This is a genomic window from Alistipes onderdonkii, from assembly GCF_025145285.1.
In the GTDB taxonomy this organism is placed as follows: Bacteria; Bacteroidota; Bacteroidia; order Bacteroidales; family Rikenellaceae; genus Alistipes; species Alistipes onderdonkii.
Genome location: NZ_CP102251.1, coordinates 634,387 through 691,194, shown reverse-complemented (window position 1 = coordinate 691,194; position 56,808 = coordinate 634,387). Strand labels below are relative to the sequence as shown.

At 57.5% G+C, this 56,808-nt stretch carries 54 protein-coding genes, 1 tRNA gene and 1 riboswitch (2 of these 56 cut by a window edge); of the genes, 21 read left to right on the top strand and 34 right to left on the bottom strand.

Annotation, left to right across the window (positions count from 1 at the left end):
- The 8 genes from NQ559_RS02890 to NQ559_RS02855 all read right to left on the bottom strand — a co-directional run.
- Positions 1-219 carry the beginning of an NUDIX hydrolase gene (locus NQ559_RS02890; protein ID WP_018696614.1) on the bottom strand. The gene continues 1,068 nt to the left of window position 1, outside the view, so only the first 219 of its 1,287 coding nucleotides appear in the window; its start codon is at positions 217-219; the stop codon falls past the left edge of the window.
- Positions 220-347: 128 nt separating this feature from the next.
- Entirely contained in the window at positions 348-1,349 is a 1,002-nt protein-coding gene (locus NQ559_RS02885; RefSeq protein ID WP_018696613.1) for an adenosine kinase, read from the bottom strand.
- 30 nt (positions 1,350-1,379) lie between these two features.
- On the bottom strand, positions 1,380-2,360 hold the full coding sequence (gene pfkA / locus NQ559_RS02880) for a 6-phosphofructokinase (RefSeq protein WP_018696612.1): 981 nt from the start codon (positions 2,358-2,360) through the stop codon (positions 1,380-1,382).
- Between the two features lie 131 nt (positions 2,361-2,491).
- Positions 2,492-3,826 (bottom strand): PspC domain-containing protein, encoded by a 1,335-nt coding sequence (locus NQ559_RS02875; RefSeq protein WP_018696611.1) that lies wholly within the window; start codon positions 3,824-3,826, stop codon positions 2,492-2,494.
- 18 nt (positions 3,827-3,844) lie between these two features.
- Positions 3,845-4,648 carry a head GIN domain-containing protein gene (locus NQ559_RS02870; RefSeq protein ID WP_018696610.1) on the bottom strand — a complete coding sequence of 268 codons (804 nt, stop codon included), beginning with the start codon at positions 4,646-4,648 and terminating at the stop codon, positions 3,845-3,847.
- A 27-nt stretch (positions 4,649-4,675) separates the two neighbouring features.
- Positions 4,676-5,005: a PadR family transcriptional regulator gene (locus NQ559_RS02865; RefSeq protein ID WP_018696609.1), complete on the bottom strand. Its 330-nt coding sequence runs from the start codon at positions 5,003-5,005 to the stop codon at positions 4,676-4,678.
- Positions 5,006-5,011: 6 nt separating this feature from the next.
- On the bottom strand, positions 5,012-5,221 hold the full coding sequence (locus tag NQ559_RS02860; protein ID WP_018696608.1) for a PspC domain-containing protein: 210 nt from the start codon (positions 5,219-5,221) through the stop codon (positions 5,012-5,014).
- Positions 5,222-5,225: 4 nt separating this feature from the next.
- Positions 5,226-5,744, bottom strand: a complete 519-nt coding sequence (locus NQ559_RS02855) for a PspC domain-containing protein (protein ID WP_018696607.1) — start codon at positions 5,742-5,744, stop codon at positions 5,226-5,228.
- Positions 5,745-5,990: 246 nt separating this feature from the next.
- Here NQ559_RS02855 and NQ559_RS02850 point away from each other — a divergent pair, with 246 nt between their 5' ends.
- The 3 genes from NQ559_RS02850 (at position 5,991) to NQ559_RS02840 (ending at position 7,730) form a co-directional block, all read left to right on the top strand.
- Positions 5,991-6,206 carry a hypothetical protein gene (locus NQ559_RS02850; RefSeq protein ID WP_018696605.1) on the top strand — a complete coding sequence of 72 codons (216 nt, stop codon included), beginning with the start codon at positions 5,991-5,993 and terminating at the stop codon, positions 6,204-6,206.
- Positions 6,207-6,327: 121 nt separating this feature from the next.
- A complete protein-coding gene (locus NQ559_RS02845) occupies positions 6,328-7,218 on the top strand; it encodes an outer membrane beta-barrel protein (RefSeq protein ID WP_026318511.1) in 891 nt (296 codons plus the stop codon).
- 26 nt (positions 7,219-7,244) lie between these two features.
- The gene (locus NQ559_RS02840; RefSeq protein WP_026318510.1) at positions 7,245-7,730 is read left to right on the top strand and encodes a DUF4252 domain-containing protein; all 486 of its coding nucleotides are present in this window, start codon (positions 7,245-7,247) and stop codon (positions 7,728-7,730) included.
- Positions 7,731-7,755: 25 nt separating this feature from the next.
- Here the strand turns inward: NQ559_RS02840 and NQ559_RS02835 are convergent, their stop codons facing one another.
- From NQ559_RS02835 to NQ559_RS02820, 4 genes are all read right to left on the bottom strand, one after another.
- Positions 7,756-7,977: a lysophospholipid acyltransferase family protein gene (locus tag NQ559_RS02835; RefSeq protein WP_018696602.1), complete on the bottom strand. Its 222-nt coding sequence runs from the start codon at positions 7,975-7,977 to the stop codon at positions 7,756-7,758.
- Positions 7,978-8,204: 227 nt separating this feature from the next.
- Entirely contained in the window at positions 8,205-8,948 is a 744-nt protein-coding gene (locus NQ559_RS02830; RefSeq protein ID WP_018696601.1) for a succinate dehydrogenase/fumarate reductase iron-sulfur subunit, read from the bottom strand.
- A 39-nt stretch (positions 8,949-8,987) separates the two neighbouring features.
- A complete protein-coding gene (locus tag NQ559_RS02825; RefSeq protein ID WP_018696600.1) occupies positions 8,988-10,934 on the bottom strand; it encodes a fumarate reductase/succinate dehydrogenase flavoprotein subunit in 1,947 nt (648 codons plus the stop codon).
- A 33-nt stretch (positions 10,935-10,967) separates the two neighbouring features.
- Positions 10,968-11,672, bottom strand: coding sequence for a succinate dehydrogenase/fumarate reductase cytochrome b subunit (locus NQ559_RS02820; RefSeq protein ID WP_018696599.1), 705 nt, complete (start codon positions 11,670-11,672; stop codon positions 10,968-10,970).
- A gap of 117 nt (positions 11,673-11,789) precedes the next feature.
- On the opposite strand from NQ559_RS02820, the gene NQ559_RS02815 reads away from it, so the two are divergent.
- Genes NQ559_RS02815 through NQ559_RS02805 form a run of 3 tightly spaced genes read left to right on the top strand, consistent with a single transcriptional unit; the run spans position 11,790 to position 13,845 of the window.
- Positions 11,790-12,326 carry a 5-formyltetrahydrofolate cyclo-ligase gene (locus tag NQ559_RS02815; protein WP_026318509.1) on the top strand — a complete coding sequence of 179 codons (537 nt, stop codon included), beginning with the start codon at positions 11,790-11,792 and terminating at the stop codon, positions 12,324-12,326.
- Between the two features lie 5 nt (positions 12,327-12,331).
- Positions 12,332-13,051: a DUF169 domain-containing protein gene (locus NQ559_RS02810; RefSeq protein ID WP_026318508.1), complete on the top strand. Its 720-nt coding sequence runs from the start codon at positions 12,332-12,334 to the stop codon at positions 13,049-13,051.
- Positions 13,048-13,845: a patatin-like phospholipase family protein gene (locus NQ559_RS02805; protein ID WP_018696596.1), complete on the top strand. Its 798-nt coding sequence runs from the start codon at positions 13,048-13,050 to the stop codon at positions 13,843-13,845. Before NQ559_RS02810 ends, NQ559_RS02805 begins: the two co-directional genes overlap by 4 nt.
- 420 nt (positions 13,846-14,265) lie before the next feature.
- On the opposite strand, the gene NQ559_RS02800 is transcribed toward NQ559_RS02805, so the two are convergent.
- Both NQ559_RS02800 and NQ559_RS02795 read right to left on the bottom strand, forming a co-directional pair.
- Positions 14,266-15,645, bottom strand: coding sequence for a DUF5723 family protein (locus NQ559_RS02800; RefSeq protein WP_018696595.1), 1,380 nt, complete (start codon positions 15,643-15,645; stop codon positions 14,266-14,268).
- A 13-nt stretch (positions 15,646-15,658) separates the two neighbouring features.
- On the bottom strand, positions 15,659-16,585 hold the full coding sequence (locus NQ559_RS02795) for a hypothetical protein (RefSeq protein ID WP_018696594.1): 927 nt from the start codon (positions 16,583-16,585) through the stop codon (positions 15,659-15,661).
- Between the two features lie 182 nt (positions 16,586-16,767).
- Between NQ559_RS02795 and uvrC the strand changes: the two genes are divergently transcribed.
- The 7 genes from uvrC (at position 16,768) to NQ559_RS02760 (ending at position 27,817) form a co-directional block, all read left to right on the top strand.
- Positions 16,768-18,588, top strand: coding sequence for an excinuclease ABC subunit UvrC (gene uvrC / locus NQ559_RS02790; protein WP_018696593.1), 1,821 nt, complete (start codon positions 16,768-16,770; stop codon positions 18,586-18,588).
- A 65-nt stretch (positions 18,589-18,653) separates the two neighbouring features.
- A tRNA-Leu gene (locus NQ559_RS02785) sits at positions 18,654-18,737 on the top strand.
- A gap of 148 nt (positions 18,738-18,885) precedes the next feature.
- Positions 18,886-19,102, top strand: a riboswitch (cobalamin riboswitch).
- Positions 19,103-19,278: 176 nt separating this feature from the next.
- A complete protein-coding gene (locus NQ559_RS02780) occupies positions 19,279-21,153 on the top strand; it encodes a DUF5074 domain-containing protein (protein WP_083923873.1) in 1,875 nt (624 codons plus the stop codon).
- A gap of 73 nt (positions 21,154-21,226) precedes the next feature.
- A complete protein-coding gene (locus NQ559_RS02775) occupies positions 21,227-22,837 on the top strand; it encodes a PL29 family lyase N-terminal domain-containing protein (protein ID WP_018696591.1) in 1,611 nt (536 codons plus the stop codon).
- Between the two features lie 54 nt (positions 22,838-22,891).
- Entirely contained in the window at positions 22,892-24,604 is a 1,713-nt protein-coding gene (locus NQ559_RS02770; protein ID WP_018696590.1) for a PKD-like domain-containing protein, read from the top strand.
- Positions 24,605-24,638: 34 nt separating this feature from the next.
- Positions 24,639-26,654 (top strand): TonB-dependent receptor, encoded by a 2,016-nt coding sequence (locus NQ559_RS02765; RefSeq protein WP_262894089.1) that lies wholly within the window; start codon positions 24,639-24,641, stop codon positions 26,652-26,654.
- A complete protein-coding gene (locus NQ559_RS02760) occupies positions 26,651-27,817 on the top strand; it encodes a DUF5074 domain-containing protein (RefSeq protein ID WP_033395269.1) in 1,167 nt (388 codons plus the stop codon). The genes NQ559_RS02765 and NQ559_RS02760 overlap by 4 nt, the downstream gene beginning before the upstream one ends.
- A gap of 318 nt (positions 27,818-28,135) precedes the next feature.
- On the opposite strand, the gene NQ559_RS02755 is transcribed toward NQ559_RS02760, so the two are convergent.
- Together NQ559_RS02755 and NQ559_RS02750 are read right to left on the bottom strand one after the other, a co-directional pair.
- A complete protein-coding gene (locus NQ559_RS02755) occupies positions 28,136-28,693 on the bottom strand; it encodes an NAD(P)H-dependent oxidoreductase (RefSeq protein ID WP_018696587.1) in 558 nt (185 codons plus the stop codon).
- Between the two features lie 142 nt (positions 28,694-28,835).
- A complete protein-coding gene (locus NQ559_RS02750) occupies positions 28,836-29,189 on the bottom strand; it encodes a winged helix-turn-helix transcriptional regulator (protein WP_018696586.1) in 354 nt (117 codons plus the stop codon).
- A 257-nt stretch (positions 29,190-29,446) separates the two neighbouring features.
- Between NQ559_RS02750 and NQ559_RS02745 the strand changes: the two genes are divergently transcribed.
- Positions 29,447-30,325: an arginase family protein gene (locus NQ559_RS02745; RefSeq protein ID WP_018696585.1), complete on the top strand. Its 879-nt coding sequence runs from the start codon at positions 29,447-29,449 to the stop codon at positions 30,323-30,325.
- 94 nt (positions 30,326-30,419) lie between these two features.
- On the opposite strand, the gene NQ559_RS02740 is transcribed toward NQ559_RS02745, so the two are convergent.
- From NQ559_RS02740 to NQ559_RS02705, 8 genes are all read right to left on the bottom strand, one after another.
- Entirely contained in the window at positions 30,420-30,896 is a 477-nt protein-coding gene (locus NQ559_RS02740; protein WP_018696584.1) for a TspO/MBR family protein, read from the bottom strand.
- Positions 30,897-31,000: 104 nt separating this feature from the next.
- Positions 31,001-32,434, bottom strand: a complete 1,434-nt coding sequence (locus tag NQ559_RS02735) for an MATE family efflux transporter (RefSeq protein ID WP_026318505.1) — start codon at positions 32,432-32,434, stop codon at positions 31,001-31,003.
- A gap of 40 nt (positions 32,435-32,474) precedes the next feature.
- Entirely contained in the window at positions 32,475-33,635 is a 1,161-nt protein-coding gene (locus NQ559_RS02730) for a MalY/PatB family protein (protein ID WP_018696582.1), read from the bottom strand.
- Positions 33,636-34,496 carry a DUF3737 family protein gene (locus NQ559_RS02725; RefSeq protein ID WP_018696581.1) on the bottom strand — a complete coding sequence of 287 codons (861 nt, stop codon included), beginning with the start codon at positions 34,494-34,496 and terminating at the stop codon, positions 33,636-33,638.
- Between the two features lie 23 nt (positions 34,497-34,519).
- Entirely contained in the window at positions 34,520-35,278 is a 759-nt protein-coding gene (locus tag NQ559_RS02720; protein ID WP_018696580.1) for an SDR family oxidoreductase, read from the bottom strand.
- Positions 35,275-35,823, bottom strand: coding sequence for a cyclophilin-like fold protein (locus NQ559_RS02715; protein ID WP_051087696.1), 549 nt, complete (start codon positions 35,821-35,823; stop codon positions 35,275-35,277). Before NQ559_RS02715 ends, NQ559_RS02720 begins: the two co-directional genes overlap by 4 nt.
- A 105-nt stretch (positions 35,824-35,928) precedes the next feature.
- Complete coding sequence (locus NQ559_RS02710) at positions 35,929-36,957, bottom strand: alpha/beta hydrolase (RefSeq protein WP_026318504.1); 1,029 nt, start codon at positions 36,955-36,957, stop codon at positions 35,929-35,931.
- Positions 36,958-36,977: 20 nt separating this feature from the next.
- Positions 36,978-38,153: an iron-containing alcohol dehydrogenase gene (locus NQ559_RS02705; RefSeq protein ID WP_018696577.1), complete on the bottom strand. Its 1,176-nt coding sequence runs from the start codon at positions 38,151-38,153 to the stop codon at positions 36,978-36,980.
- A gap of 240 nt (positions 38,154-38,393) precedes the next feature.
- On the opposite strand from NQ559_RS02705, the gene NQ559_RS02700 reads away from it, so the two are divergent.
- The gene (locus NQ559_RS02700; RefSeq protein WP_018696576.1) at positions 38,394-39,287 is read left to right on the top strand and encodes a helix-turn-helix domain-containing protein; all 894 of its coding nucleotides are present in this window, start codon (positions 38,394-38,396) and stop codon (positions 39,285-39,287) included.
- Positions 39,288-39,385: 98 nt separating this feature from the next.
- Complete coding sequence (locus NQ559_RS02695; RefSeq protein ID WP_018696575.1) at positions 39,386-40,279, top strand: AraC family transcriptional regulator; 894 nt, start codon at positions 39,386-39,388, stop codon at positions 40,277-40,279.
- Positions 40,280-40,377: 98 nt separating this feature from the next.
- Here NQ559_RS02695 and tatC read toward each other — a convergent pair whose 3' ends face one another.
- The 7 genes from tatC to susR form a co-directional block, all read right to left on the bottom strand.
- Positions 40,378-41,157 (bottom strand): twin-arginine translocase subunit TatC, encoded by a 780-nt coding sequence (gene tatC / locus NQ559_RS02690; protein WP_018696574.1) that lies wholly within the window; start codon positions 41,155-41,157, stop codon positions 40,378-40,380.
- A 105-nt stretch (positions 41,158-41,262) separates the two neighbouring features.
- Positions 41,263-42,168 carry a sugar phosphate isomerase/epimerase family protein gene (locus NQ559_RS02685; RefSeq protein ID WP_018696573.1) on the bottom strand — a complete coding sequence of 302 codons (906 nt, stop codon included), beginning with the start codon at positions 42,166-42,168 and terminating at the stop codon, positions 41,263-41,265.
- A 21-nt stretch (positions 42,169-42,189) separates the two neighbouring features.
- Entirely contained in the window at positions 42,190-43,062 is an 873-nt protein-coding gene (locus NQ559_RS02680) for a 3-keto-disaccharide hydrolase (protein ID WP_018696572.1), read from the bottom strand.
- 45 nt (positions 43,063-43,107) lie between these two features.
- Positions 43,108-44,580, bottom strand: a complete 1,473-nt coding sequence (locus NQ559_RS02675; RefSeq protein WP_026318502.1) for a glycoside 3-dehydrogenase — start codon at positions 44,578-44,580, stop codon at positions 43,108-43,110.
- 34 nt (positions 44,581-44,614) lie between these two features.
- Positions 44,615-44,824, bottom strand: a complete 210-nt coding sequence (locus NQ559_RS02670) for a Sec-independent protein translocase subunit TatA/TatB (RefSeq protein ID WP_018696570.1) — start codon at positions 44,822-44,824, stop codon at positions 44,615-44,617.
- A 50-nt stretch (positions 44,825-44,874) separates the two neighbouring features.
- Entirely contained in the window at positions 44,875-45,948 is a 1,074-nt protein-coding gene (locus NQ559_RS02665; protein ID WP_026318501.1) for a disaccharide 3-dehydrogenase, read from the bottom strand.
- 221 nt (positions 45,949-46,169) lie between these two features.
- A complete protein-coding gene (susR, locus tag NQ559_RS02660; RefSeq protein ID WP_130065821.1) occupies positions 46,170-47,819 on the bottom strand; it encodes a SusR family glycan utilization regulator in 1,650 nt (549 codons plus the stop codon).
- Positions 47,820-48,603: 784 nt separating this feature from the next.
- On the opposite strand from susR, the gene NQ559_RS02655 reads away from it, so the two are divergent.
- Both NQ559_RS02655 and NQ559_RS02650 read left to right on the top strand, forming a co-directional pair.
- Positions 48,604-50,313, top strand: coding sequence for an ArnT family glycosyltransferase (locus NQ559_RS02655; RefSeq protein ID WP_018696567.1), 1,710 nt, complete (start codon positions 48,604-48,606; stop codon positions 50,311-50,313).
- A complete protein-coding gene (locus tag NQ559_RS02650) occupies positions 50,310-50,678 on the top strand; it encodes a GtrA family protein (protein WP_018696566.1) in 369 nt (122 codons plus the stop codon). The genes NQ559_RS02655 and NQ559_RS02650 overlap by 4 nt, the downstream gene beginning before the upstream one ends.
- Before the next feature lie 92 nt (positions 50,679-50,770).
- Here NQ559_RS02650 and NQ559_RS02645 read toward each other — a convergent pair whose 3' ends face one another.
- From NQ559_RS02645 to NQ559_RS02635, 3 genes are all read right to left on the bottom strand, one after another.
- Entirely contained in the window at positions 50,771-51,496 is a 726-nt protein-coding gene (locus tag NQ559_RS02645) for a polyprenol monophosphomannose synthase (protein WP_018696565.1), read from the bottom strand.
- Positions 51,497-51,639: 143 nt separating this feature from the next.
- Positions 51,640-52,314 (bottom strand): DNA alkylation repair protein, encoded by a 675-nt coding sequence (locus tag NQ559_RS02640; protein WP_018696564.1) that lies wholly within the window; start codon positions 52,312-52,314, stop codon positions 51,640-51,642.
- Positions 52,315-52,369: 55 nt separating this feature from the next.
- Positions 52,370-53,248, bottom strand: coding sequence for a hypothetical protein (locus NQ559_RS02635; protein WP_026318499.1), 879 nt, complete (start codon positions 53,246-53,248; stop codon positions 52,370-52,372).
- Positions 53,249-53,559: 311 nt separating this feature from the next.
- On the opposite strand from NQ559_RS02635, the gene NQ559_RS02630 reads away from it, so the two are divergent.
- The 3 genes in view from NQ559_RS02630 to NQ559_RS02620 are tightly spaced (at most 3 nt apart) and all read left to right on the top strand, a layout consistent with a single transcriptional unit that may run on beyond the window.
- Complete coding sequence (locus NQ559_RS02630; protein WP_018696562.1) at positions 53,560-54,000, top strand: GNAT family N-acetyltransferase; 441 nt, start codon at positions 53,560-53,562, stop codon at positions 53,998-54,000.
- On the top strand, positions 53,997-56,687 hold the full coding sequence (locus tag NQ559_RS02625) for an AsmA family protein (protein ID WP_018696561.1): 2,691 nt from the start codon (positions 53,997-53,999) through the stop codon (positions 56,685-56,687). Before NQ559_RS02630 ends, NQ559_RS02625 begins: the two co-directional genes overlap by 4 nt.
- Before the next feature lie 3 nt (positions 56,688-56,690).
- Positions 56,691-56,808, top strand: the beginning of a protein-coding gene (locus NQ559_RS02620; protein ID WP_018696560.1) for a LysO family transporter. 878 nt of this gene lie beyond the right edge of the window; only the first 118 of its 996 coding nucleotides appear in the window; the start codon lies at positions 56,691-56,693; its stop codon lies beyond the right edge, outside the window.

Below are 56,808 nucleotides of genomic sequence, written 5' to 3'. Positions count from 1 at the left end.
ACAGACCGTCTGCCAGATAAGGGTCGTAAAGACCAGGAACAGGAAAAGGAACAGGTTGCCGGTTTGCATCAGCGTTTGGTAGTCGATGGCCGAATAGAGCAGAATGGCGAGGTCTATGACGATCGCGACGATATTGATGTAGCCGATTCGCTGGCCGTAACGGATAAAGTCCAGCCGGTTCCTGATTTTGACTTTGGCCGAAGTCCATATTTTGTCCATGCCGCCGGTGTTTTGTGTCGTAAAAATAACAATAAATTCCGATTTTATGGGTGTTGCAGGTTCGGTTCCTGCCTTTGGAATGAAGAAAGCGGCCCGTAAGGCCGCTTTCTTCATTCCGGTTTTACGGATCAGAACAGGTATTTCTCGTTCCTGACCTTGTTCACCAGGCGCGAGATGTCCTCCCATGCCTCTTCGCCGAAGGTAGTCCCGACGACTTCGATGACTTTGCCCGCCGTGATGGCGCCGATCGTGCCGCACTGGCGCAGCGAGAGGTTCTCGCAAAGCCCTGCGAGGAACCCCGCGGCGTAGAAATCCCCGGCGCCCGTCGTGTCGACGCGTTTTGCCGCAGCCAGGATGCCGACATGCACCACCTCGTCGCCGTGCTTGATCATGGCGCCCTTGATGCCGATTTTCACCACGGCCAGTTCGCACATTTCCGAGATGCATTGCAGGGCGTTCAGCGGCTCCGCCTCGCAGGCGAAAGTCTTGGCTTCGTCCTCGTTGGCGAAAACGATGTCGACATAGTCCCTGACAAGGTTACGCAGGAATTCGAGGTTTTCGGCCACGATGTTGAAGCTGGCCAGGTCGATGGCGACCTTCAGCCCGCACTCCTTGGCCGTGCGGGCAGCCATGCGGATCAGGTCGTGGTCTTGGACGATGTAACCTTCGATATAGAGGCAGTCGTACCCGTCGAAGATCGCCGGGTCGATCTCCGCGGCGGTCAGTTCGAGCGCCGCGCCGAGGTAGGTGACCATCGTCCGCTCGCCGTCGGGCGAGATGAGCGATACGCACTTGCCCGAACGTTTCGAACCACGGAAGATTACGGGCTCCACGCCCAGGTTTTCGAGTGCCTGTACGAAGAAGTCGCCCGTCGTATCCTGTCCGACCTTGCCGATGAACCCGACCTGGCAGCCCAGTTTGGCCATGGCGCGGATGGTGTTGCCGGCCGAACCGCCGAGCGAGAGCGAGTAGGGCAGTCCTGCCACGGATTTCGAGATTTCGGTCTGCAGTTTGGTATCCACGAGGCTCATCGAGCCTTTGGCGAGTTTGAAGCGACCCAGCACGGAGTCTGATTCCAGGTTGACCAGCATGTCCGTCAGGGCATTGCCGATGCCGATAACACGTTTCATTCGGTAAGTTCGGGGTTGTCTGTTGTGAAATTATATGGAGAGTATCTTTACCAGGTCGAGCGAATTGCGGTCGATGCCCTTGTTGTGCATGGTCGCCTTGGCGAAGGGGACGTAGACGATCTTGCCGTTCTGAATGCCGATCATCACGTTGCGCTGTTCGTCGAGGAACGCCTCGATGGCGGCTTCGCCCATCCGCGAGGCGAGGATACGGTCTACGGCCGTCGGCGACCCGCCGCGCTGGATATGCCCCAGGATCGTGACGCGGGCGTCGTACTGCGGGAACTCCTTCTTGACACGTTCGGCCAATGCCGTGGCGCCGCCCGTCTTGGGGTTTTCGGCCACGATGACGATCGCCGAGTTCTTGCTCTTGCGGAAGCCGTGGTTGATGAGTTCGGCCAGCTGGTCGACCTCGGTGTCCATTTCGGGGATGATAGCCGCTTCGGAACCCGTGGCGATGGCGCTGTTCAGTGCCAGGTAACCCGCCGTATGTCCCATCACCTCGACGAAGAAGAGGCGCTCGTGGCTCGATGCCGTATCGCGCAGTTTGTCGACCGCCTCCACGATCGTGTTCAGCGCCGTGTCGTAGCCGATCGTCGAGTCCGTACCCCCGAGGTCGTTGTCGATCGTCCCGGGAAGCCCTACGATGGGCACGTTGTACTCCTGCGCGAAAATCCCTGCGCCTGTCAGCGAGCCGTCGCCGCCGATGACCACCAGCGCGTTGATGCCGGCTGCGACCATGTTGTCGTAAGCCGCCTTACGTCCTTCGGCCGTGGTGAATTCCTGGCTGCGCGCCGTTTTGAGAATCGTGCCGCCCAGTTGGATGATATTGCTTACGCTCTGGGATTTGAACTCTACGATCTCGTTGTATACGAGACCTTTGTATCCGCGCATGATTCCCTTTACCGTAAAGCCGTTATAGATTGCGCTGCGGGTTACCGCACGTATTGCCGCATTCATGCCGGGGGCGTCGCCTCCCGATGTGAGAATGCCGATGCATTTGCTGCCAGCCATAGTTTTTCGTTTAAACACAAAATCCCTCAAAGGTAGTAATTATTTTAAATTTTTCAAAAAAACGAGGGCGCTACCCGTGGGTGCGCCCTGCGTTCCGAAAAAACTTTTTATTTTACCTAACGCCTGTGGCCTTATTCGGTCTGCTGTCCCTGCGCAGCAGTGTCTGCGTCCGCCTCTGCGGCTGCCTGCGTGCTCTGGCCGGCCTTTTCTGAGGAAGCCTTGCGGCTTTTCCCCACCTTCACCCGATTGCCGTCAGCCTTCACTTCCAGCCCGGCCTTGTCTTTGTCGATCGTAATGTCGATCGATTTGTTCGGGATACTGATGTGCAGTGTCTTCTGGCCGTCTTCGATGACGTTCTGGCTTTCGTACTCCTTGAGCAGCTTTTGTACCGTCGTCGTGTCGTTGTCGATCACCACTTCGGTGTTGAGCACCTGTTCGATCACGTTTCGCTTGGCGCGGAACCGGTCGCCCACATCCTCGCGGATGGCGATGCAGGCGCATGCGATGAAGCTCGCGAGCCACAGCAGGAAGATGATCAGCACGGTCGTGCCTCCGGGCTTGCGCGAAGCGATGAGGCACATCAGTACATAAATGAGCAGTATGACGGGAATCAGTACAATAAATATGCCGAGAATAGGTACCCACAGCGTCATGCCCAGCGGGAAGAAAGGCGAGAGGATGCCTCCGCCGCCCACGACCAGGGCGAACAGCCCGATAATCAGGGCGCAGGCTCCCATGATAAGCCCGAATACGAGCAGCCCGGCGAAAAGCTTGAGCAGGATCAGCACCACCTTGCCGAAGACCGAGACGGCCTCCGCCACGATCGGCTTGGCCCTGACGTCGGGATCGCAGCCTGCGGTGGCTTCGGTGGTCTCGCGGATCGACTGGGCGGTGATTTTTTCGCCGTTCATTTCGAGTTTCTGGCGTGCCGTGCGTGCCGCCGGTACGGCGAACCACATGATGACGTAGCAGATGACGAAGATACCGAACAGGTTGCCCATCATCGACCCCGTCCAGTCCATGAACGGAATCCAGTGCAAGAAGCTCAGCAGGATCGGCAGGAACATGCCCAGCCGGATCCATACGGGATCGACGTCGAAGTACTTGCCGATGCCGGCGCATACGCCGCCCAGCTTGGCATTCTCCGTGTCGCGGTACAGGCGGCGCGGGATGCGCGGCTCTTCGGGGGCTTTTTTGTCCGAACTCTCCTCGGAGATGTCCTCGACCGAGCCCATCTGGTGGATGATATTCAGGATCAGGGGTTTCTCGACCACGCGGGTGTTGTCCTGCGTGGTGAGGATCAGTTCGGCGATGCGGGCTTCGATGTCAGCGACGATCTCGGCCCCGTCGGGCGTATCCTTGTAGGTCTTTTTCAGGCTGTCGAGATATTTCTCCAGCTCCTGGTAGGCATCGGCGTCCATGGTGAACGCTACGCCCGATATGCTGCATTTTTTAACCTCTTTCATAGTTGTGCCGTTGGGGAATTATTTCCTGCTTACGCTGCCTCCGCTCGATTTGCTGATGCTGGTCTTGCAGTCGCCCGTGTAACGGATCGAACTGCCGCTCGAAGCGGCGGCGCGGAGTGTGCCCGTGCAGTTGACCGTAGCCTTGGCGGCGCTCGACGTGTCGACGCTGCAATCGGTGACCGTGAATTCGGCGGCCGAGAGTTTCGAGGCCGAGCTCATGTCGATGCTGCATTCGGCGGCGGAGCCCTTCAGGGTGATCTTCGATGCGCTCGATGCCTCTACCGTGCAGGTGCCGGTTTCGATGGCGGCGTCGATGTCCGAGGCACTCGATGCGGCCACTGCGCAGGTGGTCGATTTCACGGCCGCGTCGATCCTGGCGGCACTCGATGCGTCGATCGAGAATTTGTCGGCCGTCAGCGTGACGTCGCTCGTGATCCGTGCGGCGCTCGATGCGTCGAGTGCGCGGATGCGCCCGTTGGCCGGGACGGTCACGGTCACGTCGGCGTTCGATACGTTGTTGACCGACTTGTCGATGGTCGCCGTCAGGCGTCCGCCCTTGGCCTCCACCACTACGTATTCCATAATATTGTCGTCGGCTTGGATCGTGATTTTATCGGTCGCCTTGCCGGTGATGACGACCTTCACGGCGCGTGCCGCATCCACACGGTCGAAATCCGGGGCGTCGATGGTGCGCGTGACGATGTTGCCGCTGCCTTTGATGCCCTTGCCGAAGAGTACCGACGGGGCTGCGATGCAGACGAAATATGTGGTTGCGGTGATCATGGTGCCCAGCAGGACTGCGATCAAAAGTATTCTTTTCATGGTTGTAATTATTTAAGGGTTGATTTTTTATTTTCCGTGGCGAATGACCTGTATCTGCCCTACGAGTTCGTCCCATGCCTCGTCGAGCGTTTTGAGATAATCACGCCCCTTGTCGGTCAGCGTGTAGTATTTGCGGGGCGGCCCCTGCGGGGATTCTTCCCACCGGTAGGTCAGGAGCCCCGAATTTTTCTGCCGCGTGAGGATCGGGTACAGCGTACCCTCGACCACGATCATCTCGGCCTCTTTGAGTTCGGCGATGATCTTCGGAGCATACGAATCTTCGCGGGAAAGGATGGCGAGGATGCAATACTCCAGGATTCCCTTGCGCATCTGCGCTTTTACGTTGTCTTCAGCCATAATGCTTTATTCGGTTAATCGCTTCGGAGCCTTCGGTACGATCAGCCAGAGGATGATATATACCCAGAGCGAAAGCCCGCCGAAGAGTATGAGGATTAGAGTTGCGATACGTATGAGCGACGGGTCGAGCCCGAAGAAATCAGCCAGTCCGCCGCAGACGCCTGCGATGATGCCGTCGCGTACCCGGTACAGTTTTTTTGTTTTGTCCGTTGCCATGGTTTTATCGGTTTTTACGGTTAATATTGAATTTTCGGGCGGGTTCTTCGGGGATGATGATCCAGAGGATGATGTAGGCCCAGATCGAAAGCCCGCCGAAGATTATCAGGAACAGCATGATGAGCCGCATGACCGTCGCGTCGATGTGAAAAAAGTCTGCCAGCCCTCCGCAGATACCGGCGATCGAGCGGTCGGTGCGCGAGCGGTAGAGCTTGCGGGTTTCCGGCTCGGCCTCCTCTTCCTCCTGCGGGGCGGCGTTGCCGCGGCGCTCGCCGAAGTCCGAGGGTGCCCCCATTTGGTGCATCGCCGCGCGCACCGTGTCGAGGGTGATGACGCGCATGGGAGAGGAGACGATCTCGCGGAATATCTCGGCGATGCGTACCTCGATGTCGCCCATGGTTTCGGTGTCGTATTCGGGCAGGCGGCTGCGTATGTCGTCAAGATAACTCCTGAGTACACGGTAAGCATCTTCGTCGAGGGTGAAAGCCTGCGAGCCGATATTTACGTTTACTGTCTCTTTCATAGTCGTAGAGGTATTTTAGGGTTAATATTTCCGGTTTACTACTACTTTGGTATTGCAAATATAATACGTATTTTAGTATTATGCAATACAAAGTACTAAATTTTTTTCAAAAAATATGCATTTTTTTCCATACCTATATAATAAGAACTCCGGAACGGTGCCGGAAAGGCCGCCTTTGCGGGAAAAATTACGATCATTGCCGATCCGGTGTTGCGTTTTGCCCGCCTGCTTCGTCTTACAAATACAATGAAGGAATTCGAATTCATCGGTTACGTTGTGCCGCTCCGCAACCGTATGTTCCGCTATGCACAAAGCCTGCTGCTTTGCGCCGACGAGGCCGAGGAGGTGACGCACGACCTGCTGGAGCGGTTGTGGACGAGGGGGGGGGGATGTGGCCGGATTGGCATGGTTTTCCCGGGCGGCCGTGCAGTCTGCGGGGGGCGTATAGACAAATTTATATAATGAATTGACAATCTTATATATTTTTTTGTGAGGGCGATTGCGATGAAAAGGATGAAAAAGAGTAGCTTTGTCCCATTTCAGAAGCGTATTTTGCAGTAACTTTAACCCTTTTTATCTAATTATGAACAAACTCTATGCTATTTTAGGAGTCCTGCTCCTGACTGTTTCCTCCGTGTCGGCGCAAAAATCCGGGACTGATAGCCGTCGCGCTTCGTCCGGGGAGAGCGTGGCTATCGAAACAATTACGCGCGACTCGCTGGGCATCGACACGCTGCGGCGTATCGACGCGGTCGACAACGGCCTGCTGACCCTGCGCAGCGGCGGTCGTGACGGTAGTATGATGCTTGAAGTGGCCGGATTCGGGCTCAGGCTGGGGCAGACCCCGATGCAGAAAATGGAAACGAAATTAGCTCCGTTCCAATTCAAGGCGATCACCGACATGGAATTGGGTTTCACGCAGTTGACCGGAGTCGATTATGCCGGTTATACCCCTCAGGAAGAGGGGTTCCTCGACCAGAAACTCGGATCGTCGTTCCATTTCAGCTTCTCGGTCGTGCAGATGCGTTTGCTGCTGAACCGTAGCCGTACGCTCAGCCTCGGCCTCGGACTGCAATATACGCTCGACAACATCCGCTTTGCCGATTCGGGCATCACGCTCGACAATGTTGGCAGGCGCCTTATGCCGGTGGTGCTGGATGAACCTGCCGACAAGTCGAAGGTCGTCACTTCGTCGCTCGGTATTCCCGTGCGGCTGATATACGAGCCTGTAAGGCACTTCCGTATTTCGGCTGTCGCCTATTCCGATTTCATGTTGGGGGCGGATGCCATCTATAAGAAGCCTAAGGAGAAGCACAGCCTGTCCGGATTCCGTACGTACCAGTTCGGCGTCGGCGTTTCGGTTTCTTACTATGGATTGGGTTTTTATACGCGTTACGGCATCACGCCGCTGTTTAAGAGCGGTGCTGGCCCCGATTGCCATGCTGTTTCGTTTGGAATCGTATGTTTATTATAAGAGTGTAACCAGAAAACCGAATAGTCATGAAACGAATATTGCTGATAATGACCCTCAGTCTGTTCCTGCCGAACCTCGTGTCGGCACAAAGCAGCTTTATGAACGATTTTTTCAAACGCTATGAGACTGCCGAAGGGTTTAGCAGCGTGTCGCTGGGGGCGAAGATGATGCAGACGATGAGCCGCCAGGCCGCAGAGCACGGGGATAAGGGGCTTGCCGTATTGCTGGAGGACATCCAGTATATCCGTATCGTCGCCCTCGCGGGCGGGGACGGCGAACAGCTGGTGCGCGATGCCGAAGCCGCAGTCGCTTCCGAGCGGAAATTCCGGGAAGCAGCCTCCACTACGGAGGACGGGCAGACCACGAAGTTCTATATCCGGGAAACTGCCTTGGCGGTCAAGTCCGAGCTGGTGATGATTACCTATGGTGCGAAGGAAACCGTCGTGGTGAACATCTATGGCGTGTTCGACCTCAAGCAGATAGCGCGGCTTTCGTCGATCCGCCCGCAATAAGGGCTGCCGGTTCTCAGGCTCCGCTTTATTCCCCGCCCGGATCGTTCCGGTACCCTTCTTCGTCATAGATCGGTCTGTCGCCCTCTTCGGTCTCCCGGACGGCACCCGGGATCCTGTCCGCCAGCGGGATCTCGGTTTCCACGAGGTTTTCGTCGATCAGGGTTTCGTCGCGTTCGTCGCCTGCGAACCCGTTGTTTTCGGTGGAGATGACGGTGCGGTCGGTCGGAAATTCTACAATTCTTTCCATGGCATTGCGGTTTTGTTTTTCATCCGTCGCCGCAAAAATGATACCGCCTGTTTCCCCGCGCCCTGCATTGGAGCGAGACGACGGCCGGGGATGGCCGGGGCGCATATTGAGAACCGGAAGCGGAGTTTGCATAACGATACAATAAAAAGGGGAGGGACAATGCAGTCCCTCCCCTTTGTCTGCCCGGCATTTCCGCATAGCGGGGAAAGCCGGGTGCATATGATCGCTTAGTCCTCGAATTTTGCCGAGAGGAATTCGCGGTTCAGACGTGCGATGTGCGCGATGGAGATCGACTTGGGGCACTCGGCCTGGCAGGCACCCGTGTTGGTACAGTTGCCGAAGCCCAGTTCGTCCATCTTGGCGACCATCGCCTTGGCGCGGCGTGCACCCTCCACGCGGCCCTGCGGCAGCTTGGCGAGCGACGATACGCGGGCAGCGACGAAGAGCATGGCCGAACCGTTCTTGCAGGTCGCGGCACAGGCTCCGCAGCCTACGCATGCTGCGGCATCCATCGACTCGTCGGCATCGGGCTTCGGAATCGGAATGGCGTTGCCGTCGGGCACCGAGTTGGTGCGTACCGAAATGAAACCTCCCGCCTGCAGAATCTGGTCGTACGACGAACGGTTCACCACGAGGTCTTTGATGACGGGGAACGCCGCCGAGCGCCAGGGCTCGATGGTGATGGTCGCACCGTCCTTGAACTTGCGCATGTAGATCTGGCAGGTCGTGACCGCCTGGCTCGGGCCGTGGGCATGGCCGTCGATGTGCAGCGAGCACATGCCGCAGATACCTTCGCGGCAGTCGTGGTCGAATGCCACGGGCTCCTTGCCCTCGTGGATCAGGTTGTTATTCAGGATGTCGAGCATCTCGAGGAACGAGGTGTCGGCCGAGATGTTTTCGACTTTGTAAGTTTCGAAACCACCCTTTGCTTTAGCGTCCTTTTGACGCCATATCTTTAATGTAAAATTCATAATTTCAATTTGTTATTAAAGTGTTACAACGTCAAACGGTTAGTCTTTGTAGTTGCGCTGTGCGGGGTGTACGAACTCGAAGTTCAGCGGTTCTTTCGTCAGCTCGGGGGCTGCGTCCTCGCCCTTGTACTCCCATACGGCGGCATATACGAAGTGCTCGTCGTCGCGCTTGGCCTCGCCTTCCTCGGTCTGGTGCTCCGTGCGGAAGTGACCGCCGCACGACTCCTCGCGGTTGAGTGCGTCGCGGGCCATCAGCTCGCCCAGTTCCAGGAAATCGGCCAGGCGGAGCGCCTTTTCCAACTCGACGTTGAAGTCGTTTTCCTTGCCTACGACCTTCACGTCCTTCCAGAACTCCTTGCGCAGTGCCTGGATCTCGGTGATCGCCTTTTCGAGCGACTCCTTGGTGCGGGCCATGCCGACGTTCTCCCACATGATGTGGCCGAGTTTCTTGTGAATATCGTCCACCGATTGCTTGCCGCCTATCGAGAGCAGTTTGGCGATCTTCTCCTTGACTTCCTTCTCAGCCTGGTCGAAGGCCTTGGTGTCGGTCTTCACCTTCGGAGCCTGGATCTTGTGCGAGAGGTAGTCGCCGATGGTGTAGGGCAGTACGAAATAACCGTCGGCCAGACCCTGCATCAGCGCCGAGGCGCCGAGGCGGTTGGCACCGTGGTCGGAGAAGTTGGCCTCGCCGATGGCATACAGGCCGGGGATGGTGGTCATCAGGTTGTAGTCGACCCAGATGCCGCCCATGGTATAGTGCACGGCCGGGAAGATCTGCATCGGCTGCTCGTAGGGGCTCACGTCGGTGATCTCCTCGTACATGTCGAACAGGTTGCCGTAGCGTTGCTTGATGATGTCCTTGCCCAGACGCTCGATGGCGGTCTTGAAGTCGAGGAATACGGCCAGCCCCGTTTCGTTCACGCCGAAGCCTGCGTCGCAGCGCTCCTTGGCGGCACGCGAAGCCACGTCGCGCGGCACGAGGTTACCGAAGGCCGGGTAACGGCGCTCCAGGTAGTAGTCGCGGTCTTCTTCGGCGATGTCCGACGGTTTCTTGGCACCCGAGCGGATGGCCTTCACGTCTTCGAGTTTCTTGGGAACCCAGATACGGCCGTCGTTACGCAGCGACTCCGACATGAGCGTCAGCTTCGACTGCTGGTCGCCGTGTACGGGGATGCAGGTCGGGTGGATTTGCGTGAAGCAGGGGTTGGCGAAGCCGGCGCCCTTGCGGTAGCACTGGAATGCGGCCGAACCGTTCGATGCCATGGCGTTGGTCGAAAGGAAGAATACGTTGCCGTATCCGCCCGTGGCGATCACCACGGCGTGTGCACCGTGGCGCTCGATCTCACCGGTGACGAGGTTGCGGGCGATGATACCCTTTGCCTCGCCGTCCTCGATGACGATGTCGAGCATTTCATGGCGCGGATAGCTTTTCACCGTGCCGGCTGCGATCTCCTTGTTGAGTACCGAATAAGCGCCCAGCAGGAGCTGCTGGCCCGTCTGGCCGCGGGCATAGAACGTACGCGATACCTGTGCGCCGCCGAACGAGCGGTTGGCCAGCAGGCCGCCGTATTCGCGTGCGAAAGGTACGCCCTGGGCCACGCACTGGTCGATGATGAGGTTGGAAACCTCCGCCAGGCGGTATACGTTGGCTTCGCGTGCACGGTAGTCGCCGCCCTTGATCGTATCGTAGAACAGGCGGTATACCGAGTCGTTGTCGTTCTGGTAGTTCTTCGCAGCGTTGATACCGCCCTGTGCGGCGATCGAGTGCGCGCGGCGGGGCGAATCCTGGATGCAGAATACCTTTACGTTATATCCGAGTTCACCGAGCGAAGCGGCGGCGGAAGCACCGCCCAGACCGGTTCCGACGATGATGATGTCGAGCTTGCGCTTGTTTGCGGGGCTTACGACCTTGATAGCTGCCTTGTGGTTGCTCCATTTTTCTTCGAGGGCGCCGGCAGGGATTTTAGCATCTAATTTTAAAGCCATATCTGTTGTGTGTTTATTGTTCTGGATAATCGGTTAGCAGGCGCCTGCGCAGCAGGGGCAGATGCTCTTGATGAAGTAAACCACCACGACGGCGGCAAAGCCGAGGAAGATGATCGTCGCTACGATATTGGCGATGCATTTCAGGCGGGGATACCACGTGTCGTTGGCCCAGCCCACGGTCTGGAACATCGACCATACGCCGTGCGTGAGGTGGAACCAGAGGGCGAAGAACCACACGAGGTAGATCACCACGTAATACCACTGCGAGAAGGTGTAGGCGATCAGCGAAGCGCCGTCGGCAGCGCCGAAGCCCAGCGAGTTCTCGTGGCCGCCCATGATTTCGACGAGCTGCATTTTAGCCCAGAAGTTGAACAGGTGGAGGGCCAGGCCGCCCAGGATGATGAAGCCCAGCACGAGCATGTTTTTCGAAGCCCATTTCACACCCGGCTCCACGACCGTTACGGCGTAACGCTGCGAGCCGCGGGCCTTGCGGTTTTCGAGCGTCAGGATGACGGCGTAGATGAAGTGGATGACCACGCCTGCCGCCAGTACGAGGGTGCCTGCCAATGCATACCAGTTGGCACCCAGCAGCGCGCAGATCATGTTGTAAGCCTCGGGCGAGATGATCGCCACGATGTTCATGGACATGTGGAAGAGGAGAAAGAGCACGAGGAAGCACCCCGTCACGCTCATCACCAACTTCTTGCCGAGCGAGGAATTAGATAAAAAACAGCTCATAATGATTTAAATTTGTTTATATTTGTTAAGAATTTGTGTTCCGGACGCAAAGATAGCTATTGTTTGCGGAATAACAATGCAAACGGGCGGGAATTTTATGCCGAAAAGGAGGGTTTTATGACTAAAAAAGAGCTGCGTGCAGCGATGAAAAAACAGAACCTGTCCCTCTCCCCCGAAGAACGTGCGGCGGCTTCCGGGCGGATCTTCCGCCGGGTGGCGGAATCGGGGCCTTTCGGGACGGCGCGGTGCGTGGCGTTTTTCTGCGCCCTGCCCGACGAACCCGCGACGGAGGAGGCGCTCGTCCGGTGGGGTTCGGCCAAGCGGATCGTCGTCCCCCGGGTCGGGGGCGACGCGATGCGGTTCTTCGATTACGCACCCGGGGCACTCCGTGCGGGGGCATTCGGGATCGCCGAACCGGACGTGGACGCTGAGCCGTGCGAACCGTCCGAAATAGATTTGATCGTCGTCCCGGGGACGGCCTTTACGCAAGCCGGCGCCCGCATGGGCCGCGGCCGCGGGTATTACGACAAATACCTCTCGCAGCCCGGGTTCCGGGGCGTGAAAGTCGGGGTTTGCTATGCCCACCAGCTGGTCGGGGAACTGCCCGTCGAGCCGCACGACGTATTTATGGATTATGTAATTACAGACGGATGAATGCCATGCAGACAGGAGAATTTATCGCCGCTTTCCGCGAGGCTTTCGGCCCGGTGCCGGAGCTGCCCTTGCTGTTCCGCTATACGGACGAACCGCTGCGCCCCGTCGAAAAGGTCGGCGGGTGTTTTTTCAAGGTGTTGGCCCAGGCGCGGGGCGGGCAGCCCGTGGGGCTCAACGCCTCGAATATCGGTTGCGGAGGCGGCAAGTTCTATACGGGTTTCAGCCCCATGCCGGAATTCGTCCCGCAGTTCGTCTCGCTCAGGGAGCGCTATAAGCAGACGCCCGAGATGGTGCTGGAATTCATCGCTGCACTCGATCTGCGGCCGGCGCCGAAGGCGTGGATCGAGTTCGTACGTGTGGATGCGGCGGGGACGTTCGAAGGGGCGGAAGGCGTGCTATTCTTCGCTACGCCCGACGTGTTGGCGGGGCTCGTGACATGGGCCGGGTTCGACAACGACGCCCCGGATGCCGTTGCGGCGCCGTTCGGCTCGGGATGCAGTACCGTGGTGTCGCAGGCCGTGCGGGAAAACCGCAACGGCGGCCACAGATGTTTCCTGGGGCTGTTCGACCCTTCGGTGCGCCCATGGGTCGGTGCGGACGAATTGTGTTTCGTCATCCCGATGTCGCGTTTTGCCGGGATGTGCGGCACGATGCGTGCAAGCTGCCTGTTCGGAACCCATGCGTGGGATAAAGTCCGCGAGCGGATTAACAACGTGAATTTATGAAAAAAAGAAGGGCTGCGCTGGTGCTTGCGGGCGGCGGCGCGCGTGGGGTTGCCCATATCGGGGCGATCGAGGAGTTGGAGAGTCAGGGATTCGAGGTGCATGCCGTGGCCGGCACTTCGATGGGGGCGTTGGTCGGGGGCATGTATGCTTCCGGGCATCTCGAAGCGTTCAAGGAGTGGATGTATACGCTCGACAAGTATAAGGTTTTCGGGCTGGTCGATTTTGCGCTGAGCACCGAGGGGCTCGTCAAGGGCGACCGCGTGATGCGGGCCATGAAGGAGCTGGTGCCCGACGTGAAGATCGAGAAGATGCCGCTGCCGTTCGCCGCGGTTGCCGCCGACCTGCTGACGGGGCGCGAAGTCGTGCTCGACAGGGGAGGCTTGTACGATGCCATCCGGGCATCTATTTCCATCCCGTCGGTGTTCCGTCCCGTACGCCGGGGAAACCAGGTGCTGGTCGACGGCGGTACGGTCAATCCGCTGCCGCTGAACCGGGTGCGCCGTGAACCGGGCGACGTCCTGGTCGCCGTGGATGTGAGCGCGCCGTTCTCGGAGGAGATGGCCGTCCGCAGCAAGGCTTCGCTGAATTATTATAAGGTGATTACCGCCTCGTCGGAGATCATGCAGCAGCATATCGCGCGCCTGATGTGTAAGATTTACAAGCCTGACCTGCTGATAGAAATGCCTGCCGACCGTTTCGGGATTTTTGAATTCTACCGTGCCCGGGAAATTGTCGAGGCCGGGCGTTTGGCGACGCGTGCCGCACTGGAGCAAAGTCTCGTCGAAGCGGGATAGACCTTATCCGGCGAAAATCGGATGGGTTGTGGTATGGTTTTTGTCTGGTGATAAGATAAAAAGATTGCGACGGCCCGTGATTTTTGAAGAATTCAAAAGTAGTGACGCAACTTCACACAGATTTGAGGGGCCGTCGCAATATTTAAACGCAAAAACATCCGGGGCGGGAAATGATTTCGTCCCCTGTGAATGTTTTTTATTCTCTACATTGCAAAGATAAATAAAGTTTCCGATAAACCAACGCTGTTGCCCGATTATGGTATGGGTGCGCCCAAAATATAGAAAGGGCGGATGCGTTTGTAGTCGAGGGCTGTCTTTTTTGCGTACTGCAAGTGTCTTTATGCCCGGTTCGGCAGAATTTTCGGGCATCCTGACAAGAAAAACCCGGCCTGAAAAGGCCGGGTTTTTCCGTTCGTTCGTTTACCGCCGATCCTTGTCGTACACATAGGCCGCGATACGGTGGCTGCGCCTGCCGATCGGTACGCCGATGCCCAGTGTGACGTTCATGATGCTCTGCTTGATGGGGATGAACTGGGGCGTATGCTTGGCCGTGACGATGTCCGTGGCAAGGTAGAAATTGATCCAGCTGGGGTTCAGGTTCAGCGCCAGCCCCACGGCGCCGCCGCGGTTGTCGATCACCGAATAGCTGCCCGTGACGGTGAACCAGCGGATCGGGTGGAAATTGACCGACCCGGTGATGTTGTGCAGGGTCTTGTACTCCCACACGCGGGCCGTATACAACAGGCCGATGCCGATCTTATGGCGCCATACTTCGTATTCGAGGCCTGCGTTGATCGAGGCGCGCAGCATACGCGATACGCTCTTGGCCGTGCCCTTGTGGAACTCCAGTACGTCGATGTCGAAGTCGGGCGACTCGGTGCCGTCCTCGGTGACCGTCACGCCCGTGAAGGAGAGCTCCTTCGCCGAATAACCCGTTACGTTCTTGTTCTTGCTCCAGCTGATGAAGCCCAGGTCGTTCACCGCCAGCGATGCCTGCAGGTTGGGCAGGATGTCGTACGTAGCCCCGAGGTCGACCGCGAAGCCGTAACCGGCGGGCGAGGTGGGCTTGAGGTTGATGTCGTCCATCTTGTAGACCTCTTCGCCGTGCTCGTTGAGTTCGGTCGTCACGTCGAGTCCTGCGGCCGTGATGTCCAGCCCGCCGGCTGCGTTGATCAGCCAGCGTTCTTCGTTGTGCGACACGTTGAATTGCGAGAAGTACATCCGTGCACGTGCCACGCCCATCAGGAATTTTGCCCGCACACCGATGTATAATTTGTCGTCGAGCAGCGGGAAAGAGTAGTTGAACCCTGCTTCGAGATAGCTGTCGGCCGTGATGCCGATGTCGCTGATGTCACCGCTGTTGCCGCGCTTCAGGAAGTCGAAGAGCGAGTAGGGCAGGGTGGCGTCGGTCGTGACGCGGGCGTTGAGGTCGAACGACCAGAAATTTTTGTGGTTGCGGGTGAAGGCGCCGAACCCGATGAGGTTCACGCGCGTGTCGAAACCCAGGAGGTTGTCGGCTTTGAGTCCCGAAAGGGCGTCGGCCGTCGATACGGAGCTGTCGAGCAGCGTGACGAGTTTTCCGTTGCGCGGATAGAGTATTTTGTCGATCGAGAGGTTGCCGCTCACGTTGATGTCCAGTCCGCCCAGCCCGGGGATGTTGACATAGCCGCGTAAGGGGGCGAAGGCCGGGTTGAGCTGGCTGCGGAGGGTCGACCCCTCCATGAAATATGCCGTCGGGTTCTGTGCCGCGGCGCCTGATGCCAGCAGCAGCGTGAAGAGGAATGCGTATATTTTTTTCATGTTCTGTGCCGGATTAGAGGTTGAGCTTCAGGCCGCCGCGCTTGATCAGGCGCAGGGTGATGACGATTTGCTGGCCGGACGAGAAATCATAGCCCGGATAGTATTTCTCCAGCGAGACGGGGAGGATGATCTCGGCACCCTCGATGATCTGCCGCAGGTCGCTTTCGAAAAGTTGCGTCTCCCTGATCTCGTTCGTCCTGCCGGGTTCGACCGTTACGTCGAACCGGACGTTCGTAGGCGAGAAATAGGGCACTATCCGCAGGCTCACGGGCAGGGCGCTCGTGATGCTGCCGTAGAGGTGCAGCGTGTTCCTGGGGTTGGGGGTGCCTTCGCTGTCGAGGTTCTCGCAAAGCATGTCCACCACGTCGCTGCCGATGTCGATCTTACCGATGTCGTAGGTTACATCCTGGACTTTGAGGTCTGTCAGGTAGTTGCCGGCCAGGGATTTGACTTCGTTCGAAAGCCGGTCGTGCAGCATCGGCATATTGCGGAACGCCTCGATGAAGACCGGTTTGAAATTTGCCGGATCCGTGTCCGGGGGGAGCAGGGGCAGGAAGGTCGAGAGGTATTTTTCCGCCAGCAGGTCGGCGACGGCGGCGATCTTGGCATCGTCGTCCATCATCTGGTCGATCAGTGCTTGGAGCAGCGGTGTGATTGTGTTCGGGTTGTTTTGGAGTTCCCGGAGGTCGACGTATGCGGCGTTTCCGGGCAGGGGCGAGGGAAGCCAGATGTCCGCTTCGTCGAAGAGCGTTTTGATGTCCGCGCCTCCTTCCTTCAGTTCACTCATGCTTACGTATACCGTGGCCAGCGGCAACCGGTATTCCGAGTCCTCGTCGCCGATGGTGACATCGTCCGTGTTCACGTTCGACAGGTCGTAAGCGTTGTCGATACAGGACGATGCGAGTGCTGCGGCGAAGAGAAAAGGTAAAAATTTTCTCATAGGGTTTGGGTTTGTTTTCAATGCGTCGCAAATATATGCCGTTCCGACGAATAAAACAAAAAATCGGACGTTTTAGTTTATGCGTATGTCAAATGCGGCCATCCCTGCGTGCGCCGGAGGCATGCCGCAGGGGATGGCGCGTTTTGTGAAATAATTGCTACATTTGCATTGCGATTAACGCTATGGTGGGAACCGAAAAAAACAACCTCAGGGAGCAGGTGGCGATGCTGCCGCTGTCACCGGGCGTCTACCAGTTCGTAGACCGCTCGGGGACGATCATCTACGTAGGTAAGGCCAAGAGCCTGCGCAAGCGGGTTTCGTCCTATTTCGTGCAGAGCAAGGAGCACAGCCCTAAGGTGCGCGTGCTGGTGAAGCAGATCGCCGAGATCCGCCATATCGTCGTGGACAGCGAAACCGACGCCCTGTTGCTGGAAAACTCGCTCATCAAGACCCTCCAGCCGCGGTACAATATCCTGCTCAAAGACGATAAGACCTATCCGTGGATCGTGGTGCGCCGCGAGCATTTTCCGCGCGTGCAGTCGACGCGGCAACTGAACCGCGACGGGTCGCAGTACTTCGGCCCCTACGGATCGGTGATGATGCAGCACAGCGTGCTGGATTTCATCCGCGAGGTGGTTCCCTTGCGTACCTGCAAACTCAATCTCGCTCCCGAGCAGATCGCCAAGGGAAAATATACGGTCTGCCTGCAATACCACCTGGGCAACTGCAAAGGCCCCTGCATCGGGGCGCAGGGCGAAGAGGAATACGGCCGGCTCGTCGACATGGTCGTCGCGGTGCTCAAGGGCGACCTGCGCCCCGTGCGTAACTACCTCGAACAGGAGATGCAACGTGCTGCCGGGGGATTGAAATTCGAATTGGCGCAACGCTACAAGCAGCGCCTCGATGCGCTGGACAACTATGCGGGCAAGTCGGTGATCGTCAGTGCGAAGATCGTCGACGTGGATGTTTTTTCGCTGCTTCCGGACGACGATGTGGCCTATTGCAATTTCGTGCGTATCCGCCACGGGTCGGTCGTGGGTGTTTATACCGTGAAGCTCAAGACGGGTGTCGGGGGCGACGAACGCGACATGCTGACGCTGGCTATCCAGCATGTCGTCGAGCATATTGCCGGGACGCTGGCCCGGGAGGTCGTCGTGCCGTTCCTGCCCTCGACGACGCTGCTGTTCGACGGTGTGACCTTCACGGTGCCCAAGCGCGGCGAAAAACTCGAACTGCTCGAATTCTCGCAGAAGAGCGCCCGTATCTACCGCGCCGAGCAGCTCAAGAACTTGGAAATCAAGAATCCCGAACGATATACCGAGCGGTTGATGAATGCCCTGCAGAAGGAACTGCGCCTCGACCGCCAGCCGCGGCACATCGAATGCTTCGACAACTCCAATCTGCAGGGGGCCCATCCGGTAGCCTCGTGCGTGGTGTTCCGCGACGGAAAACCCGCACGCAAGGAGTATCGTCATTTCAACATCAAGACCGTGGAGGGCCCCGACGATTACGCTTCGATGCGCGAGGTCGTCTTCCGGCGTTACAGCCGCCTGCAGGAGGAGGGGGCCGAGCTGCCCGATCTCATCATTGCCGACGGCGGAAAGGGGCAGATGGGTGTCATTCACGAGGTGCTGGAGTATCTCGGGCTGGACATACCTGTCGCCGGGCTGGCCAAGAACGACCGCCATCGCACCTCCGAGTTGCTCTGCGGATTCCCGCCTGTCCTGGTCGGCATCCGTCCCACTTCGCCCCTTTTCCACTTTCTGGCGCACATCCAGGAAGAGGTGCACCGTTTCGCCGTCTCATTCCACCGCCAGAAACGCAGCAAGGCCTTTATCCATAGCGAACTGGAACGGATCGAAGGCGTCGGGGACAAGACCGTCCGTACGCTGCTGCAACATTTCCGCACCGTGGCCAAGGTCAAGGCGGCACCGTTCGAGGAATTGACGGCGCTGGTCGGCCCCGCCAAGGCGAAAAAAATCAAGGCTTTCTTTGAAAAATAACCGGATTTTTTGAAAATTGCGAAGAATCGACTATCTTTGCCCTCCCGATTCTACGGAAGAGGCTTGCCCGGATGGCGGAATCGGTAGACGCGTTGGTCTCAAACACCAATGACAGCAATGTCGTGCCGGTTCGACCCCGGCTCCGGGTACGCTTATAAAGCCCCGCTGGTTTGATTGTCAAGCCAGTGGGGTTTTTGTTTCTTCTGGGGTGGCAGATACGGGGCACTTTCTGTCATGCCTTAAAATATATGCACCGATTTTTTTTGCGCCAGAAAATACCATATTGAATTTTATTTGTATATTTGCCGTCGCATAGGTTTCCAAATCACACCCGCCGGGCCGTGATGCGGAATGAAAAGGGAATGCAGTGAAAATCTGCGACAATACCCGTTGCTGTGAGTTCCTGCCCCGACGAGGGGCGCAAGACGTTTCACAATCTTTGCCACTGGCCGTAAGGCTGGGAAGGCGTGAAACCGGAACAAGTCAGAAGACCTGCCGATGCTTTTATTGGATTTGCTGCCTGCGGGATTACGGGTGAAAATCAAAACTGCGATTTCCCTGTTGCCGGCATTCCGGTACGAAAAAAGGCATTGGATGTTTTCGAAGGTGTAAATCCGTTTTGAATTTCTGTTGCGCCGTATCCCGAAAGGATACGGTTGATTTTTTATTGTCCAATCAAAATAAAGCAGAATGAAGAAACTATTTACCCTTTTGACAGTAATGCTGCTCGGCGTTTCGACGTGGAGCTGCTCGTATGACGACGATGACTTGTGGAATGAGATCGGGAATATCAAAACCGAACTGGCCCGGATCAACAAAGAGGTCGGAACGTTACAAACCCTTGTCGATGCGCTGAATCAGCAAAAAACGATCACCTCTGTCGAAGAAACGGCGACGGGGTACACGATTACCTTCAACGATGGCAAAACCGTCGAAATTAAAAACGGCACGAATGCACCGGAGGTCGGTATCGACCTGTTCGAAGGCGTTTACTACTGGACGATCGGCGGCAAAGGCAACTGGCTGACCGATGCGGACGGGAACAAAATCCCTGTCGCCGGCAAGGACGGCTCGAAACCCCAAATGGCCGTCGATGCCGACGGCTACTGGACTGTGGACGGGGTGCGTATTAAAGATGCCGCAGGCAACGATGTAAAAGCTGCGGGGAGCAACGGAAAAGACGGGGACTCGTTCTTCGAATCGGTGACGGACGGCGACGATGAGGTGACCTTCACGCTGACCGACGGCACGACGATCATCATTCCCAAAGCCTCGGCTGCCGGCTTCGCATTCGTATTTCCCGCGCAGCTCCCTAAGGGTGGAACCGACGTGGACAACTACTACCTGTTTGCTTTCGGCGAAGAAAAGATACTCGCGTATACCGGAGATATAACGGCCGCCGACTTGATGAGCATCCCGCAGGGATGGGCGGCACGGATCGACCCGGACAAGAAGACCGTCACCGTGACGGCCCCGGCGTTCGCGGGTTCATACTATACGGAGGGTATCCTTTCGCTCGTCGGCATCGACGGCAAAGGGAAAACCCAACTTGCATCCGCACGCATCTGCGCTGTGGATTATTCCGATCCCGAAGGCACGTTCGTACTCAACGAGGGCAACATGTCGTCGGATAACGGGTCGGTCATCTATATCACAGCCAACGGCCGTTTAATCAACTATGCCTACTGGCGGATGAACGGTTCCGAGTTGGGCAATGTGGGGCAGGATATGTTCATTGCCGACGGTAAGGCTTACATCATCAGCCAGAACGGCGGAAACGACGGCATCCTCGTCGAGGCCGATGCCAGGACACTCAAGCGCACTGGCAAGTTCGGCAAAAGCGACCTGCCCGGACTTTCCATGCCGTCGCATGTGGCCGTAATAGGCCGGACGGCTTATATCCGCGACAATGCAGGCGTATACAAACTCGATCTCGATACGAAAGCGCTCAGCTTCATCGAAGGTTCGAAAGGTGCATTGAAAAACCGCATGGCGGTCGTCGGCAACAAAGTGTTTGTTCCTGCGGGCAAATCTATCCTGGTCTTGGAAAACGGGGCCGTGGCCGAAACGATCGCGATGGATGGCACGGTGACCGGTGTCGTCAAATCCGATGAAGCCGGTTACCTGTGGATATCCTGTTCCGCCAGCCCCGCCCAAATCATCAAGTTGGCTGCCGGCGATTATACGCAGGAAAAACATACGCTGACCGCCGGCGGTGTCGCCTCCGGCTGGGGTGCGACGCCGGGTATCACGGCCAAGGGCGATGAAATTTATTTCTGCAACAATTCCTCCACGATTTACCGCCATACTTTCTCCTCGAATACGACGGAAACGCTGGGCGATGTAAAGTCGAATATCGCCAATTGGGGAATGATCTACAACATGCCGGCCGTTCATCCTGTAACCGGCGAATACTACTACAATACGATTCTGGGATACGGATGGAGTTTCCTCACCAACGATATTTCGGTTTATGACCTGGGTTCGGGTACCCCCAAGATGGTTGCCGACTACCGGAATTATACGCATTTCCCGGCCGGGATATTCTTCACTGCCGGATTCTGAGGACACAGGAAGGGGATCGGGATTCCCGGTCTTCTTCCTGATCTTTAGTTGAATACCATAAAAACAAATACTTATGAAAAAGCTGTTTACCCTTTTGGCGATTGCGCTGCTCGGCGTTTCGGCGTGGAGTTGTTCGTATGACGACGATGATTTGTGGAAGGCGGTCGATGACCTCGATTCGCGCATGGAAGCCATGGAGCAGGCCATGAAGAGTGCCAACACCGATATCGACGCACTCCGGAAACTGGTCGATGCATTACAAAAGAATGTAACCGTGACCTCCGTCGTCAAAAATAATGACGGATATACGATTACATTCTCCAATGGTGAAACCGCCACGATCACCGACGGAAAAAACGGAATCGACGCTCCCGCTGTCTCGGTGAAAAAAGATGACGACGGACTTTATTACTGGACGCTCGGCGGCGAATTCATACTGGTCGACGGCGAAAAGATCAAGGCGCAGGGTGAGGACGGCGCTCCGGGGGCGAGTGCCGTGGCTCCGAAGCTGCGCATCGATACCCAAACCAAGGAGTGGGAAATGTCGGTCGACGGCGGTAAAACGTGGACTAAGATGGGGGTCAAGGCTGAAGGCAAGGATGGCGATTCGATGTTCGAGTCGGTGGATACGGCCTCGAACCCCGGTTTTGCGGTCTTTACGCTTGCCGACGGAGGCAAAATCGAAATTCCCATGCAGAGTGCGTTGAGCATCGCGATTTCCGCAAAGAACGGCATATTCGTCTACGATGAGACGCAGACCTTTACGATCGAGAGCAAGGGTGTCGAACGGATGACCTGGACTAAACCCGACGGATGGAAAGTTTCGGTCGAAGGCAATGCACTGACGGTCGTGGCACCTGCCAAAGCGAACAGCTATGCAGAAACGGAGGGTGTGATCGCCCTGATCGGAATGGCCGGAAATTTCTCGTGCATGGCGGAACTCCAAGTAAGTGCGGCGGATACGCATAGCTATACGGTTACCTTCGAGGGTAGCGACTGGGCCAAATGGGTCGCCTGCAACTATGACCCCGAAAAATATTCGACGACCCAATTGGGGAGTCCCGACGATTATGTCTGGGTCGATGAAACCACGCAGCTCACTACCGGCCGTCCTACGGGCTTCATCAACGGATGGGGATACCCTTGGTTCGTATGTTCCTATAATTCCAATTCGCTGGATCAGGGTAAATACGGCGGATATTTATACGATTTGTATGTGTATAATCCCGATGGAACGGAGGACAGCATGACGGGCGGAGGCTGCAATGGCTCGGATAATTTCCTGACGACGTTCGGCTATCTGGATTTAGATTTTCCGTACGGTGACGGTCGCCCGATTCTCAAATTCGCCGATGGCAAGGCACGTACGGTCAAGAGCATCCATGTCAACTCGACCTGCTATTTTTACTCGGTCGCGATGTCCGGCAACGGCCTTTCGCCGGCATTGACCAAGGATGTAACCTACTACGCCACGGGTTACGATGCCGACGACAAAGAGATCAAGACTATTACGATGACCTTTGCTACTCCCGAAGCCGTCACCAAAGAGTGGACGAAGTGGGATCTTTCCGAACTCGGTGAGATCGTATCCCTGCGCCTGAATCAGGCTGGCGGCGCCGATAACGGTTACGGTTATTCGCTGCCTGCGTATTATGCGGTGGACGACATTACCGTCGAGTGGTAGCGCCGCTGCCGCAGTTATCCATTCGAAGCCTATCAGCATATTATCCTATTTTATATGAAACGACTTTATCAAATTGCAATAGCAGTCGCCTTCCTTTCGGCGGCGTGTTCGAAAGGGGAGAACCCCGATCCTCTTCCCGACCCGCCGGTCATCACGCTCGACAGCCCGACGGCCATCTATCCGGCCAAAGCCGGCCGCGAGATCGAAATCCGTCCGTCGTATGAACATGCCGAGGATGCGACGTTCGTTTGGACACTCGACGGCGAACGGATCGGCAGCGAACCCGCACTGCGGTTTTCGTCCGAGAAGCCCGGGCAGTATTTTATTACGCTGACCGTTACCAACAAAGGCGGTATGGATGAGGAGGAGTTGCGTGTCGATGTATTTGAGCTGACTCCGCCGACCATTTCGCTGCCGGGGGCGGACAAAGGCTTTACCCTGTTGTTGGGCTCGGAACTCGAACTGAAACCGGTCGTCGCTTCGTCGCTCGAAACCACTTACAGTTGGACGATCGACGGCAAAGAGGTGTCGAACGAACCTGCCTATACTTTCCGGGGCGATGCGCGCGGCGACTTCGCATTCGCCCTTACGACCCGTAACGAGGACGGTGAGGATGCCGTTTCGTTTATGGTCGGCGTCCGTTTGCCGGAGGAGGTGGATTTTTCATGGACGATCGAGCAGAGCACCTGCAATGTATCGCTGGGGCGCACGATCCTGCTGCGGGCCGTTGAGATTGAAAATGCGTTCGACGCCGTCTACACCTGGTCGGTCGACGGGCAGGAGGTGCAGCGGGGCGATAAGGCCGAATATGCGTTCACGGCATCGGAAGAGGGGGCGCACACCGTGAAACTCGAAATGCAGAACGAGTATATCCTGGTCTCCCACGACTTCACGGTAAACGTATGCCCGAAAGAGGGGACTTATTATCGGGCCAGGACGGCGGCGAGCAATGCGGCCTGCAATAAAGTTTACGAATTCCTGCCCGCGCCGGGACAGTTTGTCAACGAAAATTATACGGCCGTTACGATGGCCGAAGCGTGTGCTTATGCGGAAAACCGAATGGCGCAGACGGCCTATGTTTCGTTGGGCGGATTCGGGGGCTGCCTGGTCGTGGGGTTCGACCACAGCATCGACAACGACGGCGACTACAACATCGCCGTCACGGGCAATCCGTTCGACGGTTCGTCGGAACCGGGCATCGTCTGGGTGATGCAGGATGAGAATGGCGACGGGCTTCCCAACGACACGTGGTACGAACTCAAAGGATCGGAGTACGGCAAAGAGGAGACCATCCGGGATTACGCCGTGACTTATTACCGTCCTTCGGCACCGAAGATGAATGTCGCATGGACGGACAACCGTGGCGGCAGCGGCGTCATCGAATATCTCGAAGCATTCCATCAGCAGGACTATTACTATCCGGCGTGGGTCGAAGCGGACAGCTACACGCTACGGGGCCCCTGCCTCAAATCGCGCAGTTACGATGCTTCGGGCAACGGTACTTACTGGGTGAATCCTGCATTCGACTGGGGATATGCCGATAATTTCAGTCCGATAGACCGCCTGACGGACGACGACAACTACAATGCGGCACCGGCCGACAACCACTTCAAAATCTCGAATGCCGTGACCTTCGACGGCAAGGATGCGAATCTCAAGTATGTGGATTTCGTTAAAATACAGGTGGCGCTCAACACGCAGTGCGGCTGGATCGGCGAGGTTTCGACCGAAGTATTCGGCGTGAAGGATTTTAACATGACAAAATAGTACAGTGGATACGGGTAAAAAACGAATTCGGAGATTGGTATTTACCGTAGTGTTGTGTCCGGCCCTCTGCCTGGGGCCGGGCGCAACCGCTGTCTCTGCGCAAAAGGATTCCTCCCGGCTCTCCCAAATACAGCGGATTGATTCGGTGGTCGTCCTCGGCAGCCGCCGTCCCGAAAAAATCATCCCGGCGCAGGTGCTCGACGGCGCGGAGTTGCAACGGTTGAGCGTCCATTCCGTAGCCGATGCCATTCGTTATTTTTCCGGTGTGCAGATCAAGGATTACGGCGGTATCGGGGGACTGAAGACGATCAATGTGCGTAGTATGGGCACACAGCATGTAGGCGTGTTCTACGACGGGGTGCAGCTGGGCAATGCCCAGAACGGACAAGTCGATCTGGGTAAGTATTCGCTCGACAACATGGCTGCCGTGACGCTTTACAACGGGCAGAAGAGTTCCGGAGTGCAGTCGGCGAAAGACTACGCTTCGGCGAGCGCCGTCTACCTGCAAACCCGTACCCCGGAGTTCCGGGCGGGCAGGCGGCATAACCTCAAACTCACGCTCAAGGGCGGTTCGTTCGGCACCGTGAATCCGTCGGTTCTCTACGAACAGCGGCTCGGCGAACGGATATCCAACTCCCTGAACGCGGAATTCCTCTATACGACGGGCCGTTACAAGTTTTCTTACGTCAAGGCGGACGGTTATGATACCACTGCCGTGCGGCGTAACGGCGATGTGCGGGCCCTGCGTATCGAGAACGGACTTTTCGGCCGGATCAAGGATGGGAGCTGGCGGGCGAAAGTCTATTTCTACAACTCCGAACGGGGCTACCCGGGGGCTTTCGTGCGCGAGGAACCCGGTAAGTTCAAACACGAAGACCGCCAATGGGATACGAATTTTTTCCTGCAGGGCGCGTTCAGCAAGGCGTTCGCGCCGTGGTATCGCCTCTCGGTTCATGCAAAATACGCCTACGACTACCTGCATTACCTTTCCGATCCCCGTCTGGACGTGACCACGATGTATGTCGACAACCATTATTACCAGCAGGAGGCATATGTTTCGGCGGCACAGGAATTCACGCTGTTCAGTTGGTGGGATGTCAACCTGGCGGCCGATTTCCAGTATAACACGCTCGAAGCCGACCTGGTGAATTTCGTCTATCCGTCGCGGTTCACTTCGCTCACGGCATTGGCCACATCGTTGCGTTTCGGCAAGATCGACGTGCAGGGCAGCTTGCTCTACACGTTCGTCGATGATTTCGCACGGGAAGCGGGTGCGGCCGCCGAAAGCAAGCATGTCCTTACGCCGACCGTTGTGGCGCAGTACACCCCGTTCAACGACATCGACCTCTCGCTCCGGGCATTTTACAAGCGGGTTTTCCGCATGCCCACGCTCAATGACCTCTATTACACGTTTATCGGTAACAAATACCTCAAACCGGAATACACGACCCAGTACAACGTCGGCCTGGCTTACTCCAAGGAGTGGCCGTCGTCGCATTTCCGCCGTCTCGATGCGAGTGTGGACGCCTATTACAACCAGGTCGAAGACAAGATTATCGCCATGCCCACCTCCAATCAGTTCCAGTGGACGATGGTCAATCTGGGGTATGTCGAAATCCGCGGAGTGGATGCGACCGTGAGCGGCGCAATGCGTTTCGGAAAGTTCGGGGCCGATTGCCGCGTGACTTACACTTACCAGAAAGCCCAGGATTTTACCGATCCCGCGAGCAAGTATTACGGCGACCAGATACCTTATATTCCCTGGCACAGCGGCTCGGCGATCATCGGATTGAATTACGGGACTTGGAGCCTCAATTACAGCTTTATCTATACCGGCGAACGCTACGAAGCGGGGGCCAACATTGCTGAAAATTACGCGCTGTCGTGGTACACGAGCGATCTGTCGCTGTCCAAAATTTTCAATTTGAAGCGCTCGCAATTACGGGCGGCCGTGGAAGTGAACAACCTTTTGAATCAGCAGTACGAAGTGGTGCAGTGTTACCCGATGCCCGGGACAAATGTAAAAATAATTTTCAGTTGGACGCTATGATACGATTACCGAACATACGCTTATGCGCCGTCGTTATTACGATGGTGGTGCTGCTCTTCTCCTGCCGCAAGGAGGAACAGATCGTGCCGTCGACCTCGACGACCGTTACGGGAGGGGAAAGCGGTGAGATCTGCGGCTTTTTCCTGCTGAACGAAGGGAATATGGGCAGCAACAAGTCCACGCTCGACTATTTCGACTACCAAACGGGGATCTATACGAAAAATATCTATGCCGAACGTAATCCGGGCGTTGTGAAGGAGCTGGGCGATGTGGGAAACGACATACAGATTTACGGCAACAAGCTCTACGCAGTGGTCAACTGTTCGCATTTCGTCGAGGTGATGGATGTGCGGACGGCAAGGCATATCACCCAGATCTCGATTCCCAATTGCCGCTACATCGTTTTCAAGGGACGCTATGCATACGTCAGTTCCTATGCCGGGCCGGTTCAGATCGATCCCAACGCCCGGTTGGGCTATGTGGCCAAAGTCGATACGGTTACCATGTCGGTCGTCGGAACCTGTACGGTCGGCTACCAACCCGAAGAAATGGTTATCTCGGGCAACAAACTCTACGTCGCTAATTCGGGCGGCTACCGCGTGCCGAACTACGACCGTACGGTGTCGGTCATCGATCTGGATACGTTCCGTGAGGTTAAGAAGATCGACGTTGCGATCAACCTGCACCGGCTCGAACTGGACAAGTACGGCCAGATATGGGTCTCCTCGCGCGGCGACTACTACGATACGCCGTCCAAAACATTTGTGATCGACAGCAGGACGGACGAGGTAATCGACGAACTGAAATTGTTGCCCAACAGCGAAATGGCTGTTTGCGGAGATTCGCTCTATGTGTACAGTACCGAGTGGAGCTACCACACGCATCGCAATACGATCAGCTATGCGATCGTCAATGTCCGCACCAGGAAGGTCGTCACGCGAAATTTCATTACCGACGGAACGAACGAACAGATTGCCATACCCTATGGTATTGCGATAAACCCCAATACGCGCGAATTTTTCGTGACGGACGCCAAGGATTATGTGACCCCCGGTACGCTCTACTGTTTCAATCCCGACGGTACGAAAAAGTGGTCGGTCGAAACGGGTGACATTCCGGCGCATATCGTCTTTACGCGCCGGAGGCTGCAGCCGTTGGAATAACCTGCGGCGGCGGTGCTCTCAATCGCAGTGAACCATTGCAAACATTCCTGTAATCAGCGTTGCCGCCGCAATTTCGATGGCCGTCGGCGGGATCCGGAGCATTTAGAGATTAGTTTAGCGTTGTCTGCCATACAACGATTTACTCCGGTTCCTGCCAGACGGCCATTCTTTTTCCCTGCCGCCCCTTTAGCTGCCTGCATGTCGGGCGTAACGGGCAGAATCCTTTTCTTTGGTGCCGGATGCACCGGTATCCTCCGGTTACTCCTCGCGCCTGGGACTGCCGGGAATTGCCGGGGTGTTTCGCCGCGTGCCCGGGGTTTACAATGTCGCGAGCAGCCCGAGCAGCCGCTGCGCATGTTCCACGGACTTCGCTTTCTGCGCTTCGACTTGTTCTGGCGTCGTCCGCGCACCATAGCTCACCCCGCCGGTGAAGACATATCCGGCAAACTCCATCCCGCACAGTTTGCAGGTGGCCTTGTAGCAGGGCAGGAATTCGTCGATCGTGTAGCCCATCGGCCCTTCGTGGGAATACATCTCCGCCGGGGCGCCCGTCGTGAACGAGAGCACCAGTTTCTTGCCTTTCAGTTTGTCGCCCGTGCTTCCGTGCGAGAACCCGTGCCGGAAGGTCTCTTCCATCCAGCGCTCCAGCAGCGACGGGGCGCTGTACCAGAATACCGGAAACTGCAATACGATGACGTCGGCTTTCAGCAGCCGCTGCTGTTCGGCCTGTGCGTCGATTTTGAAATCCGGGTAGAGGCTGTCGAGCCGTACGATCTCCGCCTGGGGCAGTCGTTGCGCAATCGTTTCGAGGATCGTTTTGTTGGCCACCGATGCCGAAAGATCGGTATGGCCGGATATTACGAGTGTGTTTTTCATCTCCGTTTAGTTTTTAAGTGTTTTTTGTCATAAAGGCACCGGATTCCCCGCCGGGGTTGTGCCGAAGTTCGGGCCGCGCGGTGTTTTTTGTCTGTCCGGGCAATCGGACGCAATGAAATCGCGTCGCTGCATCGCAGGCAGCTTAATCCTCTATGCCGAGGATCTCCTTCATCTTCGGACGGAAGGCGTCGCCCCAGGTTTCGAGCTGCTTGATTACAGGGATCAGCGACCTGCCGGTGTCGGTGATGGAATATTCCGAATGGGGCGGAAGTTCCGCGTAGATCTTTTTCCGGATGGCCCCGTGTTTTTCGAGCTCTTTCAGTTGTTGGTCGATTACGCGCGCATTGGCATCCGCAAACAGCCTGTGTAACTCGCTGGGGCGTTTGGGCCCGTTGTCCAGTTCGAGGATGATGCAGCTTTTCCACTTGCCCCCGATGACCTCCATGGCGATCTTTATTCCGCAATCGATGTCGAAAGGTATTTTCTTTTCGTACATATGGATATCCGGTTTGTGCAAAAATAATCATTTTCCAAAGACTTTGCACCATATCCCTGTAATTTGTCTGTACCGATAAATTTATCGGTATATGAATAATTTGCGGGTACTTGCAATATCCGGGGCCACTCCGTATTTTTGCATATCCGACGAAAAAGGTGAATCCGGACATGAAAGGAATTTTATTGGCTGCCGTTTTGGCCGGCGGAATGATTTCTGCCGGTGCGCAGGAAAAACTATCGACAAACCGTAAAACTATGAAAACACACACATCTACGATCCGCCTGATCTACCCGCAATGGCAGGGCGGCAATGTCGCGGCGATGGTGCCCGAGGTAAAGGATCCCGACGATGCCGCACGGGGATATTACCTCGGGGCGCAGCTGCTCGACTTCCTGGCTCCCTGCGGCGGGCAGGAAACGCTCACCGTTCCCGTCTCCACCCAGATCGGGGAACGCAGGGTGACGGACGGTGTACTCGACCGCGACGTCATTCTCCGGCAGACGAAAGCCGCGCTGGAGATGCTGCGGGCGAGCGATCCCGGCAGGATCGTGACCCTGGGCGGGGATTGCTCCGTGAGCGTGGTGCCGTTCACCTACCTTGCCGCGAAATACGGCGGCGACGTGGCGATGGTATGGATCGACGCCCATCCCGACATCACGCTTCCGGGCGATCCCTATCCCGGCTACCATGCCATGGCCGTGACGGCCTGCATGGGGCACGGCGATGCGAAGATCGTGGCGGAACTGCCCGCCGCATTCGACCCGTCGAAGATCCTGTTCGTAGGGTTGCGCAACTGGGAGCGGGACGAGATTAAGGCCCGCCAGCATCAGTACGGGATAAAGCATCTCACCCCCGAAGAGGTGGCTGCGGACAGCGATGCGCTCCGGGCCTGGCTGAAATCGTGCGGGGCGTCGAAGGTGGTGGTTCATTTCGATATGGACGTGCTCGACCCGGCGGAGATCGTTGCGGCGGTCGGCACCGATCCCGACGGGATGAAAATAGAGGCGGTCGTCCGCGTGATAAACGATATTGCGGCTGAAAAGGAGCTGGTGGGCCTTACGGTCGCCGAGCCGATGCCCCGTACGGCGATCCGGCTCAGGGATATGCTGGGCAGGTTGCCGTTGCTGGAATAGCCGCCTTATGCGATACGCCGTCGAATCCCCGGGAGTTTCCTTCCCGGGGATTTTTCAAATCTTCGTCCTGCTGCACATCGCGCCTTTCCCCGGTTTACAGCCCCGTCCCGTTCGCAACGAGGATATAGGCGTTGAGGTAGGTGGCGAAGAGGAGCCAGCAGAGGTAAGGGACGAAGAGCCATGCGGCAGCGGCGCGTACGTTTGCACTGCGGACGAGATAGAGGATCACCAGGACGTCGAGCACCACGATGTCCGCCATGCCCAGCAGCGGGCTGCGGCAGACGAAGAAGAGGATGCTCCACAGGAAATTGCACCCTAACTGGAAAAACCACAGCCTCACCGCACTTTTACGGGCGGGGGCTTCGGAGGTCAGTACCAGCCCGCCCGAGATGCCCATGCAGAGGTAGATGATGCTCCATGCGATCGGGAAAACCGCATTGGGCGGTGTCAGCGCCGGTTTGTCGAGCAGCGGATACCATTCGTTGATCGCGTCGTGCTGCAACCATCCGGCAAGTCCCCCCAGAACGAAACACAGCACCGTCGGGAGGATATAGGCCCATATTTTTTTCATGACGATATTGTTTTATTCCGAATTTACAAAAAAAATGCCTGAGGCTCCGTTCCCCGGAAGAGGAAGTTGTCCGGTATCGGGTCTTTCGCTATACGATTCCGGATTCAGCAAGCCGGGGTGGCGACACCCAGCCATTTGCCCCGCAGCAGCCGGACGAGGAAAATCGCGCCGCGGAAACAGAGTTCGATGCACATGGCGATCCATACACCCTGCAATCCCATCGTCGGGGCGAGCAGCGCGGCCAGCGTGAGCCGTACGGCCCAGATGCTGAAGAAATTCATGCAGCTCGGGACTACGGTGTCCCCGGCACCGATGAAAGCCCCGTAGGCTACGATCGAAGCGGCGAACATCGGCTCGGCGAAAGCCTCGATGCGCAGTGCCATGATGCCGAGCTCCCGGATCTCCGGATCCGGAGTCATGATGCCCATCATCAGCGGGGCGGCGACGTACATCACCAAACCCATGAATGCCATGACGACCATGCCGAGCGACACGGTCATGCGGGCGAAACGCTGCGTGAGCATCCGCCGCCCGGCGCCCTTGCTCTGCCCGACCAATGTCGTGGCGGCGTCGGCGATTCCGTAGCCGGGCATGTAACAAAGGCTTTCGGCCGTGATGGCGAAGGCGTTGGCCGCGATGGCGGCGGTGCCGAGCGGTGCGACGATCACCGTAGTCAGGATTTGCGCCCCGCAGAGGATGACATGCTCACAACCGATCGGAAGGCCGATGCGGACGGCTTTGCGCAGGCATTCGGCCGTAGGCCGGAAACTTCCGCGTTCCTTTCCCAACGCCAGTTCCGGCGAGCGGAACCACAGGTAGCAGGTCATCAGCCCGGCCGTCGCTATGACTGCCAGCGCCGTTCCCAGCGCGGCTCCGGCCACGCCCATGCCCGCACCCGGGAACACCACTTCCGCGCCGCCCCAATACACCGTCCGCGTCGGGAAGATCAGCAGGGTGTTGAAGATCACGTCCAGCACACACATCAGGACGCTCAGCATACTTGGGACACGCATGTTGCCGCTGCACCGCAGCATGCTGCCCGACAGGTAGTTGACCTGCAGGAACGGGAGTGACAGCGCATAGATCAGGAAATAACGCGAAGCATCCGGGGCGATGGCGTCGTTCCCGCCGAGCCATCCGGGCAGCGACCCGCTGACGGCGCATCCGACGGCCGAGGCGAAAAGCCCGAAGAGCAGCGTCGCGGAGAATGCCTGCCGCAGGACGTTCCTCGCGCCCGTTGGGTCGTTGGCGCCGATCAGGTGGGCGACCTGTACCGAGAATCCCGTGGCCGCCGCCGTGCATACCCCGCTGAAGAGCCATGTGGTCGTCGACACCAGCCCGATGGATGCCGAAGCGTTTGCCCCGAGGCTTCCGACCATCGAGGCGTCGATGTAGAGCATCACGATGACGGACAGCTGTGCCAGAATGGAGGGAATGCTCAACCGGACGATCAGGTCGAGCCGCTCGCTCCAGGTCATCGGCTTGCCGGTGCGGATCAGCTCCAGCAATTCGTATTCTCGCTTTTTTCCTGCATCCATAGACGGTCGGCGGTGAAGACGGCTGCAAAAATAGTGTTTTTTATCTGGCCAGCACTTTTCGCAGCCGTTCCAGCCCCTCGGCGAGCGTCCTTTGCGGACAGGCGATGTTCAGGCGGATGAAGCCTTCGCCGCCGGGCCCGTAGAGGGTGCCGGGGCTGACCATCAGCCGTCCCTGATCGAGCAGCCGTTCCGCGAGCCGTTCCGAACCCGTACCGGCGGCCCGGCAGTCGATCCATGCCAGATAGGTGCCTTCGAGCGGCAGGACGGCATATTGCGGCAGGTGTTCCTGGAAATACCCCCGCAGGAAGCGGTAGTTTTCCCGGAGGTATGCCCGCAAGGCGTCGAGCCACTCCGCCCCCTCGTTGTAGGCGGCCGTCAGTGCTGCTACGCCCAGCGGGTTGACGTCGCAGACTTCGTTGTCATTGATCGCCCGGTCGATGCGGCGTCGCACCCCTTCATCGGCGGCGACGATGTTGGCGATCTGCATCCCGGCCAGGTTGAATGCCTTGCTGGGCGAATTGCAGGTGACCGAATGCCGCAGGAACTCTTCGGACAACGATGCGAAAGGCGTATAGTCGTGTCCGTCATAGGTCAGTTCGCAGTGGATCTCGTCCGCCACGACCAGCACGCCGTGGCGCAGGCAGATTTCGCCCATGCGTCGCAACTCTTCCGGTGTCCAGACCCGTCCGACGGGGTTGTGCGGGTTGCATAACAGCAGGAGTTTCGCTTTGGGGTCGGCGGCTTTCGCTTCCAGGTCTTCGAAATCGACGGTGTACCGGCCACCGCGGTACGACAGGCCGTTGGAAGACAATTTGCACCCGTTGTTGCGGATCGACGAGAAGAAGCAGTTGTAGGCGGGTGTTTGTACGATCACCCGGTCGCCGGGCTTCGTCAGCGCCTTGATTACGGCCGACAGTGCCGGGACGACGCCTGTCGTGCAGACGATCCATCGCCGGTCGATCCGCCATCCGTGGCGTCGTGCGAACCAGCCTTCTATCGCGTTGTAATAGGCATCGGGCACCTTCGTGTAACCGAAGATGCCGTGTGCCACGCGCCGCTGCAACGCCTCGATGACGGCCGGGGCCGTGCGGAAATCCATGTCTGCCACCCACATCGGCAGCACGTCTTCCTGCGCGGGGGTATCCCACTTGCAGGAGTCCGTGCCCCGGCGGGGAATGACGGTGTCGAAATCGTATTCCATCTATGCGCAGCTGCTTTGGTCGTTCCACGTTTCGATACGGCAGTCGCCCGGTGCCTTGATATTCCCGTTGAGGATGATCTCCCCGTAGCTTTCGGCCGTGACCGAACCGCTGCGGGGGTTCTTCACGCTGCGGACGGGGCCGTCTATGGCGGCCTGCAATGTCGAGTATTCGAACGCCAGGTCGCAGTCGTCGGCCATCGTACAGTTTTCCAGTACGAGATCCGTGGCGTAACACAGGGGCTGGGTGCCCGATATTTTGCAGTTAACCAGCCGCAGCCGCTTCGAGTGCCAGCCCAGGTACTCGCCGTTGATCTCGGAGTCGTAGACCGTCACGTCCTCGGTGTTCCAGAAAGCGTCCTTCGAATTGATGACGGCGTTGCGGATCACCACGTTGCGGCAGTATTGGAACGAATAGTTGCCTCTTTGCGCGTAATCCTCTATGCGGATGTTTTCGCCGTGCATGAAGATATAATCGCCCTTGTCGACCTGTACGTTGCGCAGCTGCACGTTGCGGCAGTGCCAGAGCGTTTCCTGTGCAAAAGGCAACTGTACGTTCTCCAGCCGGATGCCGTCCATCTCGCGGAACATCTTGGGGGCTTCGACCCGCGTGTCGCTCATCGTAAGGTTGCGCGAATACCACAGCGCCGCGCGTGCGCCCTCGGTGAAGAGGCAATTCCGGACGACGAACCCGTCGACGTGCCAGAAAGGGTATTTGCCTTCGAAACGGCAATCGACGGCTTCGATATCCGAGCACTCCTTGAGTGCCGATTCGCCTGCCTGGATGGTTACGTGCTCCATGCGCAGGCCGTGCGAGGCGAACAGCGGGCGTTCGCCTCCGTAGGTGGTGTTTTTTATCTGCATCGTTCTTGTTTTTTAGTTTGAATTTACATGGCCGTATATCCGCCGTCGACGGCTATTGCCTGGCCCGTAATGTAGCTCGCTCCGGGGCTGCAAAGCCATACGACGGCTGCTGCGACCTCTTCCGCCCGGCCGAAACGTCCTGCCGGGGCGAATTGCAACGCTTCGGACACGATCAGGTTCCCCGTGCGGATCATGTCGTCGACCATCGGCGTTTCGATTGTCCCGGGACATACGGCATTGACCCGGATGCCCTTGCCGGCATACTCCAGCGCTGCGCATTTGGTCAGCCCCAGCACCCCGTGTTTGGCTGCGTGGTATCCGGCGCGGCCGGGTGAACCGACCAGCCCGCCTATCGACGAGGTGTTGACGATGGCCCCGTGGCCTTGTCTGCGCATTTGCAGTAATTCGTACTTCATACAGAGCCAGACCCCTTTCAGGTTGACGGCTATCACATGGTCGAATGCCTCTGTTTCCGTATCGGCCGTCTCTACCCGCGCAGGCATGATCCCTGCGTTGTTGTAGGCGGCATCGAGTTTGCCGAACCTTGCCACCGTCTTTTCGACCATCGCTTTGACCTGGGCTTCGTCGGTCACGTCGCATACCGTGTAGTCGGCCTCATATCCCGATGCTGCGAGTCCTTGTACGGCCGCTTCCACCGCCGTCCCGTTCATGTCGGCCAGCATGACCGAATAGCCCGCTTGGGCGAACATCCGGGCGGCAGCTGCTCCCATGCCGCTCGCAGCCCCGGTGACCAATGCCGTTTTATCTTTCGTTTCCATCATGTCGGATTTTGTTCGCTATTGTTTTCCGGTGTTTCCTGTCGTTGCCTTTCGAACCGGACGCTAAGCGAGCCGGGGATGCTGAGGGCTTCGATTCCGTTGCCGTCGATGCGCCCGATCCGGATCAGGTCGTTGCTCCTCGACCCGTTTTTGTAGAATATGGCCACATTGCCCCACGGGACATAGATCGTGATGTCGCCCGGTGCAGGGGTGCAGCCGCGTGCGACCTTGGAGGTCGTCAGCGCCGGTGAGGGATAAAATATTTTCTCGGCGTTGCTGTAATCCGACAACGTCACCTCCAGCGGCAGGCGCGAAAGGAAATCCCGTGCGGCGGCATTGTCCTCCATCGTGGCGGTAATCGTGCGGCTGCCGACCGTGATGCCGATTTTCAGCGATGTTTCGCCCGGGTCGCCGCCCTCGTTTCCGCCGGGCGTCTCCGGTTGACCGGGGTGCCCTCCGGAAGGGGCGGGGTCGTCGCCCGATTCCCCGCATGCCGCTGGCAGTACCAGCGATAGCAGCATGAACGGCAGTAACAATAATTTTTTCATAGTCGTTCTTTATTGGTTTTACAGGTTGGTCGATCCCGGGTACGCGGGCGCCGGACAGGTGCGGCATCCCGGTGTGCTTTTGGGACTGTTGCCCGCGCAGCGGGATTATTTCAGCGCATCCCTGAAGAATGTTTCCAGTTTCCCGAACGGGATCAGGCCTGTCCGGTCGTAGAGGTCGACATGCCCTGCATCCGGCACGAGGTAAAGCTCTTTCGGCTCGGCAGCCAGGCGGTAGGCGTCCTCGCTGAACTCCCGCGAATGGGCATTCTCACCTGCGATGAAGAGCATCGGTCGCGGCGAGATGGTCTCGATGTCGGCGAAGGGGTAGAAGTTCATGAATTTCACGTTGCTGGTCAGTGTAGGGTGCGTAGTCGTGCGCGGCGTGGCCCCGTCGGGGGTGAACTCCCCGCGCGGCGTACGGTAAAATTCGTAGAATTCGCGCTCGATCGGCGTGGATTCGGCCGTCAGTTCGTGTACTGTGCCGCCGGTGTAAAGGGGTTCCCCGCCCAGGAATTCGGCATAACGCTGTTCGGCAGCCTGGGCGATGATCCGTTTGCGCTGTTCGGGCGACAGGGCGTGTTTCAGCCCGTTGCGGCTGGCTGCCCCCATGTCGTACATGCTGACCGTTGCGATGGCTTTCAGGCGGGGGTCGATCTTCGCAGCGCTGATGGCGAAGCTGCCGCTGCCGCAGATCCCGACAACGCCGATACGTTCCCGGTCGACAAAGGGGCGGGTGCCGAGGAAATCCACCGCTGCGCTGAAGTCCTCCGAATAGACATCCGGCAGGACGGCATTGCGTGGTTCTCCGTCGCTTTCACCCCAGAAGGAGAGGTCGAGTGCCAGCGTGACGAACCCGCATTCGGCCAGTTTTGTGGCGTACAGACCGGCGCTCTGTTCCTTGACTGCGCCCATCGGGTGCCCGACGATGACGGCGGGGTATTTTCGCCCTTCCTCCAGCTCCTTGGGCAGGAAGAGCCGTGCGCCTACTTTCATTTTGTATTGGTTGGAAAAGGATACTTTCTCGGTGTTTACCGAATTGCTTTTGTAGAAATTGTCTGCATCGCCCTGTGCGACGGATGTGTTCGTGCCGAGTATCATAAGTATGGCTGTTGTCAGAATTAATGGTCGTTTCATGATCGTGTCGTTTTTTCGGGTTATTTATAGGCGGCCCGGTAGATGGCTGTGCATTCGTCGATGCTCAGCCTGTGGCGGTCTGATTCGAACAGTCCGGGCATTGTGTCGAATGCGTTGAACGTCATTTGCTGTAACTCTCCGGGGGTGATGCCGTAGTCGGACATCCTCAGGTCGGCGACGCCGCATGCCTGTTGCAAGCGGGTGAGCGCCGTGATGAAATCTCCGGGCTGTGCGGCCTGCTCCATCCCCATTGCACGGGCCATCCGTACGAAACGCTCGTCGCAGACGTGCCGGTCGATGAAGAACGAGAAGTAAGCCCTGCTGAGCATGATCAGCCCGGCGCCGTGGGGCAGATCCTGGTGGTAGGCCGACATGGCGTGTTCCATCGAGTGCTGGCTGGTCGTGGCGCTCAGGCACATCACCACGCCGGAAAGGGTGTTGCCGAAGGCCACGCGGGTCCGAGCTTCGAGATCGTCGCCATTGGCCACGGCGCGCGGCAGGTTGCGGGCGATATGCTCGATGGCGGTCAGTGCGTACATGTCGCTTGCGAGGTTGGCGAATTTCGAAATGTAACTCTCCACGCTGTGGAACAATGCGTCGAACCCCTGGTATGCCGTGAATTTCGGCGGCACGGTGAGCATTAGCTTCGGATCGACTACGGCCAGTACGGGGAATGCGGCTTCGACGCCGATCTTTTCATGGGTTTGTTCGTTGGTTACGACGCCCCACGGATCGACTTCCGACCCGGTTCCTGCCGTCGTGGTTATTGCGATGACCGGCAGCGGTGCGTGTTCGGCCTGCTGTTCTTTGCCCGTCCCGCCGAATACATAGTCCCACAGGTCGCCGTCGTTGGATGCCATCAGGGCTATGGCCTTTGCGGCGTCCATGACGCTGCCGCCTCCCAATGCGACGATCATGTCGCACCCGTGCTCCCGTGCCGCTGCCGCTCCGGCCATGACGGTGGATTTCAAGGGGTTCGCTTCGATCCGGTCGAATACCACGCTTTCGATCCCTGCCAGCCGGAGCTGTTCCTCCGTGGCGGCCAGATAGCCGTTTGCTCGGGTCGACTTGCCGTTCGAAATTGCCAGCAGCGCCTTTTTCCCGGGCATCTCCTGCCTGTGCAGGTTTTTCAGTTCGTCCGCCCCGAAAAGGATGCGGGTCGGGATCCACATGTTGAAATTCAGTTTTGTTTTCATGGCTCTATTGTGTTTGATGTTTTTTCCACACTGCAAAACTACATCCCGCGGGGCATTCGTTTTGTATACGTATTACGGATATATTTACCCTGATTACTGGTTTGGTCGACTGTGAAATATGCTGATGTACAGTAATATACCCCTATTACGGATAATATTACCCCAATTACTGTTTCGGCGGCCCGGCATGTGGCCCGAATCTGCAAAAACACTATCTTTGCAAAAGGTAAAGAAAAAAATATGGAAGAAATCCTGAAAATCGACACTGTCGACCAGTATAACAAACTCTTCGGGTTCGAGACCCGCCACCCGCAGGTCGGCGTCGTTTCGTTCGATACGGCCGAGAGCCAGGGAAACTACCGGATGACGATGGGGTTCTATTCGGTATTCCTCAAGGAGACTGCGGGATGCCGGATCAACTACGGCAAGACGAGCTATGATTTTGACGACCAGACGGTCATCTGCATCGCTCCGGGGCAGACGGTGGGGTATACCGACGTGGAGGGTGTTCCCAAGAAATCGGTCGGGCTGCTGTTTCATCCCGATTTTATCCGCGGTACGTCGCTGGGGCAGAAGATTAAGAAATATACGTTTTTTTCCTATGAGTCCAACGAAGCCTTGCACCTGTCGGAGGAAGAACGTATGATTGTCCTCGACTGCCTGGAAAAAATCCGCATGGAACTGCTCCACGCCATCGACAAGCATACCAAAGGGCTTATTGCGACCAACATAGAACTGCTGCTCGACTATTGTATGCGTTTTTACGAGCGCCAGTTCGTCACGCGCGGGGACATGAATCTCGATGTCCTGGCACGTTTCGAGCGGTTGCTCGACGATTACCTTACCCAAGGCGCCGCTGCGAAGGAAGGGTTGCCTTCGGTACGCTATTTTGCAAGCAAAATATGCCTGTCGCCCAATTATTTCGGCGATCTGGTGAAAAAGGAGACCGGGAAATCGGCCCAGGAGTATATCCAGCTGAAGATGATCGACGCGGCCAAGGAGGGGCTTCTCGACCCGAACAAAACCATCGGGCAGGTGGCCTATGAACTGGGATTCCAGTATCCGCAGCATTTCGTACGTTTCTTTAAACGCCATGTCGGCTACACCCCCAGGGAATATCGGTTGCAGAGCTGATTGGAGCTGAAAGCGGAGGCGCCTGCAAAATTCTCCCCTGTTTTCTCCGATTTTTCGGAACATTGTCTTATATTCGCAAAATTGATTGCAGAAGACTGATGGGGACTGTTACATGCGGACAAATATTCAAGGGAGCCTCCCGCTCTTTCACTTACCGCCACGAAAGGCTGTGGTACCGGGATGAATTCCCGTATCACCAACATCCCGAATACGAGATTACGGTGGTGCTGAGCGGCGGCGGGCGGCGGGTGACCAACGACTTTACGGAACCCTTCCGCGAGGGGGAGATCGTCGTATTGCCGCCCTATTTCCCGCATGGCTGGGTCTATGACAAGGCATTGTGCGCCCCCGACGGGATGATCGAAAACGGTTCGCTGCAATTCGGCGAGGAGTTTCTGGTGCAGCTGTCGCAGCTCTCGCCCGAGTTCCAGCCCGTCGTAGGGTTCTATAAGGAGTTGCGCCAGGCGATCGGGATTACCGGCGAAACGGCGGCCAGGGTGCGTAAATTGCTGGCGGGCCTCGAACGCAGTTCCGACCCCGAACAGTTCGTGACGTTGCTGCAATTGCTTTTCCTGATCGCTCAGGACGGGCATTACCGCCCCATCGGGCCCGGGAAATTCCGCGGAGCCAGGATCCATAAGAACAAGCAGCGCCTGCAGGCCGTTTACAAGTACATCGTCGAGAATTACCACCGTAAGATAACCCTCGAGGAGATCGCGTCCTATGCCTCGATGAACAAGACGGCCTTCTGTCTGTTTTTCAAGAAGGCGACCAATGAGTCGTTTGTCGCTTATCTGAATGTCTTTCGGTTGCAGATGGCCTGTACGATGCTGACCCGCTCTTCCAAGAACATTTCCGAAATCTGCTATGCAGTGGGTTTTACGGACATTCCCTATTTCAACCGGGCATTCAAGCAGCGTTACGGCGTTTCACCGACGCAGTACCGGGCTTCGATGCGGAATGCACCTCAGGCGGAGGGGCAGGGCATCTGACCCGGCAGGCCCCTCCCCATAATGACTACGGCCGGGAATTACCCGGCCGTAGTAGTTCGTATGTCAGCAAAAGCCGGCAAATCGTGTGTCGCAGTCCGTTATGCCCGGACAATCTTTATACTCAGCTCATAGAGCAGGTAAAGCGGCAGGAAGACGATCATCAGCGTGAACGGGTCGCCCGTCGGGGTGATGACCGCGGAGAGCACCAGCAGGACGACTACGGCATGTTTCCGGTATTGCCGGAAGAATGTTTTTGTCACGAGCCCCAGTTTCGAAAGCAACCATGCCAGCAGCGGCAGCTCGAAGACGATACCCATTACGAAAATGAGCATCAGGAAATTACCCATGTAGGAAGTCAGCGAGATCTGGTTCGTGATCAGCGGGCTCAGCTGGTATTCGGTCAGGAACCGGAACGTGAAGGGGAAGACCAGGAAGTAACCGACCGCACATCCGAGGAAGAACATGAATGTCCCGAATGCGAATGCCATCCCGACGCTCTTCTTTTCGTTGTCGAACAAGGCCGGTTGTACAAACCGCCATATTTCGAACGTCAGGTAGGGGAATATCAGCACCAGTGCAAACCAGAACGAGGTGCTGATGTGCGTCAGGAACTGCGAGGCAACGTTGATGTTGATGAGTTCTACCGAGAAGTGGTCGTTGCTGAAATCGGGGAGCAGCGGATTGCCGCCTCCCAGTTTCGACAGCCATCTGTAAAGCGGGAAATCGGACGTGGTGGGAGCCAGTACGAAATTGTCGAACAGATAGGGCATGAGGCAGAAACAGACGACAACGAACACGAATAAGACGGCGACCACGCGTACCAGCGTCCAACGCAGGTCTTCGAGGTGTGCCCAGAACGTCATTTCCTTTTCTTCCATGGGATAGTAGGGTTTATTGCTTGTTTTCCGGAAGGTATCTTTCAGCGAAGAAATATCCGGCCATCCGTCAGACAGCCGGATATCGTCTTCATGCTTCCGGAGGGATTATTTGCTGTACGAAGCCTTTACGAAAGGTGCCTTGAGCAGGTAGTCCAGGCTCAGTTTGACACTCTTCTCGACATCGTAGCTGTATTGCTCGACCTCGACGATGATGTTTTCCACACCGGCGGTCTTGGCATTCTCGAAGATGGCGTCGAATCCGACCATGCCGCTCTGGCCGATTTCGCGGCGATCCTTGATATGGAGCATCTTGAAGCGGCCGGGGTATTTGTGGAAGTAATCGACGGGGCTTGCCTCGCCCATCACGGCCCAGTATACGTCCAGTTCGATGAACAGGTTTTCAGGGTCGGTGTTTTCGATCATGTAGTCCAGCATGACAGCCTTGTCCTCGATCTTCTGGAATTCGTGGGCGTGGTTGTGGTAGCCGTATTTGATTCCGGCTTCCCGGCATTTCTTCCCGATCGCGTTGAGGTAGTTGCAGTAGGTCTGCATGTCCTTCAGCGTCTTGGGGACGGGAAGGTACGGGGTCACGATGTACTCCATGCCTGCGGCCTTGTGGGCTGCGATGCACTGATCCCACCATTTCATCGACTCGGAGAAGTCACCCGAAGCCAGTTCCTCGTCGGAGAGGCCTTTGCCGCAGTGCGAAGAGAGCACCTTCATGCCTACGGCCTCCACGTCGCGCCTGAACTCCTCGGGGGTGTTGCCGTAGAATTTACCGTCGTTGTAACTGGCGGCCTCGATGCTGGTGTAACCCATGTCGGCGAGTGCCTTCAGGACGGGTTTGTAGTCGTGCTGGTTTCTTCCGAAACTCCCGATCAGATCCCTGACCGAGTAGAGCTGGATACCGATATCCTTCTTTGCGTCCTTCTTCGCTTTGGCAAATGCCCCGTAGGGAGCAATTGCCGAAGCGAGCAGGATGCAAACCGCTGTAAACAGTTTACGTTTCATACGTTACCGTTGTTAACGGAATTAGTCGAGCACCTTGATGCGGATGTTGCGGAACCATACATCGTCGCCGTGATCCTGGAAGCCGATGTAACCTTCGCGCTGTGCACCGCCGCAGTTGTTCAGCAGTTCGAATGCCAGGGGCCACTTCTCGGGGCTGAACTTGCTCTTTTCGAGCATCTCCGTCCACTGGGGAGTCCAGAGGTGGTACTCGAGCACGTTCTGGTCGTTCTGGCCGTGTACCACGGTGCCTTTGTAAACCATGATCTTCGCCTTGTTCCACTCGCCATAGGGCTTGGCGTTCTGGGGAACGGCCGGGATCATGTCGTAAAGCGAAGCCGACTTGCGGTTGCCGTCGACGCCCAGTTTGGCATCGGGATGGTTCTCGTTGTCGAGTACCTGGTACTCGGGGCAGGAGATGTAGATGGGCTCCATCCGCTGTTTGCCGTCCTTGGTCGTGGCTACCTCCTGGCCGAGGTAGAAGATACCCGAGTTGCTGCCTTTGGCAACTTTCCACTCCACTTCGAGCTCGAAGTTCTTGAACTTGTGCGTGAAGATCAGGTCGCCGCCGTCGCCGTCCTGGGCTTCACCGCCGCCCGAACCGTTGAATTTGATCGCGCCGTTGTCGATCGTCCATTTCGAGGGCACGTGGTCTTTGCCGTAGCCGCGCCAGCCGTTGAACGTCTTGCCGTCGAAGATCACGTAGTAGCCGTCCTTGTCCTGCGGGAAGCCGGAGAGGTCTATTGTCGCATTGTTGATGACCGTGTATTCGGGTACGGCCTTGGTTTCTGCCGCTGCCGTGTCGGCTGCCGCTTTGCCTTTGGCACCCGGGCCGCCGCATGCCGCCATCGTTGCGGCTGCTGCGATGCATGTCGAGAATAAAATGACTTTTTTCATATTCTTTCCGTTGTTTTAATTTGAATTGATAATCTTGTCCGTAGATTAACGCGGCATGTCGGGCAGTTTCCAACCGTCGCGGTAGGTGTGCTTGATGAGCTCCTGTGCGAATTGCTGTGCGTTGACCGGATCCGTCCAGGTCTTGTCGAAGGTCGGGTGACCGTCCTTGATGTGGAACCCGTCCTTGATGACGGCACTGATCGTGGCGTCATCGGGGATGTTCGTGAAACGCATGTTGGGGCCGTCCCAGAGCAACTCGCGGTTCAGGTTCTGCAGGCGGACTGCCAGCACACCCATAACCACCATTTCATTGAACGGGCCGGCTTCGCTGAAGTCCGATGCGCTCGGCACACGGTCGTCGGCATCCTCCTTGCAGGCACGTACCCAGTCCATCTGGTGCGACTCCTTGATCTCGCGCAGTACCTTCGGTGCGTTGGGCACGCGACCCGAAACCAGGTAGGGGTTCACGCCGTAGCAGCCGCAGATCAGCGTATCCTTCGTACCGTAGAAAATAACGCCGCCGCCGGCCATGTTCAGGTCTTTGCCTGCGGGCAGCCCTTCGGGGCGCGCCGGTTTCAGGCCGCCGTCGTACCAGTATACCTCTACCTCGGGCATGGCTACCTTCGGCATGTTGTCGCGTGCCGGGAAGACGAACTTCACCGTCTGCGCCATCGGTGCGGATTCGTTGAGCAGCAGCGTCGAGCTACCCTGAACCTTGGTCGGATAGCCGAGCTTCAGGCCCTTGAATACCGGGTGAAGGATGTGGCAGGCCATATCGCCCAGTGCGCCGGTACCGAAATCCCACCAGCCGCGGAAGTTCCACGGGGTGTAGATCGCGTTGTAGGGACGGTAGGGAGCCGGGCCGATGAAAGAGTCCCAGTTCAACGTCTTGGGGATGCGCTGGTCGTCCTCGGGACGTGCGAGCCCCTGCGGCCAGATAGGACGGTCGGTGAAGGTCTCCACCTTGCGGACTTCGCCGATCTCTCCGTTCCAGATCCATTCGCAGACCTTGCGCACACCCTCGTCCGACGCACCCTGGTTACCCATCTGGGTGGCTACTTTATATTTGTCGGCGAGCTTGGTCAGCAGACGCGATTCGTATACGGTATGCGTCAGGGGCTTCTCGACGTAGACGTGCTTGCCGGCCGTCATCGCATCGGCTGCGATGATCGCGTGCGTGTGGTCGGCCGTAGCCACCATCACGGCGTCTGCCGACTTGAGCATTTCGTCGAACATCTTGCGGTAGTCGTTGTACTTCTTGGCAGCCGGGTAGCGCTTGAACACGTGGTCGGCATATTTCCAGTCGACGTCGCACAGGCCGATGATGTTCTGGCTTTCGAGGCCGCGGAGCACCGACGAGCCGCGGCCGCCGATACCGACACCCAAGATGTTGAGTTTGTCGCTCGGAGCCGTGTGCCCGAACTTCTTACCTAAAACCGTACCCGGAACGACCGCTAAGCCGATCGCGGCAGCAGCTCCTTTTTTCAGGAACTTTCTCCTTGACATTTCGCTTGACATTGTTTCTTGATTTAAGTTAGTTGTTTTTGAGGGACTATTTATTTTCGTTGTTGGATTTTTCCGTACCCGAGTTTTCGATGTCGTTCTCGATGTTGTTCATGCCTTCCTTGAAGCTGCGCACACCCTTGCCGAGACCTTTCATCAGTTCCGGGATTTTTTTGCCGCCGAAGAGCAGCAGTACGATCAGGGCTATGACGATGATTTCGCTTGCACCCAGGTTGCCGATAAACAGTAAGTGGTTCATACCGATTGTTTTTAAGGTTTATAAAGTTTGTTTTAGTATCAGATTGCGGCTTATGCGCGCTTCCTCAGCAACCCGTAGCCATTCGACATCGTGCGGCGGCGTTCGCGAATCTCCTGCAGCGTTTCCAGATTTCCGATTGCCGGCAGGTCGTGCTGCCGCGAATCCTGGAGGAACCGCCATGCGTATTCCGATGCCGTGGCGGCGTCGCGGAACGAGGGGAGCGACGGATTGCGTTTCCCGCTTTCGATCGACTCTGCGAACAGTTTGCACAGCACATCGATGTTCTTGCCTCCGTAGGGCTGTATGAGCCGGTGCGTCTGCGTCACCCCGTGCAGTTCGACGATCGCCGTCTTGAAATCGTGCGTCATGCGCGCGATGCCTTTCGTGCCGATGATGTCGATGTATGAATTATGGGTCTGTTTTTCGGCCAGTTGTCCGTATACATGTCCTTGGGTAATGTCGAATACGATGCCGTTCTCGAACGTGCCGTGGCACTGGAGCCACCACGGATCCTTGTAATCCCACATGCGGATGGCCTGTGCGTTCCAGGTCTTGAATTCCGATTCGGCATACCAGCGCGCGATGTCCACGTAGTGCATGCCGCAGTCATGGAACGACGGGCCCTCGAATTCGTGCCCCTCGCCCGGTGCCAGCCCCGGTGTCATGTGGCATACGCGGATGATCGCCAGTTCGCCGATCTCGCCCTGTGCGATAAAATCCTTGATGGTGTTGTGGTACCACGAATTGCGCAGGTAAAGGTTCACCGTCGAGAAGATTTTGGCCTTCTCGGCCAGCGCGACCGTCTGCCACTCCTTTTCCACCGTGTCGGCGATCGGTTTCTCGGCGATGACGTGCTTCCCGCTCGCAATTGCTTTCTGAATCTGCTCCGGGCGGGAATCCGCCAGTGCGAACAGCCCGACCACCTGAATCTCGGGGTCGTTGAATATGATTTGTTCGTCGGATATTACTTTCGACCGGGGAGAGAGCCGCTGGGCCAGTTCCCGTGATGCGGGAGATACGTCACAGATGTAAACGATATCCCAGTTACCGCTTTTTTGCATCTCCTCGAGGTAAAAACCTCCCATTCTGCCAAAACCGATCAGACCGACTTTAATTGGATTCATTTCGTATAAAATAGGTTTAAGTAGGTGTTTACAATCCGATGCAATCCGGCTGCCCGCTGCGGGAGCGGGTGGCTGAACGCTGTGTTTACAAAATTAATCCTATTATATACCATATTTATAGGTTGGGGCGGAAATTGTAGAACCTGTAAAGTATTATATGTTTGTAAATAAATATTTTATCAAAAAAATATACAAAAAAAATGTAGTTGCCGTGGAATCGCTCAAGGCCTGTTTTCGGGCGGCACACCGATCCGCATGACCATTTTTTCGAAGTCCTCACGCGATATTGCGGCCTTGTTCCGGGCTTTGGTGCGGTAGTTATATACGGTGCTCAGCGAGCATCGCAGGAACGAGGCGATCTTGACGCTGTCGGTGATGCCCAGCCGCAGCAGGGCGTAAATCCGGAGTTCCTTGTTCAGCAGGTCTTCCGACTTGAGCACGATCCGTTCGTCCTCGACCAGCAGGGCGTTGAAATCCGCGACGAACGACGGGTAGAGGTTCAGGAATATGGCGTCGAAATTCTTATACAGTTCATCCAGCTCGTTCTCCATCATCGACGTGGATTTCAGCTGTTTGTATAACTCGTCGATCTGCCGGTTCTGCGCCAGTTTGTTCAGCGATTTGCGGTAGTCCTCCAGTTTGTCGATATACATCGAACAGAGGTCGAAGAACCTCGCTATGTACTGTTCCTTGATGATGTTCGAATCGGTGAGCTGCGTGTTTTTCTCATGCAGTTCGTCGTTGAGCTGCATCAGGCGCCCGTTCGTCCGCGACAGCTCCTCCTTGATGCGGTACAGCTTGTGTATCTGCTGATAAACGTAGATGAACAGCAGCACGAGGAACAGCGACAGGACGCTGATCAGGATCAGGTAGTGCTGCAACTTGGATTTGGACTTGGCCTCCTTGGCCTGGTAGATCGAGTTGATGATCGAATAGAACTTCGACATCTGGGTCGTGCGGAACTGCACGTTGCTGAAGACCGCATCTTCGATGGCCGCCTGCGTGTACTTGAAAGCCCGCGAAAGATCGCCCTGGTCGTAGTACATCAGAGCCAGCGTGTGGAACGAGGCGTTCTCCTTCACCGCGCTCTTCGCATCGGCGATCGCCGAGAGCATGAAATATTTCTTTTCCGCCTCCGGGTCTTTGTTCAGCCGGTAGAAACAGCCGTAGGCATAGGCCGTCTCCGCGTAGAGCGGCGTGTCCTTGCCGACCTCTTCCAGCAACTCGTCGAGGATCGCCCTGGCTTCGTCCATCTTGCCGTTTCCCATGAGTTTGTAGCTCAGGTGTATCCTGTACCGGAACGATCCCGGGTCGGAAACCATCATCAGCGAGTCCCGGTAGATATTCATTTCGTGCAGGTGGCTGCGCTGGCTGCTCAGCGTGGCATAGTGCTGGAAATAACGGTTGTTGGCCTCGTAGTAGACGGGAAGCAGGTCGCGCGGGAGTTCGGACGATCGGATGGAGCGGAGTATCTGGTTCGCCTCGACGCACATGCCCGAAAAAGAGTAGAGCTGGGCGAGGTACATGTTCGACAGGTAGGTCAGCCTTTTGTTGTCCAGCTGCCTGGCGATTTCGAGGTTCCGTTCGACGTAGCGGATGGCCGAATCCAGCTTGTATTTCCTGAATTCTTCGTACAGCTTCGTATTGATCTCGTATTCCTGTTCCGGGGTCAGGTTGCTTACGCCCAGCAGGTTCCTCAGCCTGCTGATCCGCTCTTCCTTTTCGGCTTCGAAAATATGCTTGTTCTCGATTACATAGTCCAGGTATTCCGAGAGGGATTGCGTCTCGTTCTGCCGGCACGACGCTAATGCCAGCAGGCCGGACAGCAACAACAGTAACCTTATCGGACGTATGGAATTTCGTAGTTTCATGGCCTCTTCGTATGCAGCCTTTCGTAGCAAAAACGGCAGGTTGCGGGCTGCCGTAAAAAGTTGGTATTTTATGCTACGAAGTTAAGGCTATTTATAGGATAAATATTGTTTCTTTTTATGTATTTATTGTCTGATATTCGTATTTTATAAGGCGCCTTTGGCAATGCCCGCGCTTGGAAAGCCCGGGGTATTCCTCCGGATTCTTTGCCGGGGCGTGATGCCGGATTTGTGAGTCAGGCATCTGTAATCCGTTGTGTCATTGTCTGAAACCCTTTTTTATGGACTTCCAAATATGTAACATGCCGCAGGTGCTTTTCCCTTTTGCTTTCATTGCGGGCATGTGGCTGTGGGACACGGTATTGTCCAAGATTTTCGCCGAAGGGCTGACCCATACTTTTCCGGCATTTCCGTTTCCTCGTCCGCAATTCCTTTCGTCTGCCGCCGTTTGTCGGCCTCGGGTATTTTTGTCGGTTGCCGTATCCTGGGCATCGTCCCGGCAGTTGTCCGTGCCGTTGCTCCGCCTGGTCATTCCTGCCGCAGCCCCGATTGCCATTCCGGGTATCGTCCCGCCCTGTCATTACCCTCGTTCCCATTTTCGTTCTCGTCCGGGCGCCGAACCGGCGGGACGACGTTCCGTAACAGCGGCCCGATGTTACAGAAACGTTTTTTGCACCGGCAAAGTGTGTCCCTACGGGCTGATTTTCGCAAAAGCAGTTCCGCCAGCCCCTCTCTTTCGACCGGGGATGGCGCAAAAACGATAAATTTTGCTACCTTTGTCGCTTGTATGAAGGCATCGCTCAAAAAGATTTATGCTTCGCTCGGCGCCGACGGCCTGGTGGTTTTGTGGCTCGGCGTATGGTGGGTGTGCAACCTCCTGCAGGCCGGTTTCTCCGAACTGGCCAACGACGAGGCGTACTACCATATGTTCGCCGAAAACCTCGCCTGGGGATATTTCGACCATCCGCCGATGACCGCCTTGCTGGTCTGGCTCGGAGAGCACCTTTTCGGGGGCGAACTGGGCGTGCGGTTTTTCTTCACGGTGCTGCAACCGCTCTACCTTTATATTTTGTGGCGTATAATCCGTCCCGCGGATGCCGACCGGCGCGATGCGGCGCTCTTCGTCGTCCTCTCGGCCTCGACGCTGATGTTGCAGCTCTACGGCTTTATCGCCGTGCCCGACGGCCCGCTGATGATGACCACCGCGCTGTTCCTGCTGACATTCAAGCGGTTCTCCGAAAACCGCCGTTGGGCATGGCTCTGGATGGGGGTTGCCATGGCGCTGATGGCTTACAGCAAATATCACGGGGCGTTGGTCGTGCTCTTCACGCTTGCGGTGACCCCCCCCCGTGTGTTCCTGCGTCCGACCCTATATCTCAGCGGTGCGGTAGCGCTGTTGCTGCTCGTGCCGCATTTCATGTGGCAGGCCGGGCACGACTGGGCCTCGTTTGCCTACCATCTGGCGGGGCGTAATTCGGTCTTCCGGCTCAATTATGTCGCCGAATACCTGCTCAACCTGCTGGTGATTTTCAATCCCTTCTTCGTGCCGCTGTACGTGAAGGCTTGGATCGCCGTGAAGCCGCAGAGCGCCGTCGCACGTGCGCTGAAGTTTATCCCCGTGGCGTTCATCGTCTTTTTCCTGCTCTCGACATTCCGCGGCTACGTGCAGCCCCAATGGGTGATCGTCGCCGTTTTCGGTCTGATCTATACGCTTTTTACCTATGCCCGCCGGCATCCCCGCACACGGCGTTACCTGATGTGTGCCGGGCTGGCGACCATCCTCCTTGCCGGTCTGGTGCGCCTCGAAATGATCTTCAATCCGCTGGGTCTGCGTTTCGAGGTCTTCGACAATCCTGCCAGCTACGGCCGGATCGCCGGGATCGCCGGCGGCCGCCCCGTCATTTTCCGCCATGGCTATGCCGTCGCGGCCAAATACGCCTTTTATACCGGGGAGGAGGCCTACTGCCAGCCCAATATCCGTTACCGTACGCACCAGTGGCAGTTCCGCGATGACGATACGCGCTTCGCGGGACACGAGGTGCTGGTCGAAACGCCTTACGACGGGGCGGATACCACGGGCCGCGTCCGGAGCGTCGTGTTGCCCAACGGCAAACGCTTCACGTGGTTTGTCGACCCGCATTTCCATCCGACGCGCCTTGTGGATATTACCTTTACGGGGCTGCCCGAACAGGTCGCCGCGGGCGATACGCTGCGTTTGACGCTGCGGATATCGAATCCTTACCCCTATGAGATCGGGGTCTGCGGGGACAGGGCGCTCGTGATGCTTTGGAAGCACGGCCGCTTCCGTGTCGAGGAATTCGATACGGGGGAGCACTTCGAGATCCCGGCCGGGGATACAATCACGCGCGAGATGCGGTTCGTCGTCCCGGGGCAACTCTCCGGCGCCGATTTCGATGCCGGTTTCGCCCTGCGCCGCGAAGGGTACACGAATTGGTTTAACGGAAAACCCCTCCGCACGGAGGTCGTCGCACCATGATCCAGCAGTTCATCAAATTCTGTGTCGTCGGCGGTTCGGGGGTCTTCGTCGATTTCGGGGTCACCTACCTCTGCAAAGAGTGGCTGCGCCTGAACAAGTACCTGGCCAATTCGCTGGGGTTCCTCTGTGCATCGACCTCGAACTATGTCCTGAACCGCATCTGGACGTTCCATAATGAAAACCCCGACATTGCCGGGCAATACCTCCGTTTCCTCGGTATCGCGGCAGTCGGGCTTATGGTCAACAACCTCACGATCTATCTGTTGCATGAACGCTGGAAGCTGAATTTCTACCTGGCTAAATTGTTTGCCATCGGGGTCGTCACCTTCTGGAACTTCTTCATGAACTATTTCTTCACGTTCTGACTCCCGGGGCGTTGTGGCTCCGCGGTAACGCCAGTTCGCATGAAAGCCGGCCTCGCGGGGAGGCCGGCTTCCGTATTTTTGCCGGATGGCCGTCACTTGTTTTTCGCGCTCCTGATCGAACGAAACGGAAGTCCCAGCACGCCGAAGAACGCTTCGCGGAAAATGCCGCCGCTCATCTTCGAGGTGCCCTCGCGGCGTTCGACGAAAATGATCGACACCTCCTTGAGTTTCAGTCCCAGCCGCCATGCCGAGTATTTCATCTCGATCTGGAAGCCGTATCCCTTCATCTTCACGGCGTCGAGGTCGATCGTCTCCAGCGCATGGCGCGAGTAGCAGACGAACCCCGCCGTCGCATCGCGCAGGGGCATGCGGGTCACGATGCGTACGTACATCGAAGCGAAGTAGGACATCAGCAGACGCGACATCGGCCAGTTCACGACGTTCACGCCCTGCACGTAACGCGAACCGACCACCACGTCGTTCCCTTCGGCCGCAGCCTGGTACAGCCGTACCAGATCGTCGGGATTGTGCGAGAAGTCGCAGTCCATTTCGCAGATATAGTCGAACCCGTTGTCCAGTCCCCAGCGGAACCCCGTCAGATAGGCTGTGCCCAGCCCCTGCTTGCCGCTGCGTTCCAGCAGGTGCAGCGTCGCAGGGAATTCCTGCTGGCGCTTTTTGACGATCGCTGCGGTGCCGTCGGGCGAACCGTCGTCGATGACGAGCATTTCGAAAGCCTCGGGCAGCGAGAAGACCTTGTCGATCATCGCCGAAATATTCTCTTTCTCGTTGTATGTCGGGATAATTACCAGTTTGCGCATAGGGGCTCGTTTTGGAATTTCTTACACAAAGGTAACATTATTTTGCAAATCTGCGCCGCACGCCCCGTTTTTCTGCCTGCAGCGGCCACAGCGGTTTTACCCGGCAGGTGCGGCCGTTTTGCCGGTCGGGAGCTGCCTTCCGGTTATTTGCGCCGTTTCATGGCGCGGATCGCCTGTTTGTCCGTGTCGCTTACGCGCAACGATTCGATGATCTTTTGCAGCGATTTGTTGAATGTCCAGTCGTCGAGCGAGCAGCTGCCGAGCCACTCGTGTGTCCGCTGCGGAAATTTTACATAGCAGACCGACACCGCCCATGCCACGGCCATCCGGGCGTAGTAGGCTTCGTGGCGGACGCCGTCGAGCAGTTGCAGCAGTGCCTCGAGGTGCTCCCCGTCGACGAAATTCCCCAGCCCCGTCACCACGGCGAAACGCACGTCGTATTCGGCTTCGGATCGGAAATAGGGTTGTATGAATTCCCACATCGGCTGCCGTTCGGCTGCCTTCAGGCGCCAGCAGAAACAGTCGCAGACCGCCCAGTTGTCGATTTTGGGCACGAAGCGCGCCACATACTCCAGCTTCTCGGCCGGCGTGCAGCGGGCGCAGCCGATCACCAGCCCCTGCAACATCCGCTCCTCGAAATAGAAATCCTCGGCTTCGGCCAGGTATGTGCGCCAGTCGCCTGCGGCGATTTCGCGGGCTATTTTGCGCAGTACCGGCAGGCGTATGCCCAATATGTTTTCCACGCCCGGCATCAGTGCCGCGGTGAATTTCATGTATTTCGGCTCCTGGAGTTCGAGCAGTTGGGCGCGGAGGGTCATCGTTTCCGGGATTCGGGGCTATGCCGCCACGGGCAGGGCGGGTCGCCGTGTGCGGTTATTGTTTTTTCGTGACGGTGCGGTAGCAGCCGATGCCGCTCACCTCGGTCGATACCTCGCCGATCAGGGGCGCTTTGGCATTCACCCCTGTCTGCACCATGATGAAGTCGACCTGTGAGAGGTTGGCCGGGGCGCCATCGGCCGTTACGGCGTCGCTGATCCGCAAGCGGTTGGTCATGCCGGTGCGGTCGGAGGCCGAATAATTGTCGGCGTACCCCCATGCAAAAGCTTCCATCGTCCATTTTCCCCCGGATTCCCCGATATTGTTCGGCAGCCGTGTTCCTGCGAATGTGATTTCATTCTCCACGATCCATTCGGGGTAGTAGGCCTGCGTATGTTCTTTCACACGGTCGATCGTGCCGTTGCCGTTCTGGTTGTCCTTCCATGTCACCTCATCACCCGCCTCGGCTGGGCGGATATAGGTGATTTTGTAATCGCGGATCGTTTCGGCGTTGTCGTATTCGCTGCCCCGCAGTTCGTACCATGTATCGTTGGGCGCTCCGTCTCCGTTGGCGTCCTGCGACACCCACACGATGCCCGGTTCGGACGACGTGTCGAACTGGTTGCCTTTGACGTAGAGGTCGTATCCGCCCGTGTTGGGTACGGGTTCCGCGAAGGCCGCCACGATGCGGCCTCCCCAGCCGCCGAGCGAAACCCAGTTATTCGAAGCGATGCGGTTCGCAGCATAGCTGCATGCGTCTGCCGCCGATGCCACATGGTCGAACCCGGCCATCGTGCCGTTGATGAACTGGCCCGGTGCCGGGGTGTATTCGAGGATCGTGGCGACGGGCTCCTGAATCTGTGTGGTCGTGGTCTCTTCGCCGGAATTGCAGGCGGCGAAAAGAAACGCCGCGAGCGGGAATGCATATTTTTTCATGTTTTCCATAATTTTTTACGGTTTCGGCCGGGATTCGGCCCGGGTATTCCCCGGGCTTGCCGGCGCCCGGGCTCCTGCCTCTCCCCTCCCCGGGCATTTTCTCCGCGCCGGAGGGGGCTGTCCGCCACTGCACCGGTCGCCCGGCGTACGATCCGCCGCAGGGTGGCACGGGGCCGCGTCGGGGTGTCGGTTTGCCTGCCTGTCCCGAACGGGACAAAAGTAATCTTTTTTCGGCATATGGCAGCCGGGATACGGGCAAAAAGCCGGGGTTTCGAAAAAAAGATTAACTTTGTGAAAAATATCCGGGAAACATGGCGGTCGAAATAGAGTGTGTGACAGAGGTATCCGACGAACTCGCCGAGGCGTTCGCAAGGCTCATGCCTCAGCTTTCGCCCCGGCTGGGGGCACTCTCCCGCCAGGCCATGGAACGTGTTGTGTGCAGCGATGGCGCGGCGCTGTTCGCTGCCCGGCTGGATGGCCGGATCGCCGGGGTGCTGACGCTGGTGTGGTACGACGTACCCTCGGGCCGGAAGGCATGGGTCGAGGATGTGGTGGTCGATGCCGCAGCCCGCGGCTGCGGTGCCGGCGAGGCGCTCGTGAAGGCTGCCACGGAGCATGCCGCCCGCATCGGTGCCGCGAAGGTGATGCTCACCTCGAACCCTGCGCGCGAAGCTGCCCGGGCCCTTTACCGTAAAATCGGATTCGAAGAGGCGGGGACTACGGTTTTCGTCTTTAAAACAGATAGGAAATGAAAAAAATCGTGAAGATTGTGGCCATTGTCGTGGCCGTTGTTCTGGTGGCGGCTTTTGTCGCCCCGATGTTGCTGAGGGGGAAGATCGCCCAGATCGTGAAGCGCGAAGCCAATGAGATGCTCGACGCACGGGTCGATTTCGAAAAACTCGACATCAGCCTGCTGCGCCATTTCCCGCGCGCGTCGCTCGACCTGAAAGGACTGACCGTCGTGGGCGCGGGGCCGTTCGAAGGCGATACGATCGTTGCCGCGAACCGCATATCGGTCGTCGTGAACCCGATGTCGCTGTTCGGCGACGACGGGTTCGAAGTGACGAAGGTCATTCTCGCCGAACCGGCGCTGCACGCGCATAAACTCGCCGACGGCAAGGTCAACTGGGACATCGTGAAGGCTTCGGGGGAGGAACCAGCCGCCGGGGAAGTGTCTTCGGAGGAAGGGTCTTCGTCGTTCAGCCTCTCGATCCGCGATTTCAGGATCAGCGACGCGACGATCCGCTATGAAGACGATTCGACGGGCATGCGTTTTTCGACGGCACCCCTCTCCCTCCGCCTGCGGGGCGACATGTCGGCCGACCAGACCGACCTCGACCTGCGGCTTACGGCCGGTGCCGTGCGGCTGGTTTCGGGCGGGGTTCCGCTGCTGAGCGGCGCCGAGGCGGAGCTCGACGCCGTGATCGCGGCCGACCTGAAGAACAACCGTTTTACCTTCTCCCGGAACCGTCTGCGCCTCAATGCGATCGAGCTTACGCTCGACGGCTGGGCCGAAATGAAGGACGATGCCGTGGCTATGGATATTACGGCCGGATGCGACAAGGTGCAGTTCAAGGACGTGCTTTCGCTTGTCCCGGCATTCTATACCCGCGATTTCCGCAACCTGTCCGCCTCCGGCGAACTTTCGATGGCGCTGTGGGCCCGTGGCGAGATGCGCGGGGCGGCGCTCCCGGCCTTCGAACTCAAGACCGAGGTGCGCAACGGCAGTTTCCAGTATTCGTCTTTGCCCAAGGCGGTCGACGGAATCAATATCGCCGCACGGATAGCCAACCCCGGCGGCGTCATGGACAAGACCGAGGTAGACCTTTCGAAATTCACGCTCCGCATGGCGGGAAACACGCTTTCGGCATCGCTCTATGCGACGAACCTGGTCAGCGATCCGGTATTCCGTGCCGCGGCCGACGGACGGGTAGACCTGGGGGCGGTGAAAGAGGTTTACCCGCTCGGTGAGGATGTAGCCCTGAGCGGACTGATTAGCGCCGACGTGAAGGTTTCGGGGCGCATGTCCGATGTCGAGAAGGCCCGTTACGGGCAGATCGGGGCCTCGGGGACATTCGTCGTCGAGAAACTCGGCCTCTCCATGCCCGGCCTGCCCGCGGTGCATATCCGCCGTGCCGCGGCTACGATCACCCCGGCGTCGATGACGCTGGGCGAGTTCGGCGTGACCGTGGGTAAGAGCGACCTTGCGGCCAACGGCCAGCTTACGGGGTATATCGGCTACCTGCTGCGGGGCGACAAGCTCGCCGGGCGCCTTTACGTGAAATCCGACCTGCTCGACCTGAACGAGATCATGGATGCCATGCCGGCCGACGAAGAAACCGCCGGCGGGGAAGCTGCTGCCCAGGCGCCCGCCGAGTCCCCTGCTCCCGCGCAGGCGCTCGAAGTCCCGCGCAACCTCGACCTTTCGCTCAATACCGAGTTGCAGAAGGTGTTGTTCCAGAAGATGACCATCGGCGGCATCACCGGCGAAATGCGCATGGCGGACGGAACTTTGTCGCTCAGCCGTCTGCGTATGCAGCTCTTCGGAGGTACGGCTACCGCATCGGGCAGCTACTCGACGGCCTCCGATCCGCAGCGCCCGGCGCTGAAACTCTCGCTGGGGCTTTCGGGGGCATCGTTCTCCAAGACCTTCGACGAGTTGGAGATGGTGCAGAAACTCGTCCCGGTCTTTGCCAAGACGGGCGGCGACTATTCGCTTTCGCTCGATATGTCCGCGACGCTCGATGCGCAGATGTCGCCCGACCTGCAGTCGGTCAACGCCACGGGCGAGATCAAGTCGGCCAATATCCGCATCCAGAACATTGAGGCGTTCGATGCACTGGCCAAGGCGCTCAACAACGACAACCTGCGTAAGATCGAGGCCAAGGACGTGGCTATCCGCTTCGCCATCCGCGACGGACGTATCGCTACGGAGCCTTTCGACCTGAAGATGGGCGACATCAGGATCAACATGTCGGGTTCGACGGGGCTCGACCAGACCATCGACTATACGGCCAAGGTAGCCCTCCCGGCCGGTTCGACGGGCGGTATCCTGCAATCGGTCAACGTCGGTATCGGCGGCACGTTCACCTCGCCCAAGATCACGCTCGGTGTGAAGGAGGCTGCCGAGCAGGCCGTGAAGAACGTCGTCGACCAGCAGATCCAGAAGCTCACGGGCAGCGAGTCGCTCGGCGAGGAGATCCGCAAACAGGCCGACAACCTCCGGGCCGAGGCCAGGAAGGCGGGTGAGAAACTCGTCGAGGCCGCCCAGGTGCAACGGACGAAGCTTATCGACGGTGCGAAGGAGAAAGGTGCGCTAGCCAAGCTGGCTGCCGAGAAGGCCGGGGACAAACTGGTCGAGGAAGCCCGCAAACAGGCCGACAAACTTGCGGTCGAGGCCGATAAACAGATCGAAAAACTCACGGCGAAGCAGGAATAAACGATGCTTGTCATTTTTGCCGTCATCATCGGAGGAATCATTACGGGGCGCCTGCTGTCGAGCTGGCGCCTCGTATTCGTCTCCCGTATGATCACCGTGATTATATGGCTCCTGCTGTTCC

Bases quoted from the DNA above. Each gene is read 5' to 3' on its own strand.
- NQ559_RS02885 (WP_018696613.1), bottom strand. From the start codon at position 1,349: ATGAAACGTGTTATCGGCATCGGCAATGCCCTGACGGACATGCTGGTC.
- pfkA (WP_018696612.1), bottom strand. From the start codon at position 2,360: ATGGCTGGCAGCAAATGCATCGGCATTCTCACATCGGGAGGCGACGCC.
- NQ559_RS02875 (WP_018696611.1), bottom strand. From the start codon at position 3,826: ATGAAAGAGGTTAAAAAATGCAGCATATCGGGCGTAGCGTTCACCATG.
- NQ559_RS02870 (WP_018696610.1), bottom strand. From the start codon at position 4,648: ATGAAAAGAATACTTTTGATCGCAGTCCTGCTGGGCACCATGATCACC.
- NQ559_RS02865 (WP_018696609.1), bottom strand. From the start codon at position 5,005: ATGGCTGAAGACAACGTAAAAGCGCAGATGCGCAAGGGAATCCTGGAG.
- NQ559_RS02860 (WP_018696608.1), bottom strand. From the start codon at position 5,221: ATGGCAACGGACAAAACAAAAAAACTGTACCGGGTACGCGACGGCATC.
- NQ559_RS02855 (WP_018696607.1), bottom strand. From the start codon at position 5,744: ATGAAAGAGACAGTAAACGTAAATATCGGCTCGCAGGCTTTCACCCTC.
- NQ559_RS02850 (WP_018696605.1), top strand. From the start codon at position 5,991: ATGAAGGAATTCGAATTCATCGGTTACGTTGTGCCGCTCCGCAACCGT.
- NQ559_RS02845 (WP_026318511.1), top strand. From the start codon at position 6,328: ATGAACAAACTCTATGCTATTTTAGGAGTCCTGCTCCTGACTGTTTCC.
- NQ559_RS02840 (WP_026318510.1), top strand. From the start codon at position 7,245: ATGAAACGAATATTGCTGATAATGACCCTCAGTCTGTTCCTGCCGAAC.
- NQ559_RS02835 (WP_018696602.1), bottom strand. From the start codon at position 7,977: ATGGAAAGAATTGTAGAATTTCCGACCGACCGCACCGTCATCTCCACC.
- NQ559_RS02830 (WP_018696601.1), bottom strand. From the start codon at position 8,948: ATGAATTTTACATTAAAGATATGGCGTCAAAAGGACGCTAAAGCAAAG.
- NQ559_RS02825 (WP_018696600.1), bottom strand. From the start codon at position 10,934: ATGGCTTTAAAATTAGATGCTAAAATCCCTGCCGGCGCCCTCGAAGAA.
- NQ559_RS02820 (WP_018696599.1), bottom strand. From the start codon at position 11,672: ATGAGCTGTTTTTTATCTAATTCCTCGCTCGGCAAGAAGTTGGTGATG.
- NQ559_RS02815 (WP_026318509.1), top strand. From the start codon at position 11,790: ATGACTAAAAAAGAGCTGCGTGCAGCGATGAAAAAACAGAACCTGTCC.
- NQ559_RS02810 (WP_026318508.1), top strand. From the start codon at position 12,332: ATGCAGACAGGAGAATTTATCGCCGCTTTCCGCGAGGCTTTCGGCCCG.
- NQ559_RS02805 (WP_018696596.1), top strand. From the start codon at position 13,048: ATGAAAAAAAGAAGGGCTGCGCTGGTGCTTGCGGGCGGCGGCGCGCGT.
- NQ559_RS02800 (WP_018696595.1), bottom strand. From the start codon at position 15,645: ATGAAAAAAATATACGCATTCCTCTTCACGCTGCTGCTGGCATCAGGC.
- NQ559_RS02795 (WP_018696594.1), bottom strand. From the start codon at position 16,585: ATGAGAAAATTTTTACCTTTTCTCTTCGCCGCAGCACTCGCATCGTCC.
- uvrC (WP_018696593.1), top strand. From the start codon at position 16,768: ATGGTGGGAACCGAAAAAAACAACCTCAGGGAGCAGGTGGCGATGCTG.
- NQ559_RS02780 (WP_083923873.1), top strand. From the start codon at position 19,279: ATGAAGAAACTATTTACCCTTTTGACAGTAATGCTGCTCGGCGTTTCG.
- NQ559_RS02775 (WP_018696591.1), top strand. From the start codon at position 21,227: ATGAAAAAGCTGTTTACCCTTTTGGCGATTGCGCTGCTCGGCGTTTCG.
- NQ559_RS02770 (WP_018696590.1), top strand. From the start codon at position 22,892: ATGAAACGACTTTATCAAATTGCAATAGCAGTCGCCTTCCTTTCGGCG.
- NQ559_RS02760 (WP_033395269.1), top strand. From the start codon at position 26,651: ATGATACGATTACCGAACATACGCTTATGCGCCGTCGTTATTACGATG.
- NQ559_RS02755 (WP_018696587.1), bottom strand. From the start codon at position 28,693: ATGAAAAACACACTCGTAATATCCGGCCATACCGATCTTTCGGCATCG.
- NQ559_RS02750 (WP_018696586.1), bottom strand. From the start codon at position 29,189: ATGTACGAAAAGAAAATACCTTTCGACATCGATTGCGGAATAAAGATC.
- NQ559_RS02745 (WP_018696585.1), top strand. From the start codon at position 29,447: ATGAAAACACACACATCTACGATCCGCCTGATCTACCCGCAATGGCAG.
- NQ559_RS02740 (WP_018696584.1), bottom strand. From the start codon at position 30,896: ATGAAAAAAATATGGGCCTATATCCTCCCGACGGTGCTGTGTTTCGTT.
- NQ559_RS02735 (WP_026318505.1), bottom strand. From the start codon at position 32,434: ATGGATGCAGGAAAAAAGCGAGAATACGAATTGCTGGAGCTGATCCGC.
- NQ559_RS02730 (WP_018696582.1), bottom strand. From the start codon at position 33,635: ATGGAATACGATTTCGACACCGTCATTCCCCGCCGGGGCACGGACTCC.
- NQ559_RS02725 (WP_018696581.1), bottom strand. From the start codon at position 34,496: ATGCAGATAAAAAACACCACCTACGGAGGCGAACGCCCGCTGTTCGCC.
- NQ559_RS02720 (WP_018696580.1), bottom strand. From the start codon at position 35,278: ATGATGGAAACGAAAGATAAAACGGCATTGGTCACCGGGGCTGCGAGC.
- NQ559_RS02715 (WP_051087696.1), bottom strand. From the start codon at position 35,823: ATGAAAAAATTATTGTTACTGCCGTTCATGCTGCTATCGCTGGTACTG.
- NQ559_RS02710 (WP_026318504.1), bottom strand. From the start codon at position 36,957: ATGAAACGACCATTAATTCTGACAACAGCCATACTTATGATACTCGGC.
- NQ559_RS02705 (WP_018696577.1), bottom strand. From the start codon at position 38,153: ATGAAAACAAAACTGAATTTCAACATGTGGATCCCGACCCGCATCCTT.
- NQ559_RS02700 (WP_018696576.1), top strand. From the start codon at position 38,394: ATGGAAGAAATCCTGAAAATCGACACTGTCGACCAGTATAACAAACTC.
- NQ559_RS02695 (WP_018696575.1), top strand. From the start codon at position 39,386: ATGGGGACTGTTACATGCGGACAAATATTCAAGGGAGCCTCCCGCTCT.
- tatC (WP_018696574.1), bottom strand. From the start codon at position 41,157: ATGGAAGAAAAGGAAATGACGTTCTGGGCACACCTCGAAGACCTGCGT.
- NQ559_RS02685 (WP_018696573.1), bottom strand. From the start codon at position 42,168: ATGAAACGTAAACTGTTTACAGCGGTTTGCATCCTGCTCGCTTCGGCA.
- NQ559_RS02680 (WP_018696572.1), bottom strand. From the start codon at position 43,062: ATGAAAAAAGTCATTTTATTCTCGACATGCATCGCAGCAGCCGCAACG.
- NQ559_RS02675 (WP_026318502.1), bottom strand. From the start codon at position 44,580: ATGTCAAGCGAAATGTCAAGGAGAAAGTTCCTGAAAAAAGGAGCTGCT.
- NQ559_RS02670 (WP_018696570.1), bottom strand. From the start codon at position 44,824: ATGAACCACTTACTGTTTATCGGCAACCTGGGTGCAAGCGAAATCATC.
- NQ559_RS02665 (WP_026318501.1), bottom strand. From the start codon at position 45,948: ATGAATCCAATTAAAGTCGGTCTGATCGGTTTTGGCAGAATGGGAGGT.
- susR (WP_130065821.1), bottom strand. From the start codon at position 47,819: ATGAAACTACGAAATTCCATACGTCCGATAAGGTTACTGTTGTTGCTG.
- NQ559_RS02655 (WP_018696567.1), top strand. From the start codon at position 48,604: ATGAAGGCATCGCTCAAAAAGATTTATGCTTCGCTCGGCGCCGACGGC.
- NQ559_RS02650 (WP_018696566.1), top strand. From the start codon at position 50,310: ATGATCCAGCAGTTCATCAAATTCTGTGTCGTCGGCGGTTCGGGGGTC.
- NQ559_RS02645 (WP_018696565.1), bottom strand. From the start codon at position 51,496: ATGCGCAAACTGGTAATTATCCCGACATACAACGAGAAAGAGAATATT.
- NQ559_RS02640 (WP_018696564.1), bottom strand. From the start codon at position 52,314: ATGACCCTCCGCGCCCAACTGCTCGAACTCCAGGAGCCGAAATACATG.
- NQ559_RS02635 (WP_026318499.1), bottom strand. From the start codon at position 53,248: ATGAAAAAATATGCATTCCCGCTCGCGGCGTTTCTTTTCGCCGCCTGC.
- NQ559_RS02630 (WP_018696562.1), top strand. From the start codon at position 53,560: ATGGCGGTCGAAATAGAGTGTGTGACAGAGGTATCCGACGAACTCGCC.
- NQ559_RS02625 (WP_018696561.1), top strand. From the start codon at position 53,997: ATGAAAAAAATCGTGAAGATTGTGGCCATTGTCGTGGCCGTTGTTCTG.